At 68.9% G+C, this 51,268-nt stretch carries 46 protein-coding genes and 1 tRNA gene; 32 read left to right on the top strand and 15 right to left on the bottom strand.

Annotated features, from left to right (window positions below; translation table 11 throughout):
* Together AB4Z09_RS10550 and AB4Z09_RS10545 are read left to right on the top strand one after the other, a co-directional pair.
* The coding region (locus AB4Z09_RS10550) for a hypothetical protein (RefSeq protein WP_442239672.1) at window positions 1–228 on the top strand (228 nt) is incomplete at its 5' end.
* Window positions 229–751: 523 nt separating this feature from the next.
* Window positions 752–2,122, top strand: a complete 1,371-nt coding sequence (locus AB4Z09_RS10545; protein WP_174911530.1) for an MFS transporter — start codon at window positions 752–754, stop codon at window positions 2,120–2,122.
* 33 nt (window positions 2,123–2,155) lie between these two features.
* On the opposite strand, the gene AB4Z09_RS10540 is transcribed toward AB4Z09_RS10545, so the two are convergent.
* Window positions 2,156–2,986 carry an acyl-CoA thioesterase gene (locus tag AB4Z09_RS10540; RefSeq protein WP_442239671.1) on the bottom strand — a complete coding sequence of 277 codons (831 nt, stop codon included), beginning with the start codon at window positions 2,984–2,986 and terminating at the stop codon, window positions 2,156–2,158.
* Between the two features lie 91 nt (window positions 2,987–3,077).
* Between AB4Z09_RS10540 and AB4Z09_RS10535 the strand changes: the two genes are divergently transcribed.
* Entirely contained in the window at window positions 3,078–3,647 is a 570-nt protein-coding gene (locus tag AB4Z09_RS10535; RefSeq protein ID WP_442239670.1) for a TetR/AcrR family transcriptional regulator, read from the top strand.
* Between the two features lie 11 nt (window positions 3,648–3,658).
* Here AB4Z09_RS10535 and AB4Z09_RS10530 read toward each other — a convergent pair whose 3' ends face one another.
* Together AB4Z09_RS10530 and AB4Z09_RS10525 are read right to left on the bottom strand one after the other, a co-directional pair.
* Window positions 3,659–4,504, bottom strand: coding sequence for an alpha/beta fold hydrolase (locus AB4Z09_RS10530; protein ID WP_442239669.1), 846 nt, complete (start codon window positions 4,502–4,504; stop codon window positions 3,659–3,661).
* A gap of 22 nt (window positions 4,505–4,526) precedes the next feature.
* The gene (locus AB4Z09_RS10525; RefSeq protein ID WP_114724090.1) at window positions 4,527–5,156 is read right to left on the bottom strand and encodes a TetR family transcriptional regulator; all 630 of its coding nucleotides are present in this window, start codon (window positions 5,154–5,156) and stop codon (window positions 4,527–4,529) included.
* Window positions 5,157–5,329: 173 nt separating this feature from the next.
* Between AB4Z09_RS10525 and AB4Z09_RS10520 the strand changes: the two genes are divergently transcribed.
* The 3 genes from AB4Z09_RS10520 to AB4Z09_RS10510 are packed head-to-tail and all read left to right on the top strand — an operon-like array spanning window position 5,330 to window position 7,897.
* Window positions 5,330–6,430: a ferredoxin reductase gene (locus tag AB4Z09_RS10520; protein ID WP_442239668.1), complete on the top strand. Its 1,101-nt coding sequence runs from the start codon at window positions 5,330–5,332 to the stop codon at window positions 6,428–6,430.
* Between the two features lie 34 nt (window positions 6,431–6,464).
* Complete coding sequence (locus AB4Z09_RS10515; RefSeq protein ID WP_442239667.1) at window positions 6,465–7,652, top strand: fatty acid desaturase family protein; 1,188 nt, start codon at window positions 6,465–6,467, stop codon at window positions 7,650–7,652.
* Window positions 7,653–7,666: 14 nt separating this feature from the next.
* The gene (locus AB4Z09_RS10510) at window positions 7,667–7,897 is read left to right on the top strand and encodes a hypothetical protein (RefSeq protein WP_114724092.1); all 231 of its coding nucleotides are present in this window, start codon (window positions 7,667–7,669) and stop codon (window positions 7,895–7,897) included.
* A 66-nt stretch (window positions 7,898–7,963) separates the two neighbouring features.
* Here AB4Z09_RS10510 and gdhA read toward each other — a convergent pair whose 3' ends face one another.
* Window positions 7,964–9,307 (bottom strand): NADP-specific glutamate dehydrogenase, encoded by a 1,344-nt coding sequence (gene gdhA, locus AB4Z09_RS10505; protein ID WP_114724112.1) that lies wholly within the window; start codon window positions 9,305–9,307, stop codon window positions 7,964–7,966.
* Window positions 9,308–9,732: 425 nt separating this feature from the next.
* Here gdhA and AB4Z09_RS10500 point away from each other — a divergent pair, with 425 nt between their 5' ends.
* Window positions 9,733–11,109: a DUF4185 domain-containing protein gene (locus tag AB4Z09_RS10500; RefSeq protein WP_429519332.1), complete on the top strand. Its 1,377-nt coding sequence runs from the start codon at window positions 9,733–9,735 to the stop codon at window positions 11,107–11,109.
* Between the two features lie 199 nt (window positions 11,110–11,308).
* Window positions 11,309–12,271, top strand: a complete 963-nt coding sequence (locus AB4Z09_RS10495; protein WP_174911512.1) for an esterase/lipase family protein — start codon at window positions 11,309–11,311, stop codon at window positions 12,269–12,271.
* Between the two features lie 19 nt (window positions 12,272–12,290).
* Here the strand turns inward: AB4Z09_RS10495 and AB4Z09_RS10490 are convergent.
* Together AB4Z09_RS10490 and AB4Z09_RS10485 are read right to left on the bottom strand one after the other, a co-directional pair.
* Window positions 12,291–12,367, bottom strand: a tRNA-Arg gene (locus AB4Z09_RS10490).
* A 47-nt stretch (window positions 12,368–12,414) separates the two neighbouring features.
* A complete protein-coding gene (locus AB4Z09_RS10485; RefSeq protein ID WP_442239666.1) occupies window positions 12,415–13,371 on the bottom strand; it encodes a LysR family transcriptional regulator in 957 nt (318 codons plus the stop codon).
* A gap of 88 nt (window positions 13,372–13,459) precedes the next feature.
* On the opposite strand from AB4Z09_RS10485, the gene AB4Z09_RS10480 reads away from it, so the two are divergent.
* From AB4Z09_RS10480 to AB4Z09_RS10400, 17 genes are all read left to right on the top strand, one after another.
* Window positions 13,460–14,587 carry an XdhC family protein gene (locus AB4Z09_RS10480; protein WP_174911509.1) on the top strand — a complete coding sequence of 376 codons (1,128 nt, stop codon included), beginning with the start codon at window positions 13,460–13,462 and terminating at the stop codon, window positions 14,585–14,587.
* Between the two features lie 109 nt (window positions 14,588–14,696).
* Window positions 14,697–15,587 carry an FAD binding domain-containing protein gene (locus AB4Z09_RS10475; protein WP_442239665.1) on the top strand — a complete coding sequence of 297 codons (891 nt, stop codon included), beginning with the start codon at window positions 14,697–14,699 and terminating at the stop codon, window positions 15,585–15,587.
* A 1-nt stretch (window position 15,588) separates the two neighbouring features.
* Complete coding sequence (locus tag AB4Z09_RS10470) at window positions 15,589–16,086, top strand: (2Fe-2S)-binding protein (RefSeq protein WP_114724098.1); 498 nt, start codon at window positions 15,589–15,591, stop codon at window positions 16,084–16,086.
* Window positions 16,083–18,482: an aerobic carbon-monoxide dehydrogenase large subunit gene (locus AB4Z09_RS10465; RefSeq protein WP_442239664.1), complete on the top strand. Its 2,400-nt coding sequence runs from the start codon at window positions 16,083–16,085 to the stop codon at window positions 18,480–18,482. The genes AB4Z09_RS10470 and AB4Z09_RS10465 overlap by 4 nt, the downstream gene beginning before the upstream one ends.
* Window positions 18,483–18,494: 12 nt before the next feature.
* Window positions 18,495–19,400 carry an XdhC family protein gene (locus AB4Z09_RS10460; RefSeq protein ID WP_174911501.1) on the top strand — a complete coding sequence of 302 codons (906 nt, stop codon included), beginning with the start codon at window positions 18,495–18,497 and terminating at the stop codon, window positions 19,398–19,400.
* Entirely contained in the window at window positions 19,391–19,981 is a 591-nt protein-coding gene (locus AB4Z09_RS10455; RefSeq protein WP_174911498.1) for a nucleotidyltransferase family protein, read from the top strand. Before AB4Z09_RS10460 ends, AB4Z09_RS10455 begins: the two co-directional genes overlap by 10 nt.
* Window positions 19,978–20,877, top strand: a complete 900-nt coding sequence (locus AB4Z09_RS10450) for an AAA family ATPase (protein ID WP_429519339.1) — start codon at window positions 19,978–19,980, stop codon at window positions 20,875–20,877. Before AB4Z09_RS10455 ends, AB4Z09_RS10450 begins: the two co-directional genes overlap by 4 nt.
* 82 nt (window positions 20,878–20,959) lie before the next feature.
* Window positions 20,960–21,598, top strand: a complete 639-nt coding sequence (locus AB4Z09_RS10445; protein ID WP_442239663.1) for an SRPBCC family protein — start codon at window positions 20,960–20,962, stop codon at window positions 21,596–21,598.
* Window positions 21,595–22,833 (top strand): vWA domain-containing protein, encoded by a 1,239-nt coding sequence (locus AB4Z09_RS10440; RefSeq protein ID WP_442239662.1) that lies wholly within the window; start codon window positions 21,595–21,597, stop codon window positions 22,831–22,833. The genes AB4Z09_RS10445 and AB4Z09_RS10440 overlap by 4 nt, the downstream gene beginning before the upstream one ends.
* Window positions 22,834–22,869: 36 nt before the next feature.
* Window positions 22,870–24,900, top strand: a complete 2,031-nt coding sequence (locus AB4Z09_RS10435) for a cytochrome c oxidase assembly protein (protein ID WP_114724104.1) — start codon at window positions 22,870–22,872, stop codon at window positions 24,898–24,900.
* Window positions 24,901–25,097: 197 nt separating this feature from the next.
* Complete coding sequence (gene ssb / locus AB4Z09_RS10430; RefSeq protein WP_114724114.1) at window positions 25,098–25,583, top strand: single-stranded DNA-binding protein; 486 nt, start codon at window positions 25,098–25,100, stop codon at window positions 25,581–25,583.
* A 101-nt stretch (window positions 25,584–25,684) separates the two neighbouring features.
* Window positions 25,685–26,827, top strand: coding sequence for an alpha/beta hydrolase family protein (locus AB4Z09_RS10425; protein WP_114724115.1), 1,143 nt, complete (start codon window positions 25,685–25,687; stop codon window positions 26,825–26,827).
* A gap of 143 nt (window positions 26,828–26,970) precedes the next feature.
* A complete protein-coding gene (gene ettA, locus AB4Z09_RS10420; protein ID WP_114719374.1) occupies window positions 26,971–28,650 on the top strand; it encodes an energy-dependent translational throttle protein EttA in 1,680 nt (559 codons plus the stop codon).
* A gap of 4 nt (window positions 28,651–28,654) precedes the next feature.
* Complete coding sequence (locus tag AB4Z09_RS10415) at window positions 28,655–29,083, top strand: acyl-CoA thioesterase (RefSeq protein ID WP_114719008.1); 429 nt, start codon at window positions 28,655–28,657, stop codon at window positions 29,081–29,083.
* Window positions 29,084–29,202: 119 nt separating this feature from the next.
* A complete protein-coding gene (locus AB4Z09_RS10410) occupies window positions 29,203–34,083 on the top strand; it encodes an NAD-glutamate dehydrogenase (protein ID WP_442239661.1) in 4,881 nt (1,626 codons plus the stop codon).
* Window positions 34,084–34,121: 38 nt separating this feature from the next.
* Window positions 34,122–34,568 (top strand): acyl-CoA thioesterase, encoded by a 447-nt coding sequence (locus AB4Z09_RS10405; RefSeq protein WP_302675458.1) that lies wholly within the window; start codon window positions 34,122–34,124, stop codon window positions 34,566–34,568.
* Window positions 34,561–35,247 carry a hypothetical protein gene (locus tag AB4Z09_RS10400; RefSeq protein WP_442239660.1) on the top strand — a complete coding sequence of 229 codons (687 nt, stop codon included), beginning with the start codon at window positions 34,561–34,563 and terminating at the stop codon, window positions 35,245–35,247. Before AB4Z09_RS10405 ends, AB4Z09_RS10400 begins: the two co-directional genes overlap by 8 nt.
* Here AB4Z09_RS10400 and AB4Z09_RS10395 read toward each other — a convergent pair.
* The 6 genes from AB4Z09_RS10395 to AB4Z09_RS10370 all read right to left on the bottom strand — a co-directional run bounded on the left by AB4Z09_RS10395 (window position 35,237) and on the right by AB4Z09_RS10370 (window position 41,915).
* Window positions 35,237–35,857, bottom strand: a complete 621-nt coding sequence (locus tag AB4Z09_RS10395; RefSeq protein WP_114719011.1) for a TetR/AcrR family transcriptional regulator — start codon at window positions 35,855–35,857, stop codon at window positions 35,237–35,239. The two genes, AB4Z09_RS10400 and AB4Z09_RS10395, sit on opposite strands and share 11 nt — an antisense overlap.
* The gene (locus AB4Z09_RS10390; protein WP_114719012.1) at window positions 35,854–37,092 is read right to left on the bottom strand and encodes a cytochrome P450; all 1,239 of its coding nucleotides are present in this window, start codon (window positions 37,090–37,092) and stop codon (window positions 35,854–35,856) included. Before AB4Z09_RS10390 ends, AB4Z09_RS10395 begins: the two co-directional genes overlap by 4 nt.
* Window positions 37,093–37,213: 121 nt before the next feature.
* Window positions 37,214–37,990: an SDR family oxidoreductase gene (locus AB4Z09_RS10385; RefSeq protein ID WP_442239659.1), complete on the bottom strand. Its 777-nt coding sequence runs from the start codon at window positions 37,988–37,990 to the stop codon at window positions 37,214–37,216.
* Window positions 37,991–38,019: 29 nt separating this feature from the next.
* Window positions 38,020–39,711 carry an FAD-binding protein gene (locus tag AB4Z09_RS10380; protein ID WP_442239658.1) on the bottom strand — a complete coding sequence of 564 codons (1,692 nt, stop codon included), beginning with the start codon at window positions 39,709–39,711 and terminating at the stop codon, window positions 38,020–38,022.
* Between the two features lie 133 nt (window positions 39,712–39,844).
* A complete protein-coding gene (locus AB4Z09_RS10375; RefSeq protein WP_174911483.1) occupies window positions 39,845–41,455 on the bottom strand; it encodes a glycoside hydrolase family 13 protein in 1,611 nt (536 codons plus the stop codon).
* A 52-nt stretch (window positions 41,456–41,507) separates the two neighbouring features.
* Complete coding sequence (locus AB4Z09_RS10370) at window positions 41,508–41,915, bottom strand: globin (protein WP_174911480.1); 408 nt, start codon at window positions 41,913–41,915, stop codon at window positions 41,508–41,510.
* A 176-nt stretch (window positions 41,916–42,091) separates the two neighbouring features.
* Here AB4Z09_RS10370 and AB4Z09_RS10365 point away from each other — a divergent pair, with 176 nt between their 5' ends.
* From AB4Z09_RS10365 to AB4Z09_RS10355, 3 genes are all read left to right on the top strand, one after another.
* Window positions 42,092–42,757 (top strand): HNH endonuclease, encoded by a 666-nt coding sequence (locus AB4Z09_RS10365; RefSeq protein WP_442239657.1) that lies wholly within the window; start codon window positions 42,092–42,094, stop codon window positions 42,755–42,757.
* Between the two features lie 84 nt (window positions 42,758–42,841).
* The gene (gene ctaJ / locus AB4Z09_RS10360) at window positions 42,842–43,090 is read left to right on the top strand and encodes an aa3-type cytochrome oxidase subunit CtaJ (protein ID WP_114719017.1); all 249 of its coding nucleotides are present in this window, start codon (window positions 42,842–42,844) and stop codon (window positions 43,088–43,090) included.
* Window positions 43,077–43,556, top strand: coding sequence for a DUF5130 domain-containing protein (locus tag AB4Z09_RS10355; protein WP_114719018.1), 480 nt, complete (start codon window positions 43,077–43,079; stop codon window positions 43,554–43,556). Before ctaJ ends, AB4Z09_RS10355 begins: the two co-directional genes overlap by 14 nt.
* Window positions 43,557–43,664: 108 nt before the next feature.
* Here AB4Z09_RS10355 and pepN read toward each other — a convergent pair whose 3' ends face one another.
* Entirely contained in the window at window positions 43,665–46,247 is a 2,583-nt protein-coding gene (gene pepN / locus AB4Z09_RS10350; RefSeq protein WP_442239656.1) for an aminopeptidase N, read from the bottom strand.
* Window positions 46,248–46,379: 132 nt separating this feature from the next.
* Window positions 46,380–47,621, bottom strand: coding sequence for an NAD(P)/FAD-dependent oxidoreductase (locus tag AB4Z09_RS10345; RefSeq protein WP_174911471.1), 1,242 nt, complete (start codon window positions 47,619–47,621; stop codon window positions 46,380–46,382).
* A 154-nt stretch (window positions 47,622–47,775) separates the two neighbouring features.
* Here AB4Z09_RS10345 and AB4Z09_RS10340 point away from each other — a divergent pair, with 154 nt between their 5' ends.
* The 4 genes from AB4Z09_RS10340 to AB4Z09_RS10325 all read left to right on the top strand — a co-directional run bounded on the left by AB4Z09_RS10340 (window position 47,776) and on the right by AB4Z09_RS10325 (window position 50,413).
* Entirely contained in the window at window positions 47,776–48,417 is a 642-nt protein-coding gene (locus tag AB4Z09_RS10340) for a DsbA family oxidoreductase (protein ID WP_174911468.1), read from the top strand.
* 42 nt (window positions 48,418–48,459) lie between these two features.
* Complete coding sequence (locus AB4Z09_RS10335; RefSeq protein WP_174911465.1) at window positions 48,460–49,041, top strand: aspartate/glutamate racemase family protein; 582 nt, start codon at window positions 48,460–48,462, stop codon at window positions 49,039–49,041.
* A gap of 72 nt (window positions 49,042–49,113) precedes the next feature.
* Window positions 49,114–49,596, top strand: a complete 483-nt coding sequence (locus tag AB4Z09_RS10330) for a ribose-5-phosphate isomerase (RefSeq protein WP_174911462.1) — start codon at window positions 49,114–49,116, stop codon at window positions 49,594–49,596.
* Between the two features lie 19 nt (window positions 49,597–49,615).
* The gene (locus AB4Z09_RS10325) at window positions 49,616–50,413 is read left to right on the top strand and encodes an Fpg/Nei family DNA glycosylase (protein WP_174911460.1); all 798 of its coding nucleotides are present in this window, start codon (window positions 49,616–49,618) and stop codon (window positions 50,411–50,413) included.
* Here the strand turns inward: AB4Z09_RS10325 and AB4Z09_RS10320 are convergent.
* Complete coding sequence (locus AB4Z09_RS10320) at window positions 50,410–51,240, bottom strand: DUF1542 domain-containing protein (RefSeq protein WP_442239655.1); 831 nt, start codon at window positions 51,238–51,240, stop codon at window positions 50,410–50,412. The genes AB4Z09_RS10325 and AB4Z09_RS10320 overlap by 4 nt on opposite strands.
* Window positions 51,241–51,268: the final 28 nt, after the last annotated feature.

Genomic DNA, 51,268 nt, shown 5'->3' with positions numbered 1-51,268 from the left:
AAGGAGCACCATCATTCGGGGCCGTGGACCCCGACGCAACCCGACCGCGTCGGCCACCCCGCCACGTCCGGAAACCGGAACCATCACCGGGACAAGAAATCCGAACTCGATCAGGCCGGCACGCCGCGCTCACGAAAGATCGAGGCTAGTAGCAGAATAATCGCCACGGCGCTGAATTGGACGAGTTCGGGTACGTCCATTCGTTATCTCCTTGACATTTCTTCGTGAGAATTCGGCTCGCGAATCTTTGATGCGAGCAGGCGAGACCGAGGGGTGTCTGTACTGGTCGACGGGCGCATCTGCGTCGTCGTACCGGCGCCGCGGCGCAGCGATGTCCGCTCCGGGTGAACGCGAAAACTGTTCCGCGCGAGCGGGTCGTGTCCCTCGACACGGCTCGTGGACCGACGGGGCCGGTGGCGGCACGCGACGCCGGCGGCGCGGGAGTTGCCCGCGTCGACGGTCGTGCGGTGTGCACGAAACGCGAGTATTCGCCGTTCGTTCGCGAGGGTCGACGTGTTCCGGATCGGGCGTCCGCGCAGTTGTGCGCGGGTCGTCGACGCATTCCCATCAGTCGCCAGGCAGTGTAACACGCAAGAATTGCCGGGGCGGTTTTCGAGTCGCGAAATTGAATTGATCCGAGAGATTTGATGGAAGTATGGATTTCGATGTCCACCTCGTGTTTGTTTCGAATTCGACCGGCGTGCGGGTGTGTCACCGTGCAGGGCACGTCCGACTACGTAGGCTCGCCGCCATGAGCACCGAAGTGGTTGGGGGCGCCGGCATCGGGCAGGCGGCGACCCGTCGTCAGGTCGCCGCGTGGGGCTTGTGGGACTGGGGCTCGGCAGCGTTCAACGCCGTCGTCGTCACCTTCGTCTTCTCGGTCTATCTCACCGACGCCGTCGGCGACGATCTGCCCGGATCGATATCCGCGAGCACGTGGCTCGGGTGGTCGCTCGGTATCGCCGGCTTCTTCATCGCCGTCCTCGCGCCCGTGAGCGGCCAGCGGTTCGACGCCGCCGGTCGGCGCAAACGCTCCCTGGCGGTGCTGACGTTCCTCACGGTCGCCGCGATGGCGGGCATGTTCTTCGTCGTCGACGACTACCACTACCTGTGGCTGGGACTGGTGCTGCTCGGCGTCGGATCGGTGATCTTCGAACTCGCCGGCGTGCCGTACAACGCCATGATGCGGCAGGTGTCCACTCCCGAGAACATCGGCCGGGTATCCGGGTTCGGCTGGGCCATGGGCTATTTCGGCGGCATCGTGCTGCTGCTGGTCTGCTACTTCGGGTTCATCGCCGGCGACGGCGACACCCGCGGTCTCCTGGGGCTGAGCACCGACGGCGGCCTCAACATCCGGCTCGTCGCACTGCTTGCGGCGGTGTGGTTCCTCGTGTTCGCGATCCCGGTGCTGCTCGCGGTCCCCGAGGTGCCGCGCACCGCGGCCGACCCCGGTGCCGCGAAGGCGGGCTTCGTCGAGTCGTACCGGGTGCTGTGGCGCGATCTGAAGGAACTGTGGGCCGCCGACCGGCGCACCGTCTGGTTCCTCGTGGCGAGCGCGCTGTTCCGCGACGGCCTGGCCGGCGTCTTCACCTTCGGCGCGGTGCTGGCCGTCAACGTGTACGGAATGGCGTCGGACAGTGTGCTGCTCTTCGGTGTCGCCGCCAACGTCGTCGCCGCCCTCGGCGCCATCGTGGCCGGACGGTTCGACGACCGGATCGGCCCCAAGGTGGTGATCGCCGGTTCGCTGATCGCGATGCTGGTGGTCGGCACCGTGTTGCTCGCCGTCTCAGGCACGTTGATGTTCTGGATCTTCGGCCTGCTGCTGTGCCTGTTCGTCGGACCGGCGCAGTCGTCGTCGCGTACGTTCCTCGCGAGGATCACCCCGCCCGGACGCGAGGGGCAGCTGTTCGGGCTGTACGCAACCACCGGCCGCGCGGTCTCGTTCCTCGCGCCGACGCTGTTCGGCTTCTTCGCGTGGTGGTTCGGCGCCGATCGGGCCGGCATCGTCGGTCTGCTCGTGGTCCTCGGTATCGGCCTGGCGGCGCTGTTGATGGTCCGCCCGCCCGAGCGGGACCCCGGGCCGCGCACCGGGCCGAATGTCACATCGGTTCAGTCCGACTGAACGCGTGTGACATTCGGCCAGAAGGACGGGGCGTCAGGACTTGAAGTAGACCAACTGGTGGGTGGTGGCGAGCAGGACGCCGTCGCGTCCCCAGATCTCGCCGGACTGGTCGAAGTAGCCGTTGCCGAAGTTCTGGGCGCGGGCGGTGCCGAGGACGGCCTCGTCGGCCTGCTCGGCGAGCATCGCCGCATCGGCGTGGAAGTACACGGTCAGCGATACCGTTCCGGCCGGCAGCATCCGGCCCAGGCGCAGGAACACGCGCGGGTAGAACACGTCGCACAGCGATGCCAGGGCGGGGAAGTCCAGTGCGCGGGGCGGGTTGTCGCGGACCCACAACGTCGTCGTCGAGTCGGACTGCTCGCCGGCGGTGTCGTCCGCGACGTCGGGGATCGCGCCCTCGACGAACCGCATCTCGTAGTTGCGGGCCCACGCGATGAAGTCGGGGAACCCCTGGACCGCAACGGCATCGGCCGCTGGAACGGCGGGTGGCGTGATGTCCGTGGAGGTCCATGTCTCGCGGCGGATGCCGAACACCGCGGTGGCGGTGGTGGTGACGACGCCGTCCTGGGTCAGCTCGATGTTCCAGTGCTGGGTGGAGCGGTTGGTGCGGGTGGGGCGGGCGGTGACCTCGAACGGGCCGTCGGCGATCGGGCCGGCGAAGTTCACCGTGAGGGAGAGTGGCTCGCCCAGACGCTCGGGGTGCTGCTGCGCCGCGCGGAGCAGGGTTGCAGCGGTGATGCCGCCGAACGGGCCCACCATGTTCGCGTAGGCCGGGTCGGTGTGACCGTGCGACCGGCCTGCGTCGAACGCGCTGAGTTCGACGGCCGCGTCGAACGGGTGCGGGGGTGCGACGATCTGGGTCACGGCTGCTCCTGGTGGGTGACGATCCGGTTCTAGGTATGACAACATACATAGAACCGGACGGCAACGGTGCGATCGACGGAAGGGCGACGACATGGCGAGGCGAAGCGATCCCGTGAACGGTCCGCGCGCGGCCATGATCGACAGCGCCGTCGCGCTCATCCGCGAGCAGGGTGTGGCCGCGACGTCGTTCGCCGACGTGCTCGCCCACAGCGGTGCCCCGCGCGGCTCGATCTACCACCACTTCCCGAACGGGAAGTCCCAGCTGGTGGAGGAGGCGACCCGGTCCGCCGCGTCCTACCTGGGGCGGGGTGTCGCCCGCGTTCTCGAGGCCGGTGACACTGTCTCGGCGCTGCGCGCGCTGGTGGACCTGTGGCGTCGTGGGCTCGAGGCCACCGACTACGCCGCCGGGTGTCCGATCGTCGCGGCCGCGCTCGGCACCGAACGCGGCGCACGCGAGGTGGCGGGCGCGACGTTCTCCGAATGGTGCGACCTGATCGCCGGGTCGCTCGTCGACGACGGCGTCGCGCAGGAACGGTCGGCGTCGTTGGCGGTGCTCGTGGTGAGCGCGCTCGAGGGCGCGCTGGTGATGGCGCAGGCGCAGGGCACGTCGGCGCCGCTCGATGCGGTGGTGGACGAACTCGAGGTGTTCCTCGGCGGGTGACGGCCGGGCCGTCAGCTCTGGGCTGCCCGGGCGAGGATCGCGTCGGCCAGCGCGTCGGCGTTCTCCTCGGGGATCCAGTGACTTCCGCCCTCGAGCACGACGAAACGGTACGGCGCGTCGACGAAGTCGCTGCAGCGCTCCGCGCACGCCGGGCCGATGGCGGGGTCTGCGGTGCTCCACACGTACGTGGTGGGGACCCGCACCGGCGGCAGGTCGCCGAACTCGTGGACCAACGCCCGGTACCAGTTCATCGCGGCCGTCAGGGCGCCCGGCTCCGACAGCAGCCGGACGTGTTCCTCGACCAGATCGGGGTCGTTGCCGTCGCCGAAGACCGCCCGTAGGCGCCGTGAGTTCTCCTCGAGCAGAACGGCTTCGGAGTTGCTCTCGGTGCGGAACTGTCGCATGTAGCCGGACCGCCGCTGCTGGTCGGCGTCGTTGCGCAGCGCCCATCCGAAGGCCGCCGCGTGCGGCACCGACACCGCCGTGAGGCTGCGGATCCGCTCCGGGTGCCGGCCCGCCACCTGCCACGCGACGGCCGCACCCCAGTCGTGACCCACCAGGTGGGCCGAGTCGAGGTCGTACGCGTCGAGCAGTCCGACGACGTCGGCGACGAGATGGTCGAACCGGTAGTCCTCGACCGCCTCGGGGCGAGCGCCGGGGGAGTATCCCCGCTGATCCGGCGCGATCACCCGGAATCCGGCGCGGACGAGTCGCGGCGTGATCGGCCGCCACGACGCTGCGCTCTCCGGGAAGCCGTGGAGCGCAACGATCGGCACACCGTCGTCCGGGCCGGTGACGGTGACGTCGAAAGTCAGGTCGCCCAGGCGAACTCGGTCGTGGCGCGCGTCGGCTGTCATGGTGGCCACGGTAGCCGAACCGCTACGCGCGCGTGGGCTTCCAGCTCCCGATGCCGAGCATGATGAGCCGCAACTGCTTCTCGGCCCGCTCGATCACCGCGCGTTCGTCGGCCGACCCCGGACGGTCCACCTCGAGCAGGTCGATCACCGCGGCGAGCATCGCCTGCACGATGAGGTCGGCGGCCATCTCGAGATCCTCGACGTCCCAGTCGGTGAGCCCCGGCATGCGGGACAGGTCGATCGTGAGTTCGCTGACGAACAGGCGCAGTTCGGTGGCGATCGCGCGTCGGACCTCGGTGACGCCGCCGTACCGCTCGCGGGCGATGAAGCGGAACTCCGCCTCGTGCGCGCGCACCTGGCGGACGAGAATGTCGAGCGAGGCCGTCGCGTTCTTGGTGCTGGGTGTGCGTCGGGCGTCGCGCAGCATCCGGCGCAACACCCGCATGCTGTCCTCGGCGAGGACCACGCCCAGTTCGTCCATCGACGCGAAGTGGCGGTAGAAGGCGGTCGGCACGATCCCGGCCGCGCGCGCGACTTCGCGCAGGCTGACGCTCGCGAAACTGCGGTCCGCCAGGAGGTCGAGCGTGCGATCGAGCAGTGCCTGGCGGGTGCGCTCCTTGCGCTGCGCTCGCGTCTCCACCGGCTCCGTCACGGCGTCGAGTGTATTCACCGAGATCCCGCACCCGCCGCATCCGGAGCGTGACCGGCGTCACTGATGTCCGGGATTGACAGGCGTGGGGTTACTGCGTTCACACTAATTAGTGTACGACTGTGCACTGAAACCGTGTGGCCGACATCGAATCGGCGCTCCGACGAGGAGAGACCATGGCTGTGAGATCTGAACCTTCCGTGAGTTCCACCGGCCGCATACGGCGCCCGCTGCTCGCGCTGCTGGAGTCGATGGCCACCCCGCACGCCGTGGACCGCTACCTCGAACTGGTCGATCCGATGGCGACCGTGCGCGACATGCGTGCCCGCGTGGTGTCGGTGTCGCGGCCCACGGCGGGTTCGGTATGCCTCGAGTTGCGGCCCACCCGGCAGTGGCGCGGATTCGCCGCCGGACAGTTCGTGCAGGTGGGCGTCGTGATCGACGGGGTCCGCCATGTCCGTTGCTACTCGCCGACCGGTTCGCAGCACCGCGCGGGCGATCCGATCCGGCTCACCGTGAAGGCCCACCCGGGCGGGCTGGTGTCGCAATACCTGTACGACCACGCCGAGGAGGGTTTGGTCGTCGACCTGGCTCCGGCCGCCGGTGAGTTCCGGCTGCCGGACCCGCGGCCCGATTCGGTGCTGCTCGTCAGCGGCGGCAGCGGCATCACGCCGGTGCTGTCGATGCTGCGCACGCTCATCGACGAGGGTTACTCCGGCCGGATCGCGTTCCTGCACTATGTGCGGACCGTCGCCGACATCGCAGACCGCGCCGAGTTGCGCGCGATCGACGCCGCGCACGACAACGTCACGATCGACCTGGTCGAGACCGTGCCCGGCGGGCGCTTCTGCGGCGCACACCTGCAGCGGGTGGCCCCCGGTTTCGGGGTCGGCACCGAGGTGTTCGTGTGTGGACCGGACGCGCTCACGGCGGCCGTGCGCCACCTGCTCGATGCCGACGGGTTCGGTGAACGGATGCACACCGAACGGTTCGTGATCGGCTCGACCGGTCCGGTCGACGCGGCGGGTGGGACGGTGTCGTTCGCGCGCAGCGGCGTCACCGCCCAGAACTCGGGGGCGAGCATCCTCGAGCAGGCCGAGGCCGCCGGGCTGGCGCCCGAGTACGGCTGCCGGATGGGGATCTGTTTCTCGTGCACCGCGCTCAAGCGATCCGGCCGCACCCGCAACGTCCGTACCGGCGATACCCACGACGACCCGGATCAGCCGATTCAACTCTGCATCTCCGCGCCGCTCGGTGACGTCGACATCGACATCTGAGCGACCCGATCGCACGACTAGACAGGAGAACACGATGTTGGGAGTCAGTCTGCCGGGTGTGCCCGGCTTCCTGAGGTTCTGGGAGCGCGAACCGGAGCCGGAGAGGGCGGGCGAGATCGCCGTCCTGAGCTACGGCGACGTCGAGAACCTCGGCCGCGAACTCGATGCCCTGCGCGCCGAGACCGTCGCGGACCTCGGTCAGGTCGACCGGGAGTACATCTATCGGATCATCAAGGCGCAGAGGGGTTTCGAGGTCGCGGGCCGTGGTCTGATGTACCTCGGGTTCCTGCCGCCGTTCTGGCTCGCCGGCGTCGGGGCGCTGTCGATCTCGAAGATCCTCGACAACATGGAGATCGGCCACAACGTCATGCACGGCCAGTACGACTGGATGCGCGAACCCGGCCTGAACTCGCGGGTGTTCGAATGGGACACCGTGTGCCCTGCTGACCAGTGGAAACACTCGCACAACTACATGCACCACACGTACACGAACATCGTCGGCCGGGACCGCGACATCGGATACGGCGTCCTGCGGATGGACGACGCGCAGCGCTGGAACCCCTACTACCTCGGCAATCCCGTGTATGCGACGGGGCTGATGTTCCTGTTCGAGTGGGGTGTGATGCTGCACGACCTCGAGGCTGAGAACGTGGTCCAGGGCAAGCGCAGCTGGGCGGATGTGAAACCGCTGATGGAGGGCTGGTGGCGGAAGGCGGGCCGTCAGGTACTCAAGGACTACGTGGTGTTTCCGGCGCTGTCGGGGCCGCTGTTCGTCTCGACGCTGCTCGGGAACGCGACCGCCAACGTGGTCCGCAACGTGTGGGCGTACTCGATCATCTTCTGCGGCCACTTCCCCTCGGGCGTACAGAGTTTCACCGAGCAGGAGACGGCCGACGAGACCCGCGGCCAGTGGTACCTGCGGCAGATGCTGGGGAGCGCGAACATCAGTGGCAGCCCGCTGTTCCACATCATGTCGGGCAACCTGTCACACCAGATCGAGCACCACCTGTTCCCGGACATTCCGGCGCACCGCTACCCGCAGATGGCCCCGCGGGTGCGGGAACTGTGCGAACAGTACGGGTTGCCGTACAACACCGGCGGATTCTTCCGGCAGATCGGCTCGGTGTGGGCCAAGATCTTCCGGCTCGCGCTGCCGCCGTCGCTGGTCGGCCCCGCTCCGGTGCGCGGTGTTATCGTCGAGCGTCGGAAGACCGCTGCATGAGAGGTGCGTCGAACATGGTGGGGAAGTTCGAGCGGGGCAAGGACACGGTGCAGGACATCACCGAATCGGCGGCCACCCACGTCGGCAGGATCGCCGTGATCATCACCGGCGCGGTCCGGGACGTCACCCGCGAGATCGGGGACTGGATCACCGACGGCATCGAGATGCGGGAGGCGGCGCGCAAGGCGCGGGAGGATTCGGAGGAGGCGCGGACGGATCCGGACGAGGACCGACCCGATCGGTAGTACGAAACGGCTCGGGTCCGGCATCGAAGTCGATGCCGGGCCCGAGCCGTTTGTGGTGCGTGAGGACTAGATGACGCCCATGGCGAACATCGCGTCGGCGACCTTCACGAAGCCGGCGATGTTGGCGCCGTGCACGTAGTCACCCGGCTGGCCGTACTCGGCAGCGGTGGTGATGCAACGCTCGTGGATGCCGCGCATGATCTTCGACAGGCGCTCGTCGGTGTACTCGAAGCTCCAGGAATCGCGCGAGGCGTTCTGCTGCATCTCGAGTGCGGAGGTGGCGACACCACCGGCGTTGGCGGCCTTGCCGGGTGCGAACGCGACGCCCGCGTCACGGAAGACCTTGATGCCCTGAGCGGTGGTGGGCATGTTCGCGCCCTCGGCCACAGCCTGCACGCCGCATGCGACGAGCTTCTTGGCGGCGACCTCGTCCAGCTCGTTCTGGGTGGCGCAGGGGAGTGCAATCTCGCACTCGACGTCCCAGATGGAGCCGCCCTCGACGTAGGTGGCGTGGGGGACCTGGTCGGCGTACTCGCTGATGCGGGCGCGCTTGATCTCCTTGATCTCCTTGAGCAGCTCGAGGTCGATGCCCTTGGGGTCGACGACGTAGCCGGCGGAGTCGGAGCAGGCCACGACGGTGCCACCGAGCTGGTGGACCTTCTCGATGGCGTAGATCGCGACGTTGCCGGAGCCCGACACGACGACCTTCTTGCCCTCGAGGCTCTCGCCCTTGGCGGCCATCATCTCGGCGGTGAAGTAGGCGACACCGTAGCCGGTGGCCTCGGTGCGGACCATCGAGCCGCCCCAGTTGAGGCCCTTGCCGGTGAGGACGCCCGACTCGAACGAGTTGGTGAGGCGCTTGTACTGGCCGAACAGGTAGCCGATCTCGCGGCCGCCGACGCCGATGTCGCCGGCGGGCACGTCGGTGTACTCACCGATGTGGCGCTGCAGCTCGGTCATGAACGACTGGCAGAAGCGCATGATCTCGGCCTCGGAGCGACCCTTGGGATCGAAGTCCGAGCCACCCTTGCCGCCCCCGATGGGCAGGCCGGTGAGCGCGTTCTTGAAGATCTGCTCGAAACCGAGGAACTTGACGATGCCCAGGTTGACGCTGGGGTGGAAGCGCAGGCCGCCCTTGTAGGGGCCGAGCACGCTGTTGTACTGAACACGGAAACCGCGGTTGACGTGCACGTTGCCGTTGTCGTCGGTCCACGGCACGCGGAAGATGATCTGACGCTCGGGCTCGCAGAGCCGCTCGATCAGGCCGGAATCGGCGTAGCGAGGGTGACGCTCGAGGACCACATGCAGAGATTCGAAGACCTCGGCTGCTGCCTGGTGAAATTCGGGCTCGCCGGCATTGCGCAGCAGGACCTGCTCGTAGATCTCCTCAACGCGGTCGCGTACAGACAACATTCACCTACCTGATTCCGTGAGAACTTATTAATCTTTCCGTTACACGATAGTCCGTAGCTGGCCTACACTTCGACGGTTACCTGGGGAAAGTGAGATTGGCCACGTGTAAACATCGTGTTACGCAGGATTGGCGAGATCGGTTCGGCGTCACCTGAACCCGGACGGTGTTCGCGGCGGGGACCGGGCACGATTACCCTATTCACGTCTCAATTTCCACAGAAATCCCATGAGTAACACCCGGATCTTGGGCGTTTCATGGTTTGCTCATTGATCGATGCACGTCTCCGGGGGGATACAGCGGTTGGGCCGCGCACACATTGCCTCCCCGACCACTGGAAGGAAAACGGTCTGTGAGAGCAACGAAGAGAAGATGGACGGCGGCACTGTCCGCTGCGACAGTCACTGTCGGACTCTCGGTTGCAATGGCGACACCTGCGAACGCGGTCGGGGGTCCGTGCGGGCAGAACGGCGGAAGTCTCGGTAGCGCAGGAAGTTCGGGTAGCTCGGGAAGTGCCGGCGGCGCGGGGAGCTCCGGCAGTCTCGGCAGCCTGGCTTCGGGCAGCCTCGGCAGCGCGACGGGTTCGCTCATCAACTCGCTCCCGTGGATCACCGGCGCGCCCAACGGTGCGCTGCCGGTGTTGTCGGGCAAGACCAAGGCCATCGAAATGGTTACCGGACCGGGTAGCCCGAACAAGAGCATCGAGAAGTACAGCGTCTCCGGTACCGACCTCGGGATCATGTGGGACAGCGGAGACGCGGACCACGGCGTCATGATGCTGTTCGGTGACACTGTCGGCGACTGTGGCATCGAGGGCGATCAGTGGCGCAGCAACGTCCTGTTCCGCAGCACGGACGCCAACCTGACCGACGGCATGCGGATCGACGACTCGCCGCTCGCGGCGGCGCCGCCGAACTTCTCCAGGCAGGTCATCCAGGGTCTGCTCTCTGAGAAGCCGGGCGGTTTCCCCGAGTTCACGGTGATCCCGACCGGCGGCGTCGCCGTCGACGGTGTGCAGTACGTGCGGTGGATGTCCGTCCGTTCGTGGGACACGCCGGGCGAGTGGACCACCAACTACTCCGGGCTCGCCTACTCCACTGACAACGGAGACCACTGGCAGACGGACCCGGCGACCGTGCGTGTCAATCGCGAAGGGGTCTTCGATACGCCGATCCCGATCCCCGGCGTCGATCAGATCCCGGCCTTCTCGCCACGCAACAAGAACTGGCAGATGAGTGCGTTCGTGCCGGCTCAGGGTGACGGCTACGTCTATGAGTTCGGCACGCCCTCCGGCCGATCCGGGGAGGCGCGCCTCGCTCGTGTGCCCAAGGCGGACATCCGAAACCTGGGTGCCTACGAGTACTGGAACGGCTCGGCGTGGAGTTCGAACATCGCAGACGCGGTCCCGGTCATCGGTGGGAAGGTCAGCGAGCTGTCGGTGCAGTGGAACGATTACCTCCAGAAGTACGTGGCCATGTACACCGACCTCAACGGTCTCGTGATCCGCGTGGCCGACAGCCCCGAGGGCCCGTGGGTCGGCAAGCAGACCCTCATCAGCGGAACGACTCTTCCGTCGCTGTACGGCGGCTTCATGCATCCCTGGTCGACCGGCAAGGATCTGTACTTCGTGCTGACGACCTGGGATCGGTACAACGTGATCTACATGAAGACCGACCTGGGCGGTATGAACCTCCGGACTGCGGTTCCGGCGGACAGCCCCGACCCGGCGGCCACCGGCGAGCAGAAGCTCGAGGGCTTCCAGACTCCCGAGGGATTCGTCGAGACCGTCGACGGCGAGTGAGTTCGCCGGCTTCGTGAAGTGCGGCCCGTCCCCGGCATCCGGGGGCGGGCCGCCCGCGTTTTGCGCACGTATCGGTGTTCGAGGGCGGGGCCGTGGAACGATAAGTGCGCACAGCGGGGAATTCTGGGTCCGGATTGCCCTCCGGGTGTTAGGTTTCGACCGGTCGGGGACGTCAGAGCGACGACTCAGGGGGAACCAGATGCGCACGTCGTTCATTGCCGTGCTCGCGCTTGCGGCGATAGCCGGATTCGGTCCGGCGGCACTACAGCCGACGGCTGCGGCCGACCCGATGCCGGTCCCGCACAACTTCTACGACGGGATCGGGCTGGAGGCCGCCAATCCCGGCGGGTCGATTCCCGGATCGAACGACTGGACCTGCAGGCCGACTCCGGAACACCCCGAGCCGGTAGTCCTGGTTCACGGCACCGGCGCCAACCGGCAAACCAACTGGGCCACTTATGTTCCGCTGCTGAAGAACGAGGGCTATTGCGTCTTCGCTCCCACCTACGGCACGCGACCGGGTGCGACGTGGCCGGCGAGTGCCTTCGGCGCGCTGACACCTCTGGACCAGAGCGCCGGGCAACTCTCCGACTTCGTGGACGAGGTTCTCGCGGCCACCGGTGCAACCGAAGTCGACATCGTGGGGCACTCGCAGGGCACCCTGATGCCGAACTACTACGTGAAGTTCCTCGGCGGCGCCGCGAAGGTGGACAAGTACGTCTCGTTGGCGCCACTGTGGGGCGGGGCCGGCGCCTTCTGGGCCGGTGAGATCACCGCCTTCGCCAAGCAGAACGGGCTGATGCCGTTGCAGGAACAGACGTTCGGCCAACTCTGCGCCTCGTGTCTCGACATGGCACCGGGCGCCGATTTCGTCGACAAGATCAACGAAGGTGGAAGCCCCTACGCACCGGGCGTCACCTACACGAACATCGCCACCCGCTACGACGAACTGGTGGTGCCGTACACCAGCGGACTGGTGCCCGGACCCGACACGACCAACATCGTGGTGCAGGACCAGTGCCCGCAGGACTACTCCGAGCACGCCGCGCTCGGGGCGTCGCCGATCGCGGCCGCGCACGTGCTCAATGCGCTCGATCCGGAGCACCCGCGTCCGGTGCCGTGCATGGTGATCTCGCCGCTCACCGGCTCACCGGTCGGGTGAACGATTCGACCTGCGGTTGTGGTGCCCCCGGCAGGAATCGAACCTGCGACCTAGAGATTAGAAGGCTCTTGCTCTATCCAACTGAGCTACGGAGGCGCGCGGAAAAGCATACCCGCTGAATGGGGATGATCCGTGCATCCGGGTCAGCTCCAGAGCRTCACGTGCACCTTCGGCTTGAAGTGCGTCACCTCGACGCCGGTGCCACGGATCATGGCCTGGATGCATCTGGGTGTGCTGACGAAGCGCAGCAGTTCGGATGCCGCGGGCTGTAGATGCTGGTGGTGCAGTGTGGTGGCGCACCATTCGCCGGTGGCGCGCAGGTCGGGGCCGTCGACCCGGGCGAGCGACCCGTCGGACAGTTCGTCGCCGACGGTGAAGCCCAGGGCCAGCGTGAGCGCGGACGAGCGCCGGACGGCCTCGGCGGCGGCGGCGTCGCTCTGGAAGATCCGCTGCCGGTCCCGGGGAATGTCGAGGGCGCGCAGCAGGTGCCGCATCGCGCCGTCGCCGCCGGCCGCGGACGGGCCGAGGAACCACTGTTGCTCGCGCAGTCGGGACCGCGACGGGTGTGTGTGGGCGAGTGGGTGATCGGGTGCGCAGACGGTGAGTACCTCGTAGTGCAGGAAGGGGTGCACGCACAGCGGTTCGCCGCTGCCGACGATGCGGGGTCCGAGAGCGACGTCGACCGCGCGCGACGAGATCAGGCTCGCGAACTGGCGGACCGGGTGGACGCTCAGCTCCACCGCCAGGTCCTTCGCCCGCCCGGCGAACATGTCGATCAACCCGGGGGCGGCGTGCTCGGCGAACAGCGGTGACGCCGCGAGCCGCAGGAGGCGTCGTCCGTGCCCGGCCTGGCTCACCTCGAGCGCCGTCTGCTGCTGGAGCCCCAGGATCTCCACGGCCCGGCTCGCGAGGCGCAGCCCGCCGGGGGTGAACGCGAGACCGGACGGTCGGCGGCAGTACAGCGGATCGTCGAGTTCCTTGCGGAGTTGGGCGATATGCATGGACACGCCCGAATCCGTCATGCCCAATTCGCGGGCGGCCGCTCGAACCGATCCGAGCCGCACCACCGCGGAATAGGCTCGCAGTTGGGCGGGTGTCACGGATTCGAGGGTACGTCCCGGCAAAGATCGACATCCGCGATTCGGCCCGTCGGACCTGCGTCGACGGCCGGGGCTGGAGGCCGACTCGATGCGTGACGTGTTGTCCGATCTGCTCGAAATCTGGCGGGCCGGGGACACCGCCGGATTGGCCACCGTCGTCGCCACATTCCGGTCCGCGCCGCGTGCCCCGGGCGCCGCGATGGTGGTCGCGTCCGACGGTGTCGTCGCCGGATCCGTGTCCGGTGGGTGCGTCGAGGGCGCCGTGTACGAGCTGGCGTCGGAGGTGGTCGCCACCGGCGAGCCGGTGCTCGAGCGCTACGGCGTGAGCGACGACGACGCGTTCGCGGTCGGGCTCACGTGCGGTGGCATCCTCGACGTGTTCGTCGAGCCCGTCTCACCGCGCACGTTCCCGGATCTCGCGGAGATCGCCGCCGACATCGAGGCCCGTCGGCCCGTGGCCGTCGCTACGGTGGTCGACCACGAGGACCGGGCGCGTGTCGGCCGGCACCTCGTCATCCGCCCTGACACCGTCACCGGTTCGGTCGGCTCCCCGCGCGCCGACGAGGCCGTCGCCGACGACGGACGCGGCCTGCTCGCGGCGGGGCGGACGGCGGTGCTCGAGTACGGGCCGGACGGCCAGCGCCGCGGCGAGGGGATGCGCGTGTTCGTCGCGAGCTACGCCCCACCGCCGCGGATGCTGGTGTTCGGGGCGATCGACTTCGCTGCCGCGGTGGCTCGGCAGGGTGCGTTCCTCGGGTACCGCGTCACGGTGTGCGACGCCCGCGAGGTGTTCGCGACCGCGAGCCGATTCCCGACGGCCGACGAGGTGGTGGTCGACTGGCCGCACCGCTACCTGGCCACCGAGGCCGCGGCGGGCCGGATCGACGGCCGCACCGTGGTCTGCGTCCTCACGCACGATCCCAAGTTCGACGTCCCGCTGCTCGAGGTGGCGCTGCGGCTGCCGGAGGTGGGGTACGTGGGGGCGATGGGGTCCGAGCGCACGCATCTCGACCGGCTCGCGCGCCTGCGTGAGGCGGGGCTGGCCGACGAGGAACTGGCCCGGCTGTCGAGCCCGATCGGTCTGGATCTCGGGGCCCGGACGCCGGAGGAGACGGCGGTGTCGATCGCGGCCGAGATCATCGCCCGCCGGTGGGGCGGAGGCGGGCTTCCACTGCGTGACCTGCACGGACGAATCCACCACGAGCAATCCGGATGATCACGACAGGGCCGGTGCCGGCGTGATCAAGTGATCGCTGAATCGTGCTTGACGGCGACCCCGGCCGGGCACAGGCTGGAAGGACATCCGGCGGTGTGAGGGGTATCACATGCAGGTTCCGGGACTGTTCGAATACGAACGAGCGACCGACGTCGAGCACGCGATCGCGCTGCTCGACCGACTCGGCGACGAGGCGCGTGTCGTGGCCGGCGGGCACAGCCTGCTGCCGATGATGAAGCTGCGCCTCGCCAACCCCGAGTATCTGATCGACATCAACGATCTGGTCGCCGAACTGGGGGACATCACCGTCGAACCCGGCGCCGTGCGGATCGGTGCGATGGTGCGCCACCGGCAGATCCTCGAGTCCGACGACCTTGCCGCGTTGTTCCCGATCTTCCGGGACGCCGAACGGGTGATCGCCGACCCGGTCGTCCGCAACCGCGGCACGATCGGCGGGTCGCTGTGTCAGGCCGACCCCGCCGAGGACCTGACGACGGTGTGCTCGGTGGTCGGGGCCGTGTGCGTGATCCGCGGGCCGACGGGCGTGCGTGAGGTGCCGATGGCCGACTTCCTCGTCGGACCCTACGAGACCGCGGTGCGCGGCAACGAGATCCTCGTCGAGGTGCGCATCCCGCGGGAGCATGCCGGCGGGAGCGCCTACGCGAAAGTGGAACGGCGGGTGGGGGACTGGGCCATCGCTGCCGCGGGCGCGTCGATGTGGCTGGACGGCGACCGGATCGGCGGCGCCCGGGTGGGGCTCACCGCGGTGCAACCCGATGCCGACCGCGTCGCCGCGATCGGGGAGTACCTCGGCGGACTGGCACTGTCCGAGGACGTGTTCATCGAGGCCGGAGTCCTCGCCGGGCAGGCGTGCGATCCGGTGACCGACCCGCGCGGGACCGCCGCCTACAAGCGCCACCTCGCCGGGGAACTGACCGTCCGCGCGCTGCGCACGGCCGCTCAACGCGCCGCGGGCACACTCGACGGAACGGAGTTGTGAAATGCAGGTGACGATGACGGTCAACGGCACCGAGGTCGCCGAGGACATCGAGCCGCGGATGCTCCTGGTCCATTTCCTACGGGACCGCCTGGGGCTCACCGGAACCCACTGGGGCTGCGACACCAGCAACTGCGGCACGTGCGTGGTCTCGGTCGACGGCGAGCCGGTGAAGTCGTGCACGATGCTCGCCGTGATGGCCGGCGGCCGGGACGTCCGCACCGTCGAGGGTCTCGCGAACGACGGGGTGCTCGATCCCGTGCAGGAGGGGTTCATGCAGTGCCACGGACTGCAGTGCGGATTCTGCACCCCCGGCATGATGATCACCGCCCGCGCCCTGCTCGACCGCGATCCGGACCCCGACGAGGCGACCATCCGCGAGGCCATCTCCGGCCAGATCTGCCGCTGCACCGGCTACACGACCATCGTCCGGTCGGTCCGGTGGGCGGCCGAGCACGGCGGGACGACGACCGACACCGTGACGACGGGAGGCGCGTCGTGACCACGCTGGACGAACCGGCCGAGTTGGACCCGGACCGCGTCGCGAACGACGAGAAGCCGTGCGGGCACGGCCGGATGCTCCGCAAGGAGGATCCGCGGTTCATCCGGGGCCGGGGCCACTACGTCGACGACGTCCAACTGCCCGGCATGCTGCATCTGGCGATCCTCCGCTCGCCGGTCGCGCACGCCCGCGTCGTGCGCATCGACACGACCGCGGCGCAGGCGCACCCGAAGGTGGCGGCGGTGGTGACCGGTGCGGACCTCGCCGAGAAGAGCCTGGCGTGGATGCCGACGCTGTCGAACGACGTGCAGGCCGTCCTCGCCACCGACAAGGTCCGGTTCCAGGGCCAGGAGGTGGCGTTCGTCGTCGCCGAGGACCGCTACTCCGCCCGCGACGCGCTGGAGTTGATCGACGTCGAGTACGAGATTCTCGATCCGGTGATCGACGCGCGGCGCGCCCTCGAGCCCGACGCCCCGGTGATCCGCACCGACCTCGACGGCAAGACCGACAACCACTGTTTCGATTGGGAAACAGGGGACGCGGACGCCACCGAGGCGGCGTTCGCGAAGGCAGACGTCGTGGTGCGCCAGGAGATCGTCTACCCGCGGGTCCATCCGGCCCCGATGGAGACGTGCGGCGCCGTCGCCGACTACGACGCGGTGGACGGCAAGCTGACGCTGTGGTCCACGAGCCAGGCGCCGCACGCGCACCGCACGCTGTACGCGCTGGTGGCGGGACTGCCCGAACACAAGATCCGCGTCATCTCCCCCGACATCGGCGGCGGGTTCGGCAACAAGGTTCCGATCTATCCGGGATACGTGTGCGCGATCGTCGGGTCGCTGCTCACCGGCAAGCCCGTCAAGTGGATGGAGGACCGCAGCGAGAACCTCACCAGCACCGGCTTCGCCCGCGACTACATCATGGTCGGGGAGATCGCCGCGACGAGCGAGGGCAAGATCCTCGCGATCCGCACCGACGTCCTCGCCGACCACGGCGCGTTCAACGGCACCGCGGCGCCGGTGAAGTACCCGGCCGGCTTTTTCGGGGTGTTCACCGGCAGCTACGACCTCGAGGCCGCGTACTGCACGATGACGGCGGTCTACACCAACAAGGCGCCGGGCGGGGTGGCCTACGCGTGCTCGTTCCGGATCACCGAGGCGGTGTACCTGGTGGAGCGCCTGGTCGACTGCCTCGCATACGACCTCGACATGGATCCGGCGGAGCTGCGGCTGCGGAATCTGCTTCGGCCCGAACAGTTCCCGTACACCAGCAAGACGGGGTGGAAGTACGACTCCGGCGACTACGCCACCACGATGCGCAAGGCCATGGACATGATCGGGTACGACGCCCTGCGCCGCGAGCAGGCCGAGAAGAGTGAACGCGGTGAGCTGATGGGCATCGGGATGTCGTTCTTCACCGAGGCCGTCGGCGCCGGCCCGCGCAAGGACATGGACATCCTCGGACTGGGCATGGCCGACGGCTGCGAGTTGACCGTGCACCCCACCGGCAAGGCCGTGGTCCGGATCTCGGTGCAGACCCAGGGGCAGGGGCACGAAACCACGTTCGCGCAGATCGTCGCCGAGGAGCTCGGCATCCCGCCCGAGGACGTCGACGTGGTGCACGGCGACACCGACAACACCCCGTTCGGGCTCGGCACGTACGGCAGTCGGTCCACCCCGGTGTCCGGCGCCGCGGCCGCGCTGGTGTCGCGCAAGGTGCGCGACAAGGCGCGGATCATCGCGTCGGGCATGCTCGAGGTGTCCGTCTCGGACCTCGAATGGGAGAAGGGCAACTTCCACGTCAAGGGCGATCCCTCGGCGGYCGTGACGATCCAGGACATCGCGATGCGCTCGTACGGCGCGGGGGATCTGCCGGACGGCGTCGAGGGCGGTCTCGAGGCCCAGATCTGTTACAACCCGGAGAATCTCACCTACCCGTACGGCGCGTACTTCTGCGTGGTCGACATCGATCCGGGCACCGGCGTGGTGAAGGTGCGCCGCTTCCTCGCGGTCGACGACTGCGGCACCCGCATCAACCCGATGATCATCGAGGGGCAGGTGCACGGCGGCATCACCGACGGGATCGGCATGGCACTGATGGAGATCATCGCGTTCGACGAGGACGGCAACTGCCTGGGCGGCTCGCTGATGGACTACCTCATCCCCACCGCGCTGGAGGTGCCGCACCTCGAGACCGGCTTCACCGTCACCCCGTCGCCGCACCACCCGATCGGGGCCAAGGGGATCGGGGAGAGCGCGACCGTGGGGTCGCCGCCGGCCGTCGTCAATGCCGTCGTCGACGCGTTGAAGCCGTTCGGGGTGCGGCACGCCGACATGCCGCTGACACCGTCGCGGGTGTGGGAGGCGATGCAGGGTCGAGCGACCCCGCCGATCTGACAGGAGAGTGCGATGGACCTGAGTGCGCGCGCCGCGCAGCTGACGGGCGAGCGGCGTCCGTTCGTGCGCGCGACGGTGGTCCGCGCGCAGCAGCCGACGTCGGCGTCGCCGGGTGACCGTGCGATCGTGTTGGGGGACGGCACGATCGAGGGCTTCGTCGGCGGGCACTGCGCCCAGAACTCGGTGCGCGGTGCGGCGGCCGACGTCCTCGAATCGGGCGAGAGCCTGCTGCTGCGGATCCTGCCCGACGGCGGGGTCGACTACCCGGAGGCGCCCGGCGCGAGTGTCGTCGTCAATCCGTGTCTGTCCGGTGGCGCGATGGAGATCTTCCTCGAGCCGTGCCTGCCCGCCCCGATCGTGCGGGTGGTCGGCGCGACACCGGTGGCCGACGCCGTCGCGGACCTGGCCGGCCGCCTCGGCCTGGACGTCCGACGCGGTGCCGAGCCCGTCGAGGACGAGACCGCAGTGATCGTGGCGAGCCTCGGCGGGGACGAGCCGACGGCGATCCGGGAGGCGCTCGACGCCGGTGCCGGGTACATCGGGCTCGTTGCCGGCCGGGTGCGGGGCGCCGCGGTCGTCGCCGAACTGGACCTGGATCCCGAGCAACGTGCCGTCGTGCACACGCCCGCGGGGCTGCCGATCGGTGCCCGCACTGCCGGCGAGATCGCACTGTCGATTCTCGCCGAGCTGGTGCGGGCGATCCGCGTCGAGCAGCTTCCCATCGGAAGTCGTTACGAGGCAGAGGAGACGGTCGCGGGGGAGATCGGGGCCGCGTTGACCGTGATCGACCCGGTGTGCGGCATGACCGTCACCGTCGTCGACGACACGCCGCACCTGCAGATCGACGGCGAGGACTACTGGTTCTGTGCGCCCGGCTGCCGCCGCACCTATGAGAAGGAGCGTGCGCGATGTTCGTGACCGGACTCGTCCTGGCGGCCGGCGGGTCGCGGCGTCTGGGGCGGCCGAAGCAACTGCTGCCGTACCGCGGCGCGACGCTGCTCGACGCCACTCTCGCCGTCGCGCGCGCGTGCCGGTTCCAGCAGTTGCTGGTGACCGTGCCCGGCTCGGCGGACGCGATCGAGGACCTCGTCGACCTGCGCGGCTGCACGATCGTGCACTGCCCCGACTCGGGCAGTGGATGCTCGGCATCGGTGAAGGCGGCCCTGACGGAGGTCGAGCCGCTGGCGTCCGGGATCGTGCTGATGCTCGGCGATCAGCCCGGTGTCACGCCGGCGACCGTGCGCGCGCTGGTGGCGCAGGGGCGGCTCGAGAACCTCGGCATGTGCCGCTACTCCGACGGCCCGGGACATCCACTGTGGTTGGGGCGCAGCGTGTTCGGTGACATCGCCGAGCTGTACGGCGACAAGGCTGTGTGGAAGCTCTTCGACCGGGAAGCTGCCGACACGTTCGAGATCCCGGCCGAGGGCAGGATCCCCCTCGACGTCGACACGTGGGACGGTTACCGCGCACTGCTCGACCAGGACCGGGACGCGTCGTGATCGCTGCAGCCGCCCCCGGATTCGCGGACATCGAGGATCTGACGCGGCGGTTCGACGCGCAGGACTACCTGCTCGACGAGGGCACCGCGACGGCGCTGTACCTCGCGCTGCGCCTGGGTCGACCGCTGCTGCTCGAGGGCGAGCCGGGGGTCGGTAAGACGACGGCGGCCAAGGCGCTCGCCGCCGCGCTGGGCACCCCGCTGGTGCGACTCCAGTGCTACGAGGGTCTCGGTGCCGACGAGGCCCTGTACGACTGGAACTACCAGCGTCAGTTGCTCGCGGTGCGGCTGTCGGAGGCGCACGGGGAGCGGCTGCAGGAGGCGGACCTGTTCACCGAGCAGTTCCTGCAGGAGCGTCCGATCCTGCGGTGCGTCCGACACCGCGGTCCGCTCCCGCCGGTCCTACTGATCGACGAGATCGACCGTGCCGACGACGAATTCGAGGCGCTGCTGCTCGAGTTTCTCGGCGAATCCTCGGTCACCGTCCCCGAACTGGGTACGTTCGTCGCCGAGCAGTCGCCCACCGTGGTCCTGACGTCCAACCGCAGTCGAGACCTGCACGACGCGCTGCGCCGCCGCTGTCTCTATCACTGGATCGACTACCCGGCGCCCGCGCGGGCCGCCGCGATCCTGCGCCGCACCGTGCCGGGCGCCGACACCGCTCTGATCGCCGACGTCACCGATTTCGTGGCGTCGGCCCGGTCCCTCGACCTCGACAAGGCGCCCGGGATCGCGGAGGCCATCGACTGGGTGTCCGCGCTCGCGGCGCTCGGGGCGGCCGACCTGGCGCCGACCGCCGCCCTCGCGAGTCTCGGGGCGATCGCGAAGACCCCCGACGACCGCGTCGCGCTGGCCGAGGCGGTCGGCGAGTACGTGGCCGGCCGGACAACCCAGTGACAGCACCGACAGCACCGACAGCACCGACAGGACCGACAGGACCGACAGGACCGACAGGACCGACAGGACCGAGAGGACCAGCATGAAGATCGCAGACGAGTTCACCGTCGATGCACCGATCGACCGGGCGTGGGAGGTCCTCACCGATCTCGAGGGCATCGCGCCGCTGCTGYCCGGCGCGACGATGACCGGACGGGAGGGCGACGACTACCTGGGCACCGTGAAGATCAAGGTCGGTCCGGTGACGAGCGAGTTCGCCGGGCGGGCGTCGTTCGCCTCGAAGGACGAGCAGTCGCACACCGCGGTGATCGATGCGCGCGGCAGGGAGAAGCGCGGCAGCGGCAACGCGGCGGCGACGATCACGGCCCGCCTCCACGAGGACGGCGGCGCCACCCGCGTCACCGTCGACACCGACATGAAGATCGTCGGCAAGCTGGCCCAGTTCGGCAGCGGCATGATCGCGCAGGTGTCGGAGAAGCTGATGGGGCAGTTCGCGGCGTCGCTCGAGGACAAGCTCSCATCCGACAGCGCGGAGCCGGCCGCCCCGAACGACGTCGTGCCGATACCGATGCCGGTCGGTTCGGCAGCGCCACCGGAGGTGCAGCCCATCGACCTGATCGAGCTGGCCGGCGGGTCGACGGCCCGGCGCGCGCTGCCGTGGATCGTCGCGGTCGTCGCAGCCGTCGTGGTCTTCACGATCCTGCGATCACGACGGACGTGACCGGGTCGGCGGCACTGCTGCGCGGCATCGATCTGGCCGCGTTCGCCGTCGCGCTCGTCACCCGCGCCCGCCGCGCCGGCGTCGACGTCTCGGCGAGCGGCGCCGCCCGGTTCACCGAGGCGCTGCGGGTGCTGCCGCCCACCGACCGGCGCCGGCTGTACTGGACCGCACGGGTCAGCCTGGTCGGCCGGCACAGCGACATCGAGCGGTTCGACGCGGTGTTCGCGGCGGTGTTCGACGACGCGGTACTCGCGCTCGACCCGGCCGCGCGGGCGTCGGCCTCGAACACGAGCCGGACACGCGCCGACGGAAGGTCCGGCGACGGGGGAGCGTCGGCCGGGCCCCGACGGCGTGCCGCGCCGCCGTGGGCGACCCTCGACGACGCCGCCGCCCCGGTGCCGGATCGGAGCGCGGACGACGGGGCGACGGCGGTGACGCTGCGGCTGCCGAGCCCGCTCGAGGCGATCGCCGACGAACCGTTCGGACAGCTGCGCGACGACGATCTGCGACTGCTGGGGCGTTGGCTCGAACAGATCGAGCCGAACTGGCCCCGCCGGCCGAGCCGCCGCCGCGAACCGCACCGGCACGGCCGGGTCGATCTGCGCGCCACGATCCGCCGGGCCCGCGGCACCGGCTTCGAGCCCGTCCGCCTGGTCCGGTGCCGACCGCGCGAGCGACCCAGGCGGATCGTCCTGCTGTGCGACGTGAGCCGATCGATGCACGGCTACGCCGATGTGTACGTGCACCTGATGCGGGCCGCGGTGGTGCGGGGCAACGCGGAGGTGTTCGCGTTCTCCACCCACCTGACCCGGCTGACGCCCGTCCTCGCGCACCGCAGCGCGGACGTGGCCGTCGCGCGTGCCAGCGAGCGCGTCGTCGACAGGTTCGGGGGAACACACATCGCCGGCAGCCTCGCGGCACTGTTGTCCTCGCCACACGGAAGTGCGCTGCGCGGTGCCGTCGTGATCGTCGCGTCGGACGGCTGGGACAGCGACGAGCCTGCCGATCTGGCCCGGGCCGTAGCCCGGATCCGGCGGCGGGCCCACCGGGTGGTGTGGCTCAATCCTCGTGCGGCGGCACCAGGATTCGAGCCGGCCGCAGGCCCGATGGCGGCGGCGTTGCCACATTGCGACCACTTCCTCTCGGCGCACACGATCGCCACGCTCGGGGAAATGCTGACGACCGTCGCCCGGAGCGCCGGAGTCGCGCGCGCCCGCGACTCGGGTGAGGGGTAAGTCCGACAGATTGTCGTAGGTCCTACCCTTGTCGGTATGGCAACACCCCTGCGCGAGCAGTCCGACCACGCTCCCGTCAGTCACCCCCGAGCAGGATCCAGCGTCATCTACGCGGTCAGCGGTGTCCTCGCCGGGGTCGTCGCCGCGCTGGTCGTGGCGCTGTCCGCGTCCCAGGCGCTGGTATTGATGGGCATCCCCGACCCGGGACCGTTCACCACGTACGGCCTACCCGCGCTGCGCGCGGCCAGCGAGGTCGCCGCCGTCATCGCGGTCGGATCGCTGCTGTTCGCGGCGTTCATGGTGCCGCCCCAGAAGTCGGGTGTCCTCGACGTCGACGGCTACCGCGCGGTCCGGACCGCCTCGGCCGCGGCATTCGTGTGGGCGCTGTGCTCCGCGATCCTGGTGCCGCTGACCCTGTCGGACACGTCGGGCCAGCCGTTCTCGGAGGCGGTGAAGCCGGCCAACCTGTTCTCCGCGATCGGGCAGGTCGAGACCGCCGTCGCGTGGCAGTGGACCGCGATCCTCGCCGTCGTGCTGGCGGTGCTGTCGCGGATCGTGCTGCGCTGGTCGTGGACGCCCTTCCTGTTGGCGCTCAGCGTCGCGACGATGATGCCGCTGGCACTCACCGGACACTCGTCGTCCGGCGGTTCGCACGACGTCGCGACCAACAGCCTGATCTGGCACCTCGTCGGGGCGGCGTTCTGGGCCGGCGGCCTGTTCGCGCTCCTCGCGCACGCCCGTCGTCGCGGGGCCTACACCGACGTCGCGGCGCGCCGGTTCTCGTTCGTGGCGACCATCTGCTTCGTCGCGATGGCACTGAGCGGTGTGATCAACGCGCTCGTGCGTCTGCCCATCGACGACCTGTTCACCACCACGTACGGCCGCCTCATCGTCGCCAAGGTCGTCGCGCTGGTCCTGCTCGGCGTGTTCGGGTGGATGCAGCGACGACGGGCCCTGCCGGCGCTCGCCGCCGACCCGGAATCCCGCGGCGCGCTCATCCGGTTCGCGGGCGCCGAGGCACTCGTGTTCGCCGCGACGATCGGCATCGCGGTCGGCCTGGGCCGCACCCCGCCGCCGCCCCCGGCCTCTCTGCCGACGCTCACCGAGGTGGAGATCGGCTACAACCTCGACGGCCCGCCGACCTTCGCGCGATTCGTCCTGGACTGGCGCTTCGACCTGGTCTTCGGCACCGCCGCGATCATCCTCGCGGTGCTCTACATCGTCGGGCTGCGCACGCTGCGCAAGCGCGGCGACAGCTGGCCCGTCGGTCGCACGATCGCGTGGATGTGCGGCTGCGCCGTGCTGCTGATCGGGACCTCGTCCGGTGTCGGGCGGTACGCCCCCGCGATGTTCAGCGTCCACATGGGCGCGCACATGGCACTGTCGATGCTCGCGCCCGTCCTGCTGGTGCTCGGTGGCCCGTTCACCCTCGCGCTGCGGGCGATGCGACCGGCCGGCAAGGACGGCGTGCCGGGGCCCCGGGAGTGGCTGCTCGCGTTCCTGCACAGCCCGATCTCGCGGTTCCTCACCCAGCCGATCATCGCGTCGGTGCTGTTCGTCGGCGGCTTCTACGCGCTGTACCTCGGTGGCATCTTCGGTGCGAACGTCGACAGCCACACCGCGCACCTGCTGATGAACGTGCACTTCATCCTCAGCGGGTACCTGTTCTACTGGGTCGTCATCGGCGTCGATCCGTCGCCGCGGCAGCTGCAGCCCATCACCAAGCTGGCGATGGTGTTCGGATCGCTGCCGTTCCACGCGTTCTTCGGCATCGCACTGATGAGCATGGGCGAGGTCATGGGTGCGACGTTCTACCGCTCGCTGGGTCTCGGCTGGAACGCCGACCTGCTCAAGGATCAGCAACTGGGCGGTTCCATCGCGTGGGCCACCGGCGAGGTCCCGCTGGTGCTCGTCATGCTCGCGCTGCTGGTGCAGTGGTCGCGCAGCGATCAGAAGACCGCCAAGCGGGTCGACCGGGCCGCCGACCGCGACGACGACGCCGACCTGGCCGCGCACAACGCGATGTTCGCCGAATTGGCCCGCCGTGACCGGGAGGCCGGTCTGTAGCACACCGGCACGACACGAACCGCCGGCGAAGGCCGCTCCCGCGCGGGGTTGTGGACACGACTTCGGTTCGTCCACAGATTCGCCCCGACCCGGATCAGGGCTCGAATCCACGGCATCGTCGAACGCACCGTCCCGATCGGGCGGTGCGTTCGCCGTTTCGGGGACGCCACGAGGACGGATTCGCGAGGGGGAAGTCGATGTACGAGACACACGGCACGGTGGTGGGCACCGTGATCACCGACCCGGTCAAGCGGGAGACCACGTCCGGTGAAGAGGTCATGAGCTTCCGGATGGCGAGCAACGTTCGCCGGCGTGACCGCGAGACGGGGGAATGGACCGACGGCGGGACGCTGTACTTGACTGTGAGCTGCTGGCGCAGGCTCGTGCAGGGGGTGGGGGCGTCGCTCATGAAGGGCGACCCGATCATCGCGCACGGCGAGCTGCGCACCAACGAGTACAAGACGCGGGACGGGGAGCCGCGCTCCGACCTCGAGATGCGYGCCACCTCGATCGGACCGGACCTGGCCCGCTGCACCGCCAAGCTCGACCGGTCGTGGCGCTCGCGCGGTCCGGCAGGGTCCGGCGGGGCCGACGAGTCGACCGCGCAGCCCGACGAGGCGGAGGAGGTCCCGGACGACGGGCAGCGCGACGTCGACGATGCGGTACCCGCGCTCGCCGGATAGCGGACGTGGGAATCGCGCGGTTCGGGGGTGGTCGGGTGTCGTTGTCTGCGAAGGTGATTGCGGATCGGTATCGAGTGACGGCGACCACACGGGAGGGTTCGATGGGCTGCAGGACACGGGGGAAGCCAGGCCGAACGTTGGCGTTGCTCGCGGTGGTGGCCGCGGTGACGTTTGCTCCGACCACAGCATCCGCCGGCGGTCTGCCCGCCGGACAGGAGCCTGGGAGCGTGCAGACGGTGGAGGCGCTGCCGCCCGAGCTCGGGCTGCCCGGCACCTCGGCCGCCTACCGGATCACCTACTCGACGCGGGACGCCGCGGGGCATCCCGCGCCGAGTTCCGGGGTGGTCTTCGTGCCGGCGGGTGCGGCACCGGCGGGCGGCTGGCCGGTGCTCTCGTGGGCGCACGGCACCGTCGGTCTGGGGGACGCGTGCGCGCCGTCGCGGAATCCGCGGTCGGCCCGCGACGCGAACTATCTGGGGCATTGGCTCTCCCAGGGGTATGCGATCGTCGCCACGGACTACATCGGGCTCGGCACGCCCGGTGTGCACCCGTACCTCGAGGGCGACTCCGAGGCGACCGCCGTGATCGACATGGTCCGCGCCGGCCGCGCGGTGGTGCCCGAACTGTCGTCGCGGTGGATGGCGATCGGTCAGTCCCAGGGCGGCCACGCCGCACTGTTCACCGCGAACCAGGCGACCCGCTACGCGCCCGAACTCGACTACCGAGGCGCGGTCACCACGGGTGCGCCGTCGAACCTCGAGAATGTCTTCCCGTTCGGCGGGCCGTGGATCCCGGATCTCGGGCTCGACGGGCTGACGGTGTTCACGAGCTACATCCTCGCCGGTATGCGCGCGACCATGCCGGAGGCCGACGTGAACAGCTACCTGACTCCGGCGGGACGAGAGATCGTGGATGCTGCCGAGAACCTCTGCTACGAGGCGCAGGCCGAGAAGGTGAAGGGAATATCCGTCGGAGCACTGCTGAGCCGTCCCCTCGGCGACCCCGAGTTCCGGGCGGCCCTCACCGAGTATCTCGCGGTACCGACCACCGGGTACGACCGATCACTGTTCATCGCGCAGGGCCTGCTCGACACGGTGGTCCCGGCACCGCTGTCGTTCAAGCTCATCGCCGATCTGCGACTCGCCGGTGTCGACGCGACGTACATGACCTACCCGACCAACCACGACGGGACGATGGCTGCGTCGCTGCCCGATTCGACGCCGTTCGTGCGCCAGCGGCTCTGACCAGGGAAGGGCTGTACCGCTCTCCCCGCGCGAAACCGCTCGCGCGGGGAGAGGCGCGGGGCGGGCGCGGTAGGCTGGCGGTCGAGTCGTACGTTCTCGCAGCCGGTGAGCTGCGCATTTCCGTTCCAGATTGGAGCCTTTGGGTGGCTGAGTTCATTTACACGATGAAAAAGGTGCGCAAGGCGCATGGCGACAAGGTCATCCTCGATGACGTCACCATGAGCTTCTACCCGGGCGCCAAGATCGGTGTGGTGGGCCCGAACGGCGCCGGTAAGTCGAGCATCCTCAAGATCATGGCCGGGCTGGACCAGCCGGGCAACGGCGAGGCCTTCCTCGCGCCCGGCGCATCGGTCGGCATCCTGATGCAGGAGCCGCACCTCGACGAGACCAAGACGGTCCGCGAGAACGTCGAGGAGGGTCTCGGCGAAACGATGGTGCAGCTCAAGCGGTACAACGAGATCGCCGAGCTGATGGCCACCGACTACTCGGACGAGCTGATGGAGGAAATGGGCACCCTTCAGGAGAAGCTCGACCATGCCAATGCGTGGGAGATCGACTCGCAGCTCGAGCAGGCGATGGACGCGCTGCGCTGCCCGCCGCCGGACGAGCCCGTCACCCACCTCTCGGGTGGTGAGAAGCGCCGCGTCGCGCTGTGCAAGCTGCTGCTGAGCAAGCCCGACCTGCTGCTCCTCGACGAGCCCACCAACCACCTCGACGCCGAGTCGGTCCTGTGGCTCGAGCAGCACCTGGCCGCCTACCCCGGCGCCATCCTGGCGGTCACCCACGATCGCTACTTCCTCGATCACGTCGCGCAGTGGATCTGTGAGGTCGACCGCGGACGCCTGCACGGTTACGAGGGCAACTACTCCACCTACCTGGAGCAGAAGGCCGCCCGTCTCGAGGTCCAGGGCAAGAAGGACCAGAAGCTGCAGAAGCGCCTCAAGGACGAGCTCGCGTGGGTCCGCTCGGGCGCCAAGGCCCGTCAGGCGAAGAACAAGGCGCGCCTCGACCGCTACGACGAGATGGTCACGGAGGCCGAGAAGCACCGCAAGCTGGACTTCGAGGAGATCCAGATCCCGACCCCGCCGCGCCTCGGCAACGTGGTGGTCGAGGTCGAGAACCTCGACAAGGGCTTCGACGGCCGTCTGCTCATCAAGGACCTCTCGTTCACGCTGCCGCGCAACGGCATCGTCGGTGTGATCGGCCCCAACGGCGTCGGCAAGACCACGCTGTTCAAGACCATCGTCGGGCTCGAGCAGCCGGATTCCGGCACCGTGAAGGTCGGCGAGACGGTCAAGCTCAGCTACGTCGACCAGAATCGCGCCAACATCGACCCGACGAAGAACGTGTGGGAGGTCGTCTCCGACGGACTCGACTTCATCGAGGTCGGCCAGAACGAGATGCCGTCGCGTGCCTACGTCAGCGCGTTCGGTTTCAAGGGCCCGGACCAGCAGAAGCCGGCGGGCGTGCTCTCCGGTGGTGAGCGCAACCGCCTGAACCTGGCGCTGACCCTCAAGGAGGGCGGCAACCTGATCCTGCTCGACGAGCCGACCAACGACCTCGACGTCGAGACCCTGAGCTCGCTCGAGAACGCGCTGCAGGAGTTCCCCGGCTGTGCCGTCGTGATCTCCCACGACCGTTGGTTCCTGGACCGGACCTGCACGCACATCCTGGCGTGGGAAGGTGCCTTCGGCGACAACGAGGCCGCCTGGTACTGGTTCGAGGGCAACTTCGAGGCCTACGAGGAGAACAAGGTTGCGCGCCTCGGCGCCGACGCGGCCCGTCCGCATCGCGTCACGCACCGCAAGCTCACCCGGGACTGATCCCGTGTCCGCTCCGTCCCTGGTCTACAGCTGCGAGATCCAGGTGCGGTGGGGTGACTCCGACAGGCTCGGACATGTCAACAACACCCGCATAGTGGAGTACCTGCAGGAGGCGCGTTCGCTCTTCCTGGCCGAGGGTGCGGCGTCCGTGGACGCCGCACCCGGGGCGGCCGTCGTCCGCAAGATGGACGCCGAGTTCCTCCGTCCCATCACCGCCACCTCCGGCACGGTCCGGGTGACGGTGTCGGTGGTGCACCTGGGGACGTCGTCGTTCACCCTGCGCCACGTCATCGAGGACGCGGACGGCAACGTGTGTGCATCCGGTGACGCCCTGATGGTGGCGTTCGATGTCCGGGCCGAGCGGTCGCGACCGCTCACCGAGCCCGAGCGCGCGGTTCTGGGTCGCTACCTGCCGGCGGCGGCGCCCGCGTAGCGGCACCGAAGACCTCGCACACCCCGGTCGGACGGGAGATCCACCCCGCTCGGGGTCACCGCGGTTAGGCTCGCCAGTGAGCCACCCGTGGTGACCTCGAACAGGGATGGAGCGTCGTAATGACGGATTCTGCCGATTCCGACTGGTCTCTCGAACTGCCCGCCGAGTTGCGGGCCTGTCTGCCGAATCTCGCGGCCGCCTACTTCCGCCACACGTCGGCCGGTGAAGGCGACAGCGTCCTGAACGGTCGTTCGGACGCCATTCTGCGCGAGCACGTCACGCTCGCCCGCCACCGGAAACCGGGGTGGGCCGTGACTCGGGTCCACCGTCCGTCGGACGGCACCGGGCTCGGCGCGGCGCTGCAGATCGTCACCGACGACATGCCGCTGCTCGTCGAGTCCGTCACCGCCCTCGTCGGCCGCCTCGACGCGGCCATCAGCGAGGTGGTGCACCCGATCTTCGAGGTGCGCCGCGACGCCGCCGGCGATCTGGAGGCGGTCCTGCCGGCGGCGTCGATCCACGATCCGTCTCCCGGCTGCCTGGAAGAGTCGTGGATGCATGTGCAGCTGCATCCGGCGACCGAGGGCGCGGTGCTCGACGCACTCGAGGCGTCCATCGGCGACGTCCTCTCGGACGTGAGTCAGGTGGTGGCCGACACCGAATCGATGCGGGCCTTGCAGCTGGTGCTCGCGACCGAACTCGACGTCCGTGCGGGCGACCCACCGCCCGGTCGGTCGGCCGACGAGCTGAAGGACTGCGCGAACCTGTTGCGCTGGCTGGCCGACGGTCACTACGCGGTGCTCGGGTATCGGCGCTACGAGCTGGGCGAGCGGGACACGGCCGGCGGACGGGCCCAGCGGTCGGTGCCGGACAGCGGCCTGGGCGTGCTGCGGTCGGACGTTCTCGCCGACGAGCGCGTCAATCTTCCTCTCGCGGCTGATATTCCGGATCGGCCATTGCTGGTGCTGACGCAGGGATCGGCGCCGGCGACCGTGCACCGCTCGGTGTATCCGTACTTCGTGGGGGTCAGCATCCTCGCCGACGACGGCGCGATCGTCGGTGAACACCGCTTCCTGGGGGTGTTCACGGTGACCGCGATGCACGAGAACGTCCTCGAGATCCCGGTGATCGCGCGGCGCGTGCGGACGGCGATCGAACGGGCCGGGTTCGACCTGGGGTCGTTCTCGGGGCAGGCGATGCTCGAGGTGGTCCAGTCGTTCCCCCGCACCGAACTGTTCTCGATCGACACCGACACGCTCCTCGACACGATCACCGCGGTGCTCAACATCGGGCTTCGCCGTCAGGTCCGGTTGTTCATGCGGGAGGACGGATTCGGCCGGTTCGTCTCGTGTCTCGTCTATCTCCCGCGGGATCGCTACACGACGCGGGTGCGGCTGGCGATGCAGCAGATCCTGCTCGACGAGCTGGGCGGTGGCTCGCTCGAATACACCGCGCGTGTCACCGAGGGCGATCTGGCCCTGTTGCACGTGACGATTCGCAAACCGGTCGGGCGCCCGCACGCGCCGGTCGACACGTCGGAGGCGAACCGGCTGCGGATCCAGAACCTGCTGGCCGCGGCGAGCCGCAGCTGGGACGACCATTTCGCGGATGCGGTCGCCGATGATCCGTCGGTGGACCCTGTTCTGGCGCAACAGTATGCCGCGATCCTTCCGGAGAGCTACAAGGAGGACTTCGACGCGGGACGAGCGATCGCCGATATCGGCCGGCTCTGCGCCCTGCAGCCCGACGCGATCGCTCTGCGGCTCTATCACGACAGTTCGGCGCCGGAGGGGCAGTGGCAGTTCGCGCTGTACCTCGCGGGCGAGGGCATCTCGCTCTCGCACGTGCTCCCGGTGCTGCACAGCCTCGGGGTGGAGGTCCTCGACGAGCGGCCGTACCTGATCGTGCGGCCGGACGGGATGCACTGCTGGATATACGACTTCGGCTTGTCCGTGCCTCCGGAGTTGCTGCGCGACTCGATCGAGGATCTCCGTGACGGTGGCCCGGGGGAGCTGCTGCGGTCACGCTTCACGGCGGCGTTCACCGCGGTGTGGCACGGGCTCTGTGAGGCGGATCGGTTCAACGAGTTGGTGTTGCGGGCGGGTCTCGACTGGCATCAGGTGTCGGTCCTGCGGGCGTACGTGAAGTACCTGAGGCAGGCCGGGTTCGCGTACAGCCAGGTGCACATCGAGTCGGTGGTGCTGGCGCACCCGGAGATCGCCCGGTCGTTGATCGACCTGTTCGAGGCCCTGTTCGACCCGGAGGCCGCATCCCCGAAGCAGGCCAAGGCCCTCGAGCGCGACCTGCGGGCCACGATCGGCGAGGTGGTGAGTCTCGATGTGGACCGCATCCTTCGCGCGCTGTTCGGTCTGGTGCAGGCGACACTGCGCACCAACCACTTCGTGCGCGGCGACGACGGCGCACCGCGGGACTTCCTGTCCCTGAAGTTCGAGCCGAGTCGGATCTCGGAACTGCCCAAGCCGAGGCCGCGATTCGAGGTGTTCGTGTACTCGCCCGAGGTCGAGGGCGTCCACCTGCGGTTCGGTCCCGTCGCGCGCGGCGGCCTGCGCTGGTCGGACCGGCGAGACGACTTCCGCACCGAGATCCTGGGCCTCGCCAAGGCCCAGGCGGTCAAGAACGCGGTGATCGTGCCCGTCGGCGCGAAGGGTGGGTTCGTCGTCAAGCAACCCGTTGCGCCGACGGGTGATCCGGGTGTCGACCGGCAGGCCGTGCGCGATCAGGGCATCGCCTGCTACCGGACGTTCATCTCGGGCCTGCTCGATGTCACCGACAACGTCGACCGCGTGAGCGGCGCCGTTGTGCCGCCGCAGCGGGTGGTCCGGCGCGACGAGGACGACACGTACCTCGTGGTCGCGGCCGACAAGGGGACGGCCACGTTCTCCGACATCGCCAACGACGTTGCGGCGAGCTACGGCTTCTGGCTCGGCGACGCGTTCGCGTCGGGAGGCTCGGCCGGCTACGACCACAAGGAGATGGGCATCACCGCCCGCGGCGCGTGGGAGAGCGTCAAGCGGCACTTCCGGGAACTCGGACTCGACGTTGCGGCAGACGATTTCACGGTGGTCGGGATCGGTGACATGAGCGGCGACGTGTTCGGCAACGGCATGCTGCTGAGCGAACACATCCGACTGGTGGCCGCGTTCGACCACCGGCACATCTTTCTCGATCCCGATCCGGACGCGGCCCGCTCGTTCGCCGAGCGGCGCCGGATGTTCGCGCTGCCGCGGTCGTCGTGGGCGGATTACGATTCCGCTCTCATCAGCGAGGGCGGTGGCGTCTACGCCCGCACCGCGAAGTCGGTGCCCGTCAGTGCCCAGGTGCGCGAGGCGCTCGGACTCGACGCCGACGTGACCACGATGGCACCGCCCGACCTGGTGAAGGCGATTCTGACCGCGCCGGTGGATCTGCTGTGGAACGGCGGTATCGGCACCTACGTCAAGGCGGCGTCCGAGTCGGACGCGGCGGTGGGCGACAAGAGCAACGACGCCGTGCGGGTGCACGGAGCCGACCTGCGGGCCCGCGTGGTCGGGGAGGGCGGCAATCTCGGTGTCACGCAACTCGGTCGGATCGAGTACGCCTTGCACGGCGGCAAGATCAATACCGACGCGATCGACAACTCGGCCGGGGTCGACTGCTCCGATCACGAGGTCAACATCAAGATCCTGCTCGACTCGCTGGTCAGCAGCGGGGCTCTCGGGCAGGACGACCGTGATCCTCTGCTCGAGTCGATGACCGACGCCGTGGCGCGACTGGTGTTGGCGGACAACATCGCCCAGAACAACCAGCTGGGTATGTCCCGCGCCAGTGCGTCGCAGACGCTCGGCGTGCACCGTCGACTGATCGCGACCCTGATCTCGCACCACGGCCTCGACCGGAAGCTCGAGGCGCTGCCCACCGAGGCGGAGTTCAACCGTCGGGCTCAGGCCGGCGCCGGCCTGACGTCACCCGAGCTGGCGACCGTGATGGCGCACGTGAAGCTGGCGTTCGAACAGGACCTGCTCGGGACCGAACTGCCGGACAGCGACTTCTTCGCGTCCAGGCTGCCCGGCTACTTCCCGCTGCCCCTGCGTGAGCGGTTCAACTCGGCGATCCGCGCGCACCCGCTGCGGCGGCAGATCGTCGCGACGATGCTCGCGAACGAGGCGATCGACAACGGCGGCATCACCTACGCCTACCGGCTGGCGGAGGACGCCGGCGCGTCGAGCACGGACGCGATCCGCGCCTACGCGGCGGTCACCGAGATCTTCGGCCTGCACGACGTGTGGGAGCGGGTCCGCGTCGCCGACATGCCGTCGGCCGTCTCGGACGTGCTGATGCTGCAGTCGCGCCGGGTGCTCGACCGGGCATCGCGGTGGTTCCTGTCGAGCCGGCCGCAGCCGATCGCGGTCGGCGCCGAGATCAGCCGCTACTCCACCGGGTACCGACGGCTGGCGCCGAAGGTTCCCGGTTGGCTGCGCGGACACCATGTGACGGACCTCGAGAAGCGGTCGCGGGCGGCCATCGCGGACGGCGCACCACGGGATCTCGCACTCGAGGTGTACCGCCTGCTGGACCTGTATCCGCTGTTGGACATCATGGACGTCGCCGACATCTGCGAGCGGGACGGCGAGGAGGTAGCCGAGCTGTACTACTCGCTCGACGCGCACCTGGGCATCGACTGGTTGCTCACGGCGGTCTCCGATCTGGCGCGCGGCGACCGCTGGCATTCGCTGGCGCGGCTCGCGCTGCGGGACGACCTGTACGGGTCGCTGCGCTCGCTGACGCTGGAGGTGCTGGTCGGCGGTGAACCGACGGAGACGTCGCAGGAGAAGATCGACTACTGGGAGTCGACCAACGCGTCGCGACTGGCGCGGGCGAGGTCCGCGCTCGCGGAGATCTTCGAGTCTGGAACGCTGGACCTCGCGACGCTCTCGGTGGCGGCGCGTCAGGTACGCAGCATGGTGCGGGGAGTGGGCACCCGATCGGAGGTTGGACGTTGAGCGGGTCGCGAGAGTCATTACTGAGCGTTTCGCAGGAAGTGGGATCGAACGGCGCGGTCGTCGGCACGCACGTCGGATTCCACACGAAGGTGGTCGTGCGCTGGTCCGACATGGACGCGTTCCAGCACATCAACCACGCGCGGATGGTGACGCTGCTCGAGGAGGCGCGGATCCCGTGGCTGTTCGAGGACAACTCGCCGACGGTGACGCTGCGCGACGGCGCGGTGATCGCCGACCTGCACGTGCGCTACCGCGGACAGCTCCGGCACGACGACAGCCCGCTCGACGTGTTGATGTGGATCGAGCAGGTCCGCGCCGTCGACTTCACGATCGCGTACGAGGTCCGGCCCGGGGGCGCCGCGCCCACGACGCCGCCGGCGATCGTCGCGTCCACCCAGATCGCGGCCTTCGACATCGGCACCCAGCGGTTGCGTCGGCTGACGGCCCCCGAGCGCGAGTACCTGGAGAGCTGGAAGCGTGCGTGAGCGCGTTCTGACGGTTCCGGGCCCCGCGGATCGCGCCGATCTGGCGGTGTTCGTCGGGCGCGCCCTGCGTCTCGACGAGGCCGCGGTGGTGCGGTTGCGGCAGCGGTCGGACGGCAGGCTGTCTGTCTGGGCGGCAACAGGATTCGATGCCATCGCGGCGCGAGTCGTGGCCGGTGGGATTCGTCCGCAGGACACGACGGCGGGTGCCGACGTCCTGCTGCGGGCGCTGTCGGAGCCCGGTGCAGGCGCGGAGATCGACCCGGGTTTCGCGATGGATTCGGCGTGGCGCGGCGCGTTGCCGCCCGAGTCGGGATTCGTGCACGTGGACGACGTGCCCGCCCGGGTCCTGCTCGGGCTGGCGCAGCGCGGCGCCGCGCTGGCGAAGGAGCACGGCAGCGCGCAGGGCCCGCCCACGTCGCTGCTCGAGCAGAAGGTTCTCGAGGTCGAGGGCGGGGATGCCCGGGTCGACGTCTCGATGCGCACCGTGTTCGCGCTCACCGGAATGGGATTCGTGCCGCTGGCCGACGGCGGTGCCGCGACCGCCGACACCGAACTGGACCGCATCGCCGAGGACGAACYGGTCCGGGTGCGCGCCCACCCGTCGTGGGTGCGCCTGGACGCCCGGTTCGGGTCGGTCTACGCGCGCCGTGCGGGCGCGATCCCGCTCTTCACGGCGTAGGACGGTCGGCCGTCCCGGGCGCGATCAGCACCGGCACCAGGAACTGCTCGACCATCGTCCGCTCGTCCGCGGCGTCGGCACCGGGCACCGTCAGCAGCGAGACGATGGCGCGTACCAACCAGCGTGCGCGGCGGACGGTTTCGGCGTGATCGCTGTGCCAGACATCGGCGAGGAATGCGGTGCCGATCACTTCGATCACCTCGGACGTGCTCGCCAGTTCCGATGCGAGGCCGGCGTCGCCGAGGCCGAACCACGCCGCCAGTGTCGGGGTGGAGCGAACCTCGTCGATCGCCAGCAGGACGGCCTCGGTCACCCGCGCCCGGGCGTCGTCGATGGGTGCGACCCTCGCGGCGATCTGCTCACCGAGTCGACGTGCCTCCCGGTGGACGTACGCCCGGTGCAGCGCGCGACGGTTCTCGAAGTAGCGGTACAGCGTGGCGCGCGAACACCCGGCGGCCTTGGCGACCTCGGCCATTCCCGTTGCCGAGACACCGCGTTCGACGAACAACTCGGCGGCGGCGTCGAGGATCTTCCCGGCCGCCGCCTCGTTGCGTTCGTCCTGCAGCCAGGATCCGGAAGTGCCGGGCGCCCCGACGGTTTCGGAGGTCATCGTCCGACGGCTCGGAACGGGACGTGGGTGGGCCGGCGGACGTAGTTGCCGGCGGCGTACTCGACACCGTCGATGTCGACCTCGAAGTCCGGGCATCGGGCGAGCAGTTCCTCGAGCGCCACCCGCGCCTGCATGCGGGCGGCCGCCGCACCGAGGCAGTGGTGGTTGCCGTTGCTGAAGGTCATGATCTGCCGCGGGTTACGCAGCACGTCGAGTTCCTCGGAATCCGGGCCGTACACGCGGGGATCACGGTTCGCGGAGCCGTACACCAACAGCACCTTGCGTCCCGCGGGAATGGGGACGTCGTCGATGGTGACGTCGCGGGTGGTGGTGCGGGCCAGGCCCTGCACGGGGGACGTCAGTCGCAGGAGTTCCTCGATGGCGACGTTGATGCGCGACGGATCGTCCAGCAGCAGCTGACGCTGGTCCCGGCGCTGCGTGAGCAGTTGCACTGCGCCGCCGAGCATTCCGGTGGTGGTGTCATTGCCGCCGGTGACCATCGTGAACGCGAATCCGAGGATCGACAGGATGCCCGCGAAGTCGCCGTCGGAGCCCATCCCGGCCGCGACGAGATGCGAGATGGTGTCGTCGCCGGAATTGCCTGCGTCGGCCTCGGCTCGGCGGCGCTCGATGAGGCCGCCGAAGTAGCCCATGAGGTCGCCGACCGCGGTTGCCGCCTCGAGCGGATCGCCGGTGGCGTTGGCCGCGACGATCGCGTCGGTCCAGCCGTCGAACTGGCCGCGATCCTCCGCCGGCACACCCAGGTAGTGGGCGACCACCATGCTGGGCAGCGGCTTGAACAGGGCCGTGACGATGTCGCCCTCGCCGGCGGCGCGCAGTTCCTCGAGTCGCTCGACGACGAACCTGCGGACCTCGGGTTCGACGGCCTCCACCTGACGCGGGGTGAAGCCACGCGCCACCAGCCGGCGGAAGTTGGTGTGCACCGGCGGATCGAGCATCACCAGCGGGGGATTGTCCCGGAGCCCGATCTTGTCGAGCTCGCCGTAGGTCATGGTCAGCCCCTCGGCGGACGAGAAGGTCTCGGCGTCCCGCGATGCCGCGTACACGTCCTCGTGGCGGGTGAGCACCCAGAAATCGTCCGTGGGCGAGTCGGCCGGCACGACGTTGTGCACGGGATCGTGGTCGCGCAGGGCCGCATACATCCCCCATGGGTCGCGCCAGGACTCACCCGAGCGGGGGACGTAGGACGCTTGGCCGGACATCGTCGTCGTCATGTTTCGACAGTGAGACAGATCACGAAGTTTGTCAAGGGTTCCGAGATGCGGCGAACCCCGGCCATGGGCTGGGCTAGCTGCCCGAAGCGGGCACCCACGGCCGGGGTTCTGCCGAACGGCGCTATTGACCCATGACGCGATTCACGGTCGGACCGGTGGTCCAGCCGCCGTCCACCGCGATCTCTGCGCCGGTGACGTACGACGCCCCATCGGAGAGCAGATACGTCACCGCGCCCGCGATCTCGTCGGCCTCGCCCATGCGCCCCATCGGGGTGTTGGGGAAGTTGCCCTCACCCGGCTGGATCCCGATGTCGGCGGTCATCGGCGTGTACGTCATGCCGGGGTGCACCGAGTTGACGCGGATGCGGTCCGTCCCGAGTTCGACGGCGGCGATCTTCGACAGCCCGCGCACGCCCCACTTGGAGGCGCCGTAGCCGGCCGTGAGGGCCAATCCCATGAGCCCGGCCGCGGACGAGATGTTCACGATCGATCCGCCGCCGGCCGCGCGCATCGGCGCGACGACCGCCTGGATTCCGTTGAAGACGCCGACCAGGTTGATGTCGAGGACCTTCCGGAAGTGCTCGAGCGGTTCGTGCTCGATGTACTGGCCCGTGGAGATGCCCGCATTGTTGACCAGGCCGTTCAGCGTTCTGAACTCGGTGAGCGTGAATTCGACTGCAGCACGCCACCCTTCGGCATCCGTGACGTCGAGGTGGACGTAACGTGCGGCGTCGCCGAGGTCGGCGGCCGTGGCGCGGCCGTCGTCGTCGAGGACGTCGCCGATCACCACCTTGCCGCCGGTTTCGACGATCTGGCGGGCGAATGCCGCGCCGAGCCCGCGGGCACCGCCGGTGACAAGAACGACCTTGTCGGACAGCATATTCGAATCCTCACTCATGGGTTCAACCTTCCTTCCGAGACGCGACGTCACTTGCCGCGGGCGGCGTGGCGGGCACCGATGTAGCCGAAGACCATCGCGGGACCGATGGTGGCACCCGCGCCGGCGTAGTCGTTGCCCATGACCGAGGCGGACGTGTTACCGGTCGCGTACAGGCCGTCGATGACGCTGCCGTCCGCGCGCAGGACCTGACCGTTCTCGTTGTACATGAGTCCGCCCTTGGTTCCCAGGTCTCCGGCCCGCATCCGCAGTGCGTAGTACGGGGCGGTGTCGATGACGTCGAGCGTGGGGTGCGGCAGGCTCGGGTCGCCGTAGTAGTTGTCGTACGCGCTCTCGCCGCGGTGGAAGTCGCTGTCCCGTCCGTTTCGAGCGAATCCGTTGAAACGCGAGAGGGTTTCGGTGAGTCCGGCGACCGGGACATCGATCTTGCGGGCCAGCTCCTCGATCGTGTCGGCGACGGCGATCAGGCCGCCGTCGATCCACGCCTTGGGGAACTTCCGGCCCGGCATGATGCCACCGATCGGGTAGCGCTTCTTGGCGCGCTCGTCGAAGACGAACCACGTGGGTTCGTGACCGCTGGCCAGCTGATCGTGCACGAACGTCACGTACGGGGCGGCCTCGTTGGTGAACCGCTTGCCGTGCTGATCCACGATGATCGACCGCGGGACGGACCGCTCGGCGACCATCACCTGGACGATGCCGTCGGGCCGCTGGAACGACGGCATCCACCACGCGTCGTCCATGAGATCGACTGCAGCGCCGACGTTCCGGCCCGCGATGATGCCGTCGCCGGTGTTGTCGGACGACGCGGCACTGAAGTTGTCGCGGCCGCCTTCCGGCAGGTTCGCCTTGCGCATGTCGTCGTTGAACTCGAACCCGCCGGTCGCGAGCAGCACGCCGTGGCGGGCCCGGATTCGCACCGGTCGGCCGCCGCGCTCGGCGACCAGTCCGATGACGGCGCCCGAGGAATCCGTCACGAGGGATTGCATGGGCGTGTTCAGCCACAGCGGCACCCCGGCGTCTTTGAGCGCCAGGCGGAGCCGGGCGATCAGGGCACGGCCGAGGGTGTCCATGTGGCGCCGCAGCAGGATCGCCTTGACGGCATTGAACCCGGTCTTGAGCGCGGTGCGCCGGGCCTTCCACGTCCGCATCACCATGTTGAGCTGCACGAAGTCCTTGGACGTGATGAACAGTCCGGGCGGGGTCGCGAGCGCGGCCGGGCGCAGCAGATCCTGGTCGGCGCCCAGTTCCTTGAGGTCGACCGGCAGCGGCTCGATGGTGCGTCCCGCAGGACGGCCGCCGGGCTGCTCGGGGTGGTAGTCGGAGTAGCCCGTGCACCACTGGAATCGCATGTGGCGGCTCGACGTCTCCAGGAACGCGAGCGTCTTGGGGCCCTCGTCGATGAAGGCATCGAGGTTCGCCGACGGAACCCGGTCGCCGAGGACCGCATCGAGGTAGCGGCGGACGTCCTCGCGGGAGTCGGCCAGGCCCTCGCGGATCAGCAGCGGGTTGTTCGGTACCCACACACCGCCGCCGGACAATGCCGTGGCGCCACCGTAGACACCCGCCTTCTCGATGAGCAGGGTGTCCAGTCCTTCGGCGGCGCCGGCCAGCGCGGCGGTGAAACCGCCTGCGCCGCTGCCGACCACCAGCAGATCCACCTCGTGATCCCAGGTGGGCTCGGCGGACTGGTCGGTCTGGATCGAATCGGTCGCGGACATCGCGGGTCTCCTCGGGGTGCCTGGGGGACGCGGCACACAGTGCCTGTGTGGCACGTCACGTCGCGTCCACGACACTAGGGAGCGCTCGGAGGGGTCCGAAATCGAATCTCCCGCTGGGCGGGAGACCCGCGAATCAGACCAGCCAGGCCGCCGAATCGGCCGGCAGCAGCCCGTCGGCGAGGGGTGCACTCGCGAGCAGCACCGTGCCCGGAGGCAGCTGGATCGGGGCGTCCGTCGTGTTCAACACACAGATGAGGCCGCCGCTGCGACGGAACGCGAAGCAGCCGGGAGGGCTTCCGTACCAATCGATTCCGGGCCCGGAGCATTCCGGGAGGTTGGCTCGCATCTCGAGTGCTGCGCGGTACAGCGACAGGGTCGAGTCGACGTCCTCGAGCTGGGACTCCACAGTCAGTGGAGTCCACGCCGGCGGGATCGGCAGCCACGTGTCGGGCGACGTCGAGAAGCCGAAGGGCGGTCGGTCGCCCTCCCACGGCACTGGGACCCGGCACCCGTCGCGCCCGCGCTCGGTGTGGCCGGATCGCTCCCACGTCGGGTCCTGGAGGGCTGCGTCGGGGAGATCGACGTTGGGGAGGCCGAGCTCGGCGCCGTTGTAGATGAACGCCGCGCCCGGCAACGCGAGCTCCACCAGTGCCATCGCGCGGGCGCGGGTCACGCCGCGGGTGCCGCCGCCGTACCGGGTCACCTCGCGTTCCACGTCGTGGTTCGACAGTGTCCACGTGGGGGTGCCACCGACATGCGCCACGGCGTCGAGCGAGTTCTCGATCGCGGCGCGCACCGCGTCGGCGTCGAACGCCGTCTCGGCGAGCCGGAAATTGAAGCCGAGGTGCAGTTCGTCGGGGCGGACGTACTCGCCGAACCGCTCGTTGTCGCGCACCCAGATCTCGCCGACCGCCATCGCGTGCGGGTACTCGTTCATGACCCGGCGGATCCCCCGATGGATCTCGTGCACCGCCGGGTTGTTGAACCGCGGATCGTCGTCGTCGTTCTTCAGGAGCTCGTTGGTGTTCCAGTCGTGGTCGGGGAGCCCCTCCGGTTTGGCCATGCCGTGGGCGACGTCGATGCGGAACCCGTCGATGCCGCGGTGCAACCAGAACCGCAGGGTCTTCTCGAGGTCGGCGAACACCTCGGGGTTGTCCCAGTTCAGGTCGGGCTGCTCGCGCGCGAAGATGTGCAGGTACCACTGGCCCGGGGTGCCGTCGGGCTCGGTGATCCGCGTCCACGCGGGCCCGCCGAAGACACTCGGCCAGTTGTTGGGCGGCTGCGCGCCGTCCGGGCCGCGGCCGTCGCGGAAGATGTAGCGGTCTCGGGTGCTGCTGCCCGGACCGTCGGCGAGGGCCTCCCGGAACCAGGGATGCTCACTGGACGTGTGGTTGGGAACGAGGTCCATCGTGACCCGGATGCCGCGCGCGTGCGCCTCGACGATCAGCTCGTCCATCGTCGCGAGGTCGCCGAACAGGGGGTCGATGTCCCGCGGATCGGAGACGTCGTAGCCGTGATCGGCCATCGGCGACCGCATCACGGGGCTGAGCCAGAGTGCGTCGACGCCAAGCAGTTCGAGGTAGCCGAGGCGGTCGATCACGCCGCCCAGATCGCCGATGCCGTCGCCGTTCGAGTCGGAGAACGACCGCGGATAGACCTGGTAGAAAACGGCGTCGGACCACCACGAACGGGCGTCGCCGGTGATGCGGCTGGTCGGCTGGTCCTCGCGGGGCGTCACAGTCATTCATAGTGCCGCATCGAGGACCTTCGAACGATCCGTCCGGAAACTGTGGCTGCTACACCGGCGAGTTGACCATCGACGCGGCCGCCATGTCCATGTAGTCGATCAGGGCGCGGCGGTGCGGTTCGTCCAGCGTCTGCTCGTCGATCGAGGCGATCGCGGTGTGCATGCAGCGCAGCCACGCGTCCCGTTCGATCGGGCCGATCCGGAACGGATTGTGGCGCATCCGCAGGCGGGGATGTCCGCGCTCCTCGGAGTAGGTGCGTGGCCCGCCCCAGTACTGCTCGAGGAACATACGCATGCGGCGCTCGGCCGGCCCGAGGTCCTCCTCGGGATACAGCGGCCGGACCACCTCGTCCGTCGCCACCTCCTCGTAGAAGCGCGCAGTGAGCTTGCGGAACGTCTCGGCTCCGCCCACTGCCTCGTAGAAGGTCTGCTGCGTGGTGGGGTTCGTTTCAGTCATGTCCCGTCCCATTGTGCCCGGTTTCGAGTCGAGCATGCCTCGAGGATGCCTCAGCCGGTCCGGGTGTGGTGCACGGCACCGTTCGTTCACCGCCCGTGCGGCAAATTTTTCGCGGAAATGGGTGTGCGGGAGCCGATCATCCGTGGTCAACTGGGGTCAGTCTTCGCGGAGGTCGCATGACACATCGACAGAGCGCGCGAGCGCATCGACAACTCGTGCCCACTGATGTGCGGGGAAACTGCACGTCGGGGGCTTTTCCGCTGCACGTCATCCCCGAGCCCGGATCGTCCGGGCTCGGTCTGCCGGGTCTCGGCACCGTGACCTCCTGGAACAAACGTCGGGTGCTGCTGCTCAATGCCACGTTCGAACCTCTCACCGCTCTGCCCGCGCGACGCGCCGTCGTGCTGATGGTCTGCGACAAAGCCGACCCGGTCCACGAGGACCCGCTCGGCCCCGTGATCCACTCGGAGGGCTACTCCCTCCAGGTGCCCTTCGTCATCCGGCTCCGCAACTACGTTCGGGTTCCGTACCGGACCCGCGTCCCGATGACCCGAGCCGCGCTCATGCACCGCGACCGCTTCCGCTGCGGATACTGCGGGGACAAGGCCGAGACCATCGATCATGTCGTGCCGCGCAGCCGCGGCGGCGGGCATTCGTGGGAGAACTGCGTCGCGTGCTGCGCGCCGTGTAATCACCGCAAAGCGGACAAACTGCTCACCGAACTGGGGTGGACGCTCAGGACCGCGCTGGTGCCCCCGTCCGGTCCGCACTGGCGGCTGCTGTCCACTACCTCCGAGGTGCATCCGACCTGGCTGCCCTATCTGGGCGAGGGTGCGGCCTGAAGCATTTACGTGTCACCACGCGAGCCGAGACATGATTCGGCCCCGACGCTTCCATTTCGGCAGGACTCGGCTACGGTTTGCGTCGTGAGCATTCTCGAGACAGTGCTGATATTCGTAGGGATTCCCGTCTTGGTGATCGCGATCGTCGCGGGACTGTCCTTCATGACCAAGAAGTCGCCCGGCTTCGTTCCGACCGAGTACCGCCTCGGTCAGCGCTGGACCCATCAGCCGGTCCTGTGGAGCGCTGTCGACGAGGTGACCTCGCATGGTCACCACGCCGGACACGCTGCCGGTGCAGATCTGATCGGAGGTTCGGCAAGTGGCAAGTGGTGACGTTCTCCAGTCCTCGGCGGTAGCGGCGGCGGATCTGCCGGTGGGCACCGTCGTGACCTCCGGCGGTCGCATCTCCGGTGTGCACCGCATCGGCGAGTCCTTCGACGACCTGCTGCCTTTCACCACCGACCAGCTGGTGGCCCTCGATGACGCCCTCACGGACGCGACGCGCGCCACGAAGGTGCGCTTCAACATCTACGTCGGTGACCTGGGCGAGAACCCGGCCGCCGGTGCGGACGCGGTCTTCCCGAACACCCCGGAGGCCGAGCGATCGATCCTGATCGCCGTGTCGCCGAACCAGCGTGTCGTCGAGATCCGTGGTGGCCGCGGCGTCGAGAACCGTGTCACCGACCGGATCACGCAGCTCGGTGTCACCGCCGCCGTCGCGTCCTTCGGCGAGGGCGACCTCATCGACGGTCTCGTCTCGGCGCTGCGCGTGATGAGCGCCGCGATCGCCCCGAAGTAGTCCCTGCACTTTCCGCTTCACCCCGGTGACCCGATGTCACATGCGTTCARTCGAACTGAACCGCTGTGACATCGGGTCATCGGCGTTCCGGGGATCGGACGCTGTCGGTCAGGTCGCGTCGAACGCCCGGGCCTTCAGCGACCGGACGATGCCTGCCTTGCCCTCGACGACGAGGCGGCGCAGCGCCGGCGGGTGCTCACCCGACAGGAACTCGTCGGCCGCGGCCACGGACGCCTCGCTGATCGACCAGGAAGGGTACAGGCCGACCACCACGGTCTGCGCCACCTCGCTCGACCGCCGCTCCCACACCGCCGGGATCTCCGCGAAGTATCGGGCCACGTACGGCTCGAGTAGTTCGGATTGGCCGGGCGCGACGATGCCGCCGATGATCGCGCGGGCGGTGATGTTCGGGACGGTGTCGTCGTCGAACACGGTCGTCCAGGCCTGCTCCTTGACCGCGGCCTGGGGCCGGGCCGCCGCCGCCGACGCCGCCTGACGGGCACCCGCGGCGGTGGGGTCGCGCTCCGCCTCCGCGTCGATGAACGGCGTCTCGGTACCGTCCGTGTCCACCTGACCGGCCGCGGCCAGCGCGTGGACGAGCCGCCAGCGCAGGTCGGTGTCCACGACCAGCCCGGACAGTCCGAGCTTCGCGGGGTCGGCGTCGAGCAGCTCCTGCAGCACCTCGGTGTGCCATGCCGACAGCTGCGACCCGGTGAGCGCGTTGACGAACGCCAACTGGTGGTCGGAGCCGGGCTCGGCCTCGCGGGCCAGCTCGAGCAGCCGGTCCGCGAACGCGGGCCAGCCGAATGCGTCCGCCCAGCCGGGCTCGGCGTACGCCGACAGCGCCGTCTGTGCCTGGAGCAGCAGTCGCTGGACGACACCCACCTCGGTCTCGGCGCCGATGCCGCGCTGGACGAGGCTCACGAAATCGCGTGCCCGCATCTCCGCCTGCCGGGTCATCTCCCACGCCGCCGACCATGCGAGGGTACGGGGGAGCGGCTCGGCGATGTCGCCGATCCGGCCGACGAGGGTGTCGAGCGAATCGCGGTCCAACCGCAGCGAGCAGTAGGTGAGATCGTCGTCGTTGACGAGGATCAGCTTGCCGCGCGGCACCCCGACCAGCTCGGGCACGTCGGTGCTCGCGCTCTCGACGTCGAGCTCGACGCGGTGCGTACGGACCAGCTTGCCGGTGGCAGGGTCGTCGTCGTAGATGCCGACCGCGAGACGGTGCACACGGGTCTCGCCGGCACCCGGAGCGGCGCCCTCCTGCAACACCGCGAACCGGGAGAACGTGCCGTCGGGCTCGATCTGGAAGTCGGGGCGCAGGATGTTGAGGCCCGTCGTCTTGAGCCACTGCGCACCCCACCCCGACAGGTCGCGGCCCGACGCCTTCTCCAGCGCCCGTAGCAGGTCGTCGAACGTCGCGTTGGCGAACGCATGCTCGGCGAAGTAGTCCCGCAGACCCGACAGGAACGGCTCGAGCCCGACGTATGCGACGAGCTGCTTGAGCACGCTGGCGCCCTTGGCGTAAGTGATGCCGTCGAAGTTCACCTCGACGGCCGCGAGGTCGGGGATGTCCGCGGCGATCGGATGCGTCGACGGCAGCTGGTCCTGCCGGTACGCCCAGGACTTCTCCACGTTGGCGAAGGTGGTCCATGCGTTGGTGTACTCGGTGGCCTCGGTCTGGCACAGCACCGACGCGAACGTCGCGAACGACTCGTTGAGCCACAGGTCGTCCCACCAGCGCATCGTGACCAGATCGCCGAACCACATGTGGGCCATCTCGTGCAGCACCGTCTCGGCGCGCCGCTCGTACGAGTAGCGGGTGACCTTGGAGCGGAACACGTAGTCCTCGAGGAAGGTCACCGCGCCGGCGTTCTCCATCGCGCCCGCATTGAACTCCGGCACGAACAGCTGGTCGTATTTGCCGAACGCGTACGGCACACCGAAGTTGCGGTGGTAGAAGCCGAAGCCCTGTTTGGTTTCGGTGAACAGGCGTTCGGCATCCATGTACTCGGCGAGCGATGCACGGCAGTAGATGCCGAGCGGGATGTGTCCGTGCTCGTCGGAATAGCTGTCGGTCCACTGCGCGTACGGGCCGGCGATCAGTGCCACCAGGTACGTACTCATGCGCGGGGTCGTGCGGAAGACGTGGCGGCCCGGCGCGGCCGCCAGCGGCTCGACGGTCTCGGCGTTGGAGATGACCTTCCAGTCCTCCGCCGCGACGACGGAGATGTCGAAGGTGGCCTTGAGATCCGGCTGGTCGAAGCACGCGAACATCCGCTTGGCGTCGGCGGTTTCGAACTGCGAGTACAGGTACACCGCATTGTCGGTGGGGTCGACGAAGCGGTGCAGTCCCTCGCCGGTGTTGGTGTAGAGGCAGTCGGCCTCGACGACGAGCTCATTGCTGTCCGCGAGGCCGCTCAGCGTGATCCCGGTGGCCTCGTCGTACGACGACACGTCGACCGGGGTGCCGTTGAGGACCGCCGAATGCACTGTGTCGGCGATGATGTCGATGAACGTCGACGCTCCGGCCGTCGCCGCGAACGTGACGGTGGTGCGGGACCGGAAGGTGCTCTCGCCCGGTCGGCCGTCGCCGTCGGTGAGATCGAGTTCGATGCGATAGTTGTCGACGGTCAGCAGCGCCGAGCGTTCGGCGGCCTGTTCGCGGGTCAGATTCGGTGGGGCCACAAAGATCTCCTCATCACGGATGGACAATCGACTCCCCGCTATCCCATCACGCGCCGCCCTCCTCTCGCGATTTGCGCACTTATCGTTGCGACGCGGACACCCGCGGCACCGAGAAGTGCGCAAATCGCGGGGTCAGGTGGCGAGTTCGGTGAGGGGGACGGCGGGGTCGGCGAGCCGGGTGGGGTCGACAGGACCGGAGAACGCGACGAGCGCCTTGATGTCGTCGGTGACATCCCAGATGTTGACGTTCATGCCGGCGAGCACCCGGTTCTCCTCGTCGAGCCAGAACGCCAGGAACTCTCGTGCTCCGACGTCGCCGCGGGTCACCACCTTCGAGTACTTCGGTGCCCAGCCCACATATTCCATGCCCAGGTCGTACTGGTCGGTGAAGAAGTACGGCAGGTTGGTGTACTCGACCGGGTGGCCGAGCATGGTCGCGGCCGCGATCGCGGGCTGGTTCAGCGCGTTGGCCCAGTGTTCGACGCGGACGCGGGCCGCCAGCAGCGGATGTTGCTGGGCGGCGATGTCGCCGACCGCGACGATGTCCGGGTCGCTCGTGGTGAGCGTGCCGTCCACGAGGATGCCACCGTCGACCGAAAGCCCGGCGGCCTCGGCGATCTCGATGTTGGGTTGCGCGCCGACAGCGACCAGCACCGCGTCGGCGGGCAGCACCGTCCCGTCGCCCAGTCGGACGCCGTCCGCACGCCCGTCGGTGACGGTGATCTCCTCGACCTTGGACCCGAAACGGAAGTCGACGCCGTGTTCGCGGTGCAGATCGGCGAACACGGCACCCATCTCCCTGCCCAGCGCTGCGAGCAGCGGCAATTCGGCCGACTCCACGATCGTGACCGCGACATCGCGACCGCGCGCCCCCGACGCGATCTCGAGTCCGATCCAGCCCGCGCCGACGATCACCAGTCGGGCTCCCGGGGAGAGCGCCGCGATCAGGGCGTCGGATTCGTCGATGGTGCGCAGGTAGTGCACGCCCGCCGCGTCGGCGCCGGGGATCGGTGGGCGACGCGAACGGGATCCGGTCGCGAGCGCGAGTCGGTCGTAGCCGAGTGTCGAACCGTCCGGCAGCACCACGCACTTGCGGTCGCGATCGAGCGCCGTCGCGGTGGTGCCCAGACGCAGGTCCACGTGGTGGTCTCGGTACCAGTCCCCGTGCTGGACGGTGAAATCGGGCAGCCCCTTCTTGCCGGCGACATGTTCCTTGGAAAGTGGTGGTCGCTCGTAGGGGAGATGGTCCTCCTGGCTGAGGAGGACGATGGACCCGTCGAAATCTCTGTCTCTCAACGATTCTGCGATCTTGGCGCCGGCCAGGCCGCCGCCGACGATGACGAACGTGCGATTCGATGACTCGTGGGATGTCACGGGGAGGCTCCGTTCCAGTGTGGCTACTGGCTGTCCTCCATCGACAGTAACGTTGCTCCGAGGTGTGCGGGAAGCATTCCCGCACGCGCATGGTTGTCTATCAATCGAGAGGTGTGACGTGGATCTGTCGCACCGCAGAACGAGGGAGACACGCGTGAGCGCGGAAGCACAGACAAACTCCGGCAAGACCGGCAAGAAGGACACCGTCGACTTCTGGTTCGACCCGCTGTGCCCCTGGTGCTGGATCACGTCGCGCTGGATCCTCGAGGTGACCGAGGTCCGCGACATCGAGGCCAAATTCCACGTCATGAGCCTCGCCGTCCTCAACGAGGGACGCGAGCTTCCCGAGGAGTACCGCGAGAAGATGGGCAAGGCCTGGGGCCCGGTGCGGGTTCTCATCGCGGCTGCCCAGCAGCGCGGCGACGACATCCTGCTGCCGCTCTACACGGCGATGGGCACGCGGATCCACAACGGCGGCGACCAGGATCTGACGAACGTCGTCGTCGAGTCCCTCGCCGAACTGGGCCTGCCCGCCGAGCTGGCGGCGGCCGCCGACACCGACGAGTTCGACGCCGAACTGCGCCGCAGCCACCACGCCGGCATGGACAAGGTCGGCGACGACGTCGGTACCCCCACCATCCACGTCAACGGCACCGCGTTCTTCGGCCCGGTCCTCTCGCGCATCCCGCGCGGTGAGGATGCCGGCAAGGTGTGGGACGGCACCGTCGCCCTGGCGTCGTACCCGCACTTCTTCGAGCTCAAGCGGACCCGCACCGAGGATCCCCAGTTCGACTGAGGTCCGGTCGCCGAGTGACCGTTCCGGGGGGCGAGAGAGAGGGTGCGTGCGGTGCTCGCCACCAGTGTCGAACGCCTCGCGCGAGCCGGGTGCGACTTCTTCGTCTGCCCGGACAACACGGCGCATCTCGCTCTCGAGGCCGACGGTGATCACCTCGCCCTGCCCGGGCTGCATGTGGTCGACATCGTCGCGGATGCTGCCCAGCAGGCCGGGCACGCCCGCGTCGGCATCCTGGGAACGCGCTTCACGATGCAGGGACCGCTGTACCCCCGAGAACTGGCCGCGCGGGGCATCGACGCCGTCGTTCCGGATACCGCCGATCAGGCCATGGTCCACTCGGCAGTCTTCGACGAACTGGTCCACGGGGATTTCCGGCCACAGACGCGGGCGTCGTTCGTCGCACTCATCGAGAGGCTCGCTTCCGCCGGCTGCGACGCGGTTGCGTTGGTGTGTACCGAGATTCCTCTGCTCGTGCGGCCCGAGCACTCGCCACTGCCGATTCTGGATTCCACGCGGCTCTCCGGACGCGCGGCGCTCGAGGTCGCGGTGGGGAAGCGGCCCATGCCCACCTGGCGTGGATCGACGTTTCGACGGGCCGGCGCTCCCGGCGCCGGTACCGGGTGACTCGACGCGCGGGTTTCTCCTCCTCGAGTCCCCACGATCGCCGCGGCGACGTGACCTGTCAGAATTGAGATCATGCGCGTATACCTGGGTGCCGACCACGCCGGCTTCGAACGCAAGAACCAGATCATCGAACACCTCACCGCGAACGGCCATGAGGCCATCGACTGCGGTGCACACGTCTACGACGCCGTCGACGACTACCCGGCCTTCTGCATCGAGGCGGCCCGCCGCGTCGTCGCCGAACCGGGCAGCCTGGGCCTGGTCCTCGGTGGCAGCGGCAACGGTGAGCAGATCGCCGCGAACAAGGTTCCTGGCGCCCGCTGCGCCCTCGCGTGGAGCGTCGAGACCGCGCAGCTGGCCCGCCAGCACAACAACGCGCAGCTCATCGGCATCGGCGGCCGCATGCACTCCCTCGAGGAGACCCTCGCGATCGTCGACGCCTTCCTCGCCACCGAGTGGTCCGACGAGGAGCGTCACCAGCGTCGCATCGACATCCTCGCCGAGTACGAGAAGACGGGTGTGGCGCCGGCCGTGCCCGCGGCCCCCGAAGCCTGAACGAACAGGTAAGCAGAACGTGCCCGAGGGCCACACTCTCCACCGTCTCGCGCGCCTGCATCAGCAGCGTTTCGCGGGATCGCCGGTGTACGTGTCGAGCCCGCAGGGCAGATTTGCCGAGGACGCGGCCCTGATCGACGGCCGCGTCCTCGTGCGTTCCGACGCGTGGGGCAAGCACCTGTGGCACCACTACGAGAACGGTCTCGTGGTGCACGTCCACCTGGGGTTGTACGGCAAGTTCACCGAGTCCGCGCTCCCGCTCGAGGCGCCCGTCGGGCAGGTCCGGATGCGCATGATCGGCGCCGAGTTCGGCACCGACCTGCGCGGTCCCACCGCCTGTGAGGTGCTGCATCCGCCGCAGGTCGCCGCGATCGAGGCCCGCCTGGGTCCCGATCCGCTGCGCAAGGACGCCAACCCGGACCGGGCGTGGGCGCGGATCTCGAAGTCGCAGACACCGATCGGCGCGATGCTGATGGATCAGGCCGTGTTGGCCGGCGTCGGCAACGTCTACCGTGCCGAGGTCCTGTTCCGGCACGGGATCCACCCGGAGCGGCCCGGCAAGCGCGTCAGCCGCGCCGAGTTCGACGCGATGTGGGACGACCTCGTCGAACTGATGAAGGTCGGGGTCCGCCGCGGCAGGATGCACGTCGTGCGGCCCGAGGACGACCACGGCGAGCCGTCGTACGCGAAGGACCGGCCGCGGACCTACACCTACCGCAGAGCAGGATCGGCGTGCCGCATCTGCAGCACGCCGATCTCTCACTCGGTTATGAAGGGGCGCAACCTGTTCTGGTGCCCCGGTTGTCAGGCCGACTAGAAGTCGAAGCCCCCGAAGTCGCCTCCGCCGAAATCTCCGCCGCCCCAGTCTCCGCCGTAGTCGCCGCCGCCGTCGCCCGCGGCGCCGTAGTCGACATCGCCGCCAGCGTCTCCGCCGTCTCCGCCGTCAGTGCCGGCATCGCCGCCGTCACTGTCGGCTGCGTCCATACCGTCCTGGTAGCCGTCGCCGTAGCCGTCGGCGAACCCCTGCGCGTCGTATCCCACCCCGGACATCCCGGAGAACATCGCAGAGAACAGGAACATCGAACCGACACCCCACGCGCCGGCGACGAGCGCGGGCTTCCACCACGGCTCGGAGTACCAGCCTGCGGGGACCGGACGTCCGGCGACGCGGCCGCCGGGGTAGTAGTTGGGTGTGCGAGCCGACGGATTGGGTGACGCCGAGACCTGACGGCCCTCGAACTCGATGTCACGGTCCTCGGTGACCGAGCCGGCGGACTTCTGGCCGTCGATGCTCGGGATCTCGGGACCCGGATCCATGCCCATCGCGGAGCGCGCGGCGCGGATGTAGTACAGACCCTCGAGCGCGGTCTGCTTCGCCAGACGCGCCTGCACGGGCGTCGTGGCCTGCTCGATCTGCGAACCGGCGGCGGTGTACCGCTCGGAGGCGTCGGCGAGAGCCTGCTTGGAGGCGTCGTCGCTGCCGACGAGGTTGTAGACCTGGCCACCCAGGCGCTCGATCGACTGGCGGGCATCCGCCTTGGCGTCTTCGAGTTGGTTCGCCGAGTGGCCCTTGTTCTTGTTCTGGCTCTTCATCACCAGAAAGACGACGGCGCCGATCACGGCGACGATGAGGAGGAGTTCCACGGGGGACCTTCCGGAGGTGTCAAATCGG

The organism is Rhodococcus sp. TAF43 (genome assembly GCF_052113525.1).
Taxonomy (GTDB): domain Bacteria; phylum Actinomycetota; class Actinomycetes; order Mycobacteriales; family Mycobacteriaceae; genus Prescottella.
The sequence above is the reverse complement of the archived record's forward strand: the minus strand, read 5'-3'. Positions and strand labels throughout refer to the sequence as shown.

Excerpts from the sequence above, each read along its gene's own strand:
- AB4Z09_RS10545 (WP_174911530.1), top strand. The coding sequence starts at position 752 with ATGAGCACCGAAGTGGTTGGGGGCGCCGGCATCGGGCAGGCGGCGACC.
- AB4Z09_RS10535 (WP_442239670.1), top strand. The coding sequence starts at position 3,078 with ATGGCGAGGCGAAGCGATCCCGTGAACGGTCCGCGCGCGGCCATGATC.
- AB4Z09_RS10530 (WP_442239669.1), bottom strand. The coding sequence starts at position 4,504 with ATGACAGCCGACGCGCGCCACGACCGAGTTCGCCTGGGCGACCTGACT.
- AB4Z09_RS10520 (WP_442239668.1), top strand. The coding sequence starts at position 5,330 with ATGGCTGTGAGATCTGAACCTTCCGTGAGTTCCACCGGCCGCATACGG.
- AB4Z09_RS10515 (WP_442239667.1), top strand. The coding sequence starts at position 6,465 with ATGTTGGGAGTCAGTCTGCCGGGTGTGCCCGGCTTCCTGAGGTTCTGG.
- AB4Z09_RS10510 (WP_114724092.1), top strand. The coding sequence starts at position 7,667 with ATGGTGGGGAAGTTCGAGCGGGGCAAGGACACGGTGCAGGACATCACC.
- AB4Z09_RS10500 (WP_429519332.1), top strand. The coding sequence starts at position 9,733 with ATGGCGACACCTGCGAACGCGGTCGGGGGTCCGTGCGGGCAGAACGGC.
- AB4Z09_RS10495 (WP_174911512.1), top strand. The coding sequence starts at position 11,309 with ATGCGCACGTCGTTCATTGCCGTGCTCGCGCTTGCGGCGATAGCCGGA.
- AB4Z09_RS10480 (WP_174911509.1), top strand. The coding sequence starts at position 13,460 with ATGCGTGACGTGTTGTCCGATCTGCTCGAAATCTGGCGGGCCGGGGAC.
- AB4Z09_RS10475 (WP_442239665.1), top strand. The coding sequence starts at position 14,697 with ATGCAGGTTCCGGGACTGTTCGAATACGAACGAGCGACCGACGTCGAG.
- AB4Z09_RS10470 (WP_114724098.1), top strand. The coding sequence starts at position 15,589 with ATGCAGGTGACGATGACGGTCAACGGCACCGAGGTCGCCGAGGACATC.
- AB4Z09_RS10460 (WP_174911501.1), top strand. The coding sequence starts at position 18,495 with ATGGACCTGAGTGCGCGCGCCGCGCAGCTGACGGGCGAGCGGCGTCCG.
- AB4Z09_RS10455 (WP_174911498.1), top strand. The coding sequence starts at position 19,391 with ATGTTCGTGACCGGACTCGTCCTGGCGGCCGGCGGGTCGCGGCGTCTG.
- AB4Z09_RS10435 (WP_114724104.1), top strand. The coding sequence starts at position 22,870 with ATGGCAACACCCCTGCGCGAGCAGTCCGACCACGCTCCCGTCAGTCAC.
- AB4Z09_RS10425 (WP_114724115.1), top strand. The coding sequence starts at position 25,685 with ATGGGCTGCAGGACACGGGGGAAGCCAGGCCGAACGTTGGCGTTGCTC.
- AB4Z09_RS10410 (WP_442239661.1), top strand. The coding sequence starts at position 29,203 with ATGACGGATTCTGCCGATTCCGACTGGTCTCTCGAACTGCCCGCCGAG.
- AB4Z09_RS10395 (WP_114719011.1), bottom strand. The coding sequence starts at position 35,857 with ATGACCTCCGAAACCGTCGGGGCGCCCGGCACTTCCGGATCCTGGCTG.
- AB4Z09_RS10390 (WP_114719012.1), bottom strand. The coding sequence starts at position 37,092 with ATGACGACGACGATGTCCGGCCAAGCGTCCTACGTCCCCCGCTCGGGT.
- AB4Z09_RS10385 (WP_442239659.1), bottom strand. The coding sequence starts at position 37,990 with ATGAGTGAGGATTCGAATATGCTGTCCGACAAGGTCGTTCTTGTCACC.
- AB4Z09_RS10380 (WP_442239658.1), bottom strand. The coding sequence starts at position 39,711 with ATGTCCGCGACCGATTCGATCCAGACCGACCAGTCCGCCGAGCCCACC.
- AB4Z09_RS10375 (WP_174911483.1), bottom strand. The coding sequence starts at position 41,455 with ATGACTGTGACGCCCCGCGAGGACCAGCCGACCAGCCGCATCACCGGC.
- AB4Z09_RS10370 (WP_174911480.1), bottom strand. The coding sequence starts at position 41,915 with ATGACTGAAACGAACCCCACCACGCAGCAGACCTTCTACGAGGCAGTG.
- AB4Z09_RS10365 (WP_442239657.1), top strand. The coding sequence starts at position 42,092 with ATGACACATCGACAGAGCGCGCGAGCGCATCGACAACTCGTGCCCACT.
- AB4Z09_RS10330 (WP_174911462.1), top strand. The coding sequence starts at position 49,114 with ATGCGCGTATACCTGGGTGCCGACCACGCCGGCTTCGAACGCAAGAAC.